The 57,671-nt window shown below is 40.7% G+C and carries 44 protein-coding genes and 1 riboswitch (2 of these 45 only partly in view); of the genes, 26 read left to right on the top strand and 18 right to left on the bottom strand.

The window, feature by feature from the left end; genetic code table 11:
• Positions 1-1,856: the 3' portion of an ABC transporter permease gene (locus tag HWV03_RS16770; RefSeq protein WP_211676928.1), read on the top strand. It extends 661 nt beyond the left edge of the window; the window shows 1,856 of its 2,517 coding nt (coding positions 662-2,517); its start codon lies beyond the left edge, outside the window; the stop codon is at positions 1,854-1,856.
• A 66-nt stretch (positions 1,857-1,922) separates the two neighbouring features.
• A complete protein-coding gene (locus HWV03_RS16765) occupies positions 1,923-2,321 on the top strand; it encodes a hypothetical protein (protein WP_211676927.1) in 399 nt (132 codons plus the stop codon).
• Positions 2,322-2,383: 62 nt separating this feature from the next.
• Here the strand turns inward: HWV03_RS16765 and ribB are convergent, their stop codons facing one another.
• The 5 genes from ribB to nagB form a co-directional block, all read right to left on the bottom strand.
• A complete protein-coding gene (gene ribB / locus HWV03_RS16760) occupies positions 2,384-3,037 on the bottom strand; it encodes a 3,4-dihydroxy-2-butanone-4-phosphate synthase (RefSeq protein WP_211676926.1) in 654 nt (217 codons plus the stop codon).
• Between the two features lie 109 nt (positions 3,038-3,146).
• Positions 3,147-3,392: riboswitch (FMN riboswitch) on the bottom strand.
• 106 nt (positions 3,393-3,498) lie between these two features.
• Positions 3,499-3,840: a stress response translation initiation inhibitor YciH gene (gene yciH, locus HWV03_RS16755; RefSeq protein WP_249185352.1), complete on the bottom strand. Its 342-nt coding sequence runs from the start codon at positions 3,838-3,840 to the stop codon at positions 3,499-3,501.
• Between the two features lie 187 nt (positions 3,841-4,027).
• The gene (locus HWV03_RS16750; RefSeq protein ID WP_211676925.1) at positions 4,028-5,254 is read right to left on the bottom strand and encodes an ROK family protein; all 1,227 of its coding nucleotides are present in this window, start codon (positions 5,252-5,254) and stop codon (positions 4,028-4,030) included.
• Between the two features lie 2 nt (positions 5,255-5,256).
• Positions 5,257-6,393, bottom strand: coding sequence for an N-acetylglucosamine-6-phosphate deacetylase (nagA, locus tag HWV03_RS16745; RefSeq protein WP_211676924.1), 1,137 nt, complete (start codon positions 6,391-6,393; stop codon positions 5,257-5,259).
• Positions 6,394-6,397: 4 nt separating this feature from the next.
• The gene (nagB, locus tag HWV03_RS16740; protein ID WP_211676923.1) at positions 6,398-7,207 is read right to left on the bottom strand and encodes a glucosamine-6-phosphate deaminase; all 810 of its coding nucleotides are present in this window, start codon (positions 7,205-7,207) and stop codon (positions 6,398-6,400) included.
• 290 nt (positions 7,208-7,497) lie between these two features.
• Here nagB and nagE point away from each other — a divergent pair, with 290 nt between their 5' ends.
• The gene (gene nagE / locus HWV03_RS16735) at positions 7,498-8,952 is read left to right on the top strand and encodes an N-acetylglucosamine-specific PTS transporter subunit IIBC (protein WP_211676922.1); all 1,455 of its coding nucleotides are present in this window, start codon (positions 7,498-7,500) and stop codon (positions 8,950-8,952) included.
• A 355-nt stretch (positions 8,953-9,307) separates the two neighbouring features.
• Positions 9,308-10,240, top strand: coding sequence for a VirK/YbjX family protein (locus HWV03_RS16730; protein WP_211676921.1), 933 nt, complete (start codon positions 9,308-9,310; stop codon positions 10,238-10,240).
• Positions 10,241-10,315: 75 nt separating this feature from the next.
• Here HWV03_RS16730 and HWV03_RS16725 read toward each other — a convergent pair whose 3' ends face one another.
• Complete coding sequence (locus tag HWV03_RS16725) at positions 10,316-12,226, bottom strand: RecQ family ATP-dependent DNA helicase (protein WP_211676920.1); 1,911 nt, start codon at positions 12,224-12,226, stop codon at positions 10,316-10,318.
• Between the two features lie 266 nt (positions 12,227-12,492).
• Here HWV03_RS16725 and aqpZ point away from each other — a divergent pair, with 266 nt between their 5' ends.
• Positions 12,493-13,194 carry an aquaporin Z gene (aqpZ, locus tag HWV03_RS16720; protein WP_211676919.1) on the top strand — a complete coding sequence of 234 codons (702 nt, stop codon included), beginning with the start codon at positions 12,493-12,495 and terminating at the stop codon, positions 13,192-13,194.
• Positions 13,195-13,207: 13 nt separating this feature from the next.
• Here the strand turns inward: aqpZ and HWV03_RS16715 are convergent, their stop codons facing one another.
• A complete protein-coding gene (locus HWV03_RS16715) occupies positions 13,208-14,389 on the bottom strand; it encodes a benzoate/H(+) symporter BenE family transporter (protein WP_211676918.1) in 1,182 nt (393 codons plus the stop codon).
• A gap of 99 nt (positions 14,390-14,488) precedes the next feature.
• On the opposite strand from HWV03_RS16715, the gene HWV03_RS16710 reads away from it, so the two are divergent.
• Together HWV03_RS16710 and HWV03_RS16705 are read left to right on the top strand one after the other, a co-directional pair.
• The gene (locus HWV03_RS16710; protein ID WP_211676917.1) at positions 14,489-15,088 is read left to right on the top strand and encodes a helix-turn-helix domain-containing protein; all 600 of its coding nucleotides are present in this window, start codon (positions 14,489-14,491) and stop codon (positions 15,086-15,088) included.
• 199 nt (positions 15,089-15,287) lie between these two features.
• Positions 15,288-15,827: a GNAT family N-acetyltransferase gene (locus HWV03_RS16705; RefSeq protein WP_211676916.1), complete on the top strand. Its 540-nt coding sequence runs from the start codon at positions 15,288-15,290 to the stop codon at positions 15,825-15,827.
• A gap of 75 nt (positions 15,828-15,902) precedes the next feature.
• Here HWV03_RS16705 and HWV03_RS16700 read toward each other — a convergent pair whose 3' ends face one another.
• Positions 15,903-18,740, bottom strand: coding sequence for an FAD-binding and (Fe-S)-binding domain-containing protein (locus HWV03_RS16700; RefSeq protein WP_211676915.1), 2,838 nt, complete (start codon positions 18,738-18,740; stop codon positions 15,903-15,905).
• 187 nt (positions 18,741-18,927) lie between these two features.
• On the opposite strand from HWV03_RS16700, the gene HWV03_RS16695 reads away from it, so the two are divergent.
• From HWV03_RS16695 to HWV03_RS16675, 5 genes are all read left to right on the top strand, one after another.
• On the top strand, positions 18,928-19,833 hold the full coding sequence (locus HWV03_RS16695; protein WP_211676914.1) for a LysR family transcriptional regulator: 906 nt from the start codon (positions 18,928-18,930) through the stop codon (positions 19,831-19,833).
• A 65-nt stretch (positions 19,834-19,898) separates the two neighbouring features.
• The gene (gene nudC / locus HWV03_RS16690; protein ID WP_211680281.1) at positions 19,899-20,828 is read left to right on the top strand and encodes an NAD(+) diphosphatase; all 930 of its coding nucleotides are present in this window, start codon (positions 19,899-19,901) and stop codon (positions 20,826-20,828) included.
• Between the two features lie 661 nt (positions 20,829-21,489).
• Positions 21,490-22,461, top strand: a complete 972-nt coding sequence (locus tag HWV03_RS16685) for a porin (RefSeq protein WP_211676913.1) — start codon at positions 21,490-21,492, stop codon at positions 22,459-22,461.
• Positions 22,462-22,660: 199 nt separating this feature from the next.
• A complete protein-coding gene (locus tag HWV03_RS16680) occupies positions 22,661-23,404 on the top strand; it encodes a hypothetical protein (RefSeq protein ID WP_211676912.1) in 744 nt (247 codons plus the stop codon).
• Positions 23,405-23,949: 545 nt separating this feature from the next.
• Positions 23,950-24,972: a hypothetical protein gene (locus HWV03_RS16675; protein ID WP_211676911.1), complete on the top strand. Its 1,023-nt coding sequence runs from the start codon at positions 23,950-23,952 to the stop codon at positions 24,970-24,972.
• 612 nt (positions 24,973-25,584) lie between these two features.
• On the opposite strand, the gene HWV03_RS16670 is transcribed toward HWV03_RS16675, so the two are convergent.
• Positions 25,585-27,177, bottom strand: a complete 1,593-nt coding sequence (locus tag HWV03_RS16670) for an L-lactate permease (RefSeq protein WP_211676910.1) — start codon at positions 27,175-27,177, stop codon at positions 25,585-25,587.
• A gap of 748 nt (positions 27,178-27,925) precedes the next feature.
• Here HWV03_RS16670 and HWV03_RS16665 point away from each other — a divergent pair.
• The 4 genes from HWV03_RS16665 to HWV03_RS16650 all read left to right on the top strand — a co-directional run bounded on the left by HWV03_RS16665 (position 27,926) and on the right by HWV03_RS16650 (position 31,923).
• Complete coding sequence (locus tag HWV03_RS16665) at positions 27,926-28,675, top strand: (Fe-S)-binding protein (protein ID WP_211675890.1); 750 nt, start codon at positions 27,926-27,928, stop codon at positions 28,673-28,675.
• Between the two features lies 1 nt (position 28,676).
• Positions 28,677-30,143: a LutB/LldF family L-lactate oxidation iron-sulfur protein gene (locus tag HWV03_RS16660; RefSeq protein ID WP_211676909.1), complete on the top strand. Its 1,467-nt coding sequence runs from the start codon at positions 28,677-28,679 to the stop codon at positions 30,141-30,143.
• A gap of 2 nt (positions 30,144-30,145) precedes the next feature.
• On the top strand, positions 30,146-30,859 hold the full coding sequence (locus HWV03_RS16655) for a LutC/YkgG family protein (RefSeq protein WP_211676908.1): 714 nt from the start codon (positions 30,146-30,148) through the stop codon (positions 30,857-30,859).
• 161 nt (positions 30,860-31,020) lie between these two features.
• Entirely contained in the window at positions 31,021-31,923 is a 903-nt protein-coding gene (locus HWV03_RS16650) for a LysR family transcriptional regulator (protein ID WP_211676907.1), read from the top strand.
• Between the two features lie 89 nt (positions 31,924-32,012).
• Here HWV03_RS16650 and HWV03_RS16645 read toward each other — a convergent pair whose 3' ends face one another.
• Positions 32,013-32,912 (bottom strand): PEP-CTERM sorting domain-containing protein, encoded by a 900-nt coding sequence (locus tag HWV03_RS16645; protein WP_211676906.1) that lies wholly within the window; start codon positions 32,910-32,912, stop codon positions 32,013-32,015.
• Between the two features lie 410 nt (positions 32,913-33,322).
• Here HWV03_RS16645 and HWV03_RS16640 point away from each other — a divergent pair, with 410 nt between their 5' ends.
• Together HWV03_RS16640 and HWV03_RS16635 are read left to right on the top strand one after the other, a co-directional pair.
• Positions 33,323-34,906, top strand: coding sequence for an ABC-F family ATPase (locus tag HWV03_RS16640; RefSeq protein ID WP_211680279.1), 1,584 nt, complete (start codon positions 33,323-33,325; stop codon positions 34,904-34,906).
• Positions 34,907-35,250: 344 nt separating this feature from the next.
• Complete coding sequence (locus tag HWV03_RS16635) at positions 35,251-36,588, top strand: sphingomyelin phosphodiesterase (protein ID WP_211676905.1); 1,338 nt, start codon at positions 35,251-35,253, stop codon at positions 36,586-36,588.
• 72 nt (positions 36,589-36,660) lie between these two features.
• Here the strand turns inward: HWV03_RS16635 and HWV03_RS16630 are convergent, their stop codons facing one another.
• From HWV03_RS16630 to HWV03_RS16610, 5 genes are all read right to left on the bottom strand, one after another.
• Positions 36,661-37,845: an MFS transporter gene (locus tag HWV03_RS16630; RefSeq protein ID WP_211676904.1), complete on the bottom strand. Its 1,185-nt coding sequence runs from the start codon at positions 37,843-37,845 to the stop codon at positions 36,661-36,663.
• A gap of 102 nt (positions 37,846-37,947) precedes the next feature.
• Positions 37,948-39,138: an MFS transporter gene (locus HWV03_RS16625; RefSeq protein WP_211676903.1), complete on the bottom strand. Its 1,191-nt coding sequence runs from the start codon at positions 39,136-39,138 to the stop codon at positions 37,948-37,950.
• Positions 39,104-41,074 (bottom strand): IucA/IucC family protein, encoded by a 1,971-nt coding sequence (locus HWV03_RS16620; protein ID WP_211672603.1) that lies wholly within the window; start codon positions 41,072-41,074, stop codon positions 39,104-39,106. Before HWV03_RS16620 ends, HWV03_RS16625 begins: the two co-directional genes overlap by 35 nt.
• The gene (locus tag HWV03_RS16615) at positions 41,071-42,873 is read right to left on the bottom strand and encodes an IucA/IucC family protein (RefSeq protein ID WP_211676902.1); all 1,803 of its coding nucleotides are present in this window, start codon (positions 42,871-42,873) and stop codon (positions 41,071-41,073) included. Before HWV03_RS16615 ends, HWV03_RS16620 begins: the two co-directional genes overlap by 4 nt.
• A gap of 45 nt (positions 42,874-42,918) precedes the next feature.
• A complete protein-coding gene (locus HWV03_RS16610; RefSeq protein WP_211676901.1) occupies positions 42,919-45,051 on the bottom strand; it encodes a TonB-dependent receptor in 2,133 nt (710 codons plus the stop codon).
• 681 nt (positions 45,052-45,732) lie between these two features.
• Here HWV03_RS16610 and HWV03_RS16605 point away from each other — a divergent pair.
• Genes HWV03_RS16605 through HWV03_RS16595 form a run of 3 tightly spaced genes read left to right on the top strand, consistent with a single transcriptional unit; the run spans position 45,733 to position 48,655 of the window.
• Positions 45,733-46,833, top strand: a complete 1,101-nt coding sequence (locus tag HWV03_RS16605) for an ABC transporter substrate-binding protein (protein WP_211676900.1) — start codon at positions 45,733-45,735, stop codon at positions 46,831-46,833.
• The gene (locus HWV03_RS16600; RefSeq protein WP_211672599.1) at positions 46,830-47,879 is read left to right on the top strand and encodes a FecCD family ABC transporter permease; all 1,050 of its coding nucleotides are present in this window, start codon (positions 46,830-46,832) and stop codon (positions 47,877-47,879) included. The genes HWV03_RS16605 and HWV03_RS16600 overlap by 4 nt, the downstream gene beginning before the upstream one ends.
• 14 nt (positions 47,880-47,893) lie before the next feature.
• Entirely contained in the window at positions 47,894-48,655 is a 762-nt protein-coding gene (locus HWV03_RS16595) for an ABC transporter ATP-binding protein (RefSeq protein ID WP_211676899.1), read from the top strand.
• A 226-nt stretch (positions 48,656-48,881) separates the two neighbouring features.
• Here the strand turns inward: HWV03_RS16595 and HWV03_RS16590 are convergent, their stop codons facing one another.
• Positions 48,882-49,184 (bottom strand): DUF496 family protein, encoded by a 303-nt coding sequence (locus HWV03_RS16590; RefSeq protein WP_211676898.1) that lies wholly within the window; start codon positions 49,182-49,184, stop codon positions 48,882-48,884.
• 224 nt (positions 49,185-49,408) lie between these two features.
• On the opposite strand from HWV03_RS16590, the gene HWV03_RS16585 reads away from it, so the two are divergent.
• From HWV03_RS16585 to HWV03_RS16565, 5 genes are all read left to right on the top strand, one after another.
• The gene (locus HWV03_RS16585; RefSeq protein WP_211676897.1) at positions 49,409-49,987 is read left to right on the top strand and encodes a VOC family protein; all 579 of its coding nucleotides are present in this window, start codon (positions 49,409-49,411) and stop codon (positions 49,985-49,987) included.
• 58 nt (positions 49,988-50,045) lie between these two features.
• Entirely contained in the window at positions 50,046-51,890 is a 1,845-nt protein-coding gene (locus HWV03_RS16580; RefSeq protein WP_211676896.1) for an ABC transporter ATP-binding protein, read from the top strand.
• Between the two features lie 19 nt (positions 51,891-51,909).
• Positions 51,910-52,344: a peptide-methionine (R)-S-oxide reductase MsrB gene (msrB, locus tag HWV03_RS16575; RefSeq protein ID WP_211676895.1), complete on the top strand. Its 435-nt coding sequence runs from the start codon at positions 51,910-51,912 to the stop codon at positions 52,342-52,344.
• Positions 52,345-52,483: 139 nt separating this feature from the next.
• The gene (locus HWV03_RS16570) at positions 52,484-54,028 is read left to right on the top strand and encodes a protein adenylyltransferase SelO (protein WP_211676894.1); all 1,545 of its coding nucleotides are present in this window, start codon (positions 52,484-52,486) and stop codon (positions 54,026-54,028) included.
• Between the two features lie 59 nt (positions 54,029-54,087).
• Positions 54,088-54,372, top strand: a complete 285-nt coding sequence (locus tag HWV03_RS16565; protein ID WP_211675888.1) for a hypothetical protein — start codon at positions 54,088-54,090, stop codon at positions 54,370-54,372.
• A gap of 105 nt (positions 54,373-54,477) precedes the next feature.
• Here the strand turns inward: HWV03_RS16565 and HWV03_RS16560 are convergent, their stop codons facing one another.
• Together HWV03_RS16560 and HWV03_RS16555 are read right to left on the bottom strand one after the other, a co-directional pair.
• Positions 54,478-55,833, bottom strand: a complete 1,356-nt coding sequence (locus tag HWV03_RS16560) for a cadherin repeat domain-containing protein (protein WP_211676893.1) — start codon at positions 55,831-55,833, stop codon at positions 54,478-54,480.
• Positions 55,834-57,671, bottom strand: the 3' portion of a protein-coding gene (locus HWV03_RS16555; RefSeq protein ID WP_211676892.1) for a TonB-dependent receptor. The gene runs 190 nt beyond the window's last position; only the last 1,838 of its 2,028 coding nucleotides appear in the window; its start codon lies off the right edge, out of view — the gene reads right to left on this strand; the stop codon is at positions 55,834-55,836.

The following is a 57,671-nucleotide window of genomic DNA, read 5'->3' as shown; positions in this document are numbered from 1 at the left end:
CCGAATTTGAGCAATGGTTCAAACCACAGTTGACTGATAACCAGCGTTGGTATGATATCAAATCACAAAATTCACCCTTGGCGAGAGCGTTAACTAAAGCGGATAAATACTTGTCATTAGCCAGTATGCTGGGGATTGTTTTAGCCTCTGTTGCAGTTGCGGTTGCAAGCCGTCGTTATAGTCAGCGTCATCAATCTGTGGTGGCGGTGTTCAAAGCCATGGGTGCATCCAAGCGTTATGTGACTAAACTATATTGCCTGCATTGGTCGCTATTGAGTGTACTGAGTATCAGTTTAGGGCTAATTGTGGGTTATCTGATATTGAATATTGGTTTGTATGCCATGCGCGATTATCTTGATACCTCGACCACGGGTAATATGGCGTATCCCTTCTTAGTCGCGATTGTTACGGGCATCATTTGCGCTGTGGCTTTTGCTATCACGCCATTAAGAGAGTTAGTAAATACTTCGCCGATGATCCTGTTACGCGGTCGTGATAGTGGCGCTGAAAATAGTTTGTTGACGAGGTTAATGAGTCCGCTACCTGCGATATTCGCTATTTTTACGCTGCTGTATTTGTTTAGCCAAGATGCAGTGCTGAGTGCGGCGTTATTAATTGGCGGTATGCTGGTGGCATTCGTACTGCTCGTTATTGGTCGTCTGTTTATGTCTGTGGGACGTTCTGCGGGTAGTAAGGCTGGAAAATCTTGGCATTTAGCGTTAGCCAATTTGAAACGTCGTGCTAATGAAAATGCGGTGCAATTGATTAGCTTTACTATCGCTATTCAACTGCTATTGATTATTGTGGTCATGAAGAATGGCCTCATTGATGACTGGCAGAAGCAATTACCGGATAACAGTGCCAATCGATTTTTAGTCAATATTACTGCCAGCCAAGTCGAGCAAGTGGACAATTTTGTTGATGCGTTAGGCATTGAATCCAGCGGTCTATTTCCCGTCGTCCGTGGTCGATTAACCAAAATTAATGATGACCAAGTGACTAAACGTGTGAGTAAGGAAGAAACTAAGTCTGCTGATAATGGCCGCCGTGGTGTGGGTCGAGAGCTAAACCTGACTTGGCGTGATGCGATCCCTTATGAAAATAGTTTAATTGCTGGTAGCTGGTGGCAGCCAGAAGATACCCGTGCGTTAGTGTCTATCGAATCGACATTAGCAGATAAGTTAGATGTCGCTGTCGGGGATAACTTAACTTTCCAATTGGGTAGTGAAGAAGTACAAGTGATGGTGAGCAGTATTCGTAAAGTGAACTGGCAAACGCTGCAACCTAACTTTTACATGATTTTTAACCAGCATGTGCTATCTGATTTCCCTGTAACTTATATTTCATCGTTATATGTACCAGATGATGCCACTGATGCTTTGCAGGATTTCTTGAGCCAATATCCGACCATTACCTTAATTGATGTGGACGCTATTATTACCCAGCTAAGAAGTGTGATAGGGCAGGTATCTATTGCTATTGAGTTTATTCTGGTGCTGGTGGTACTGGCTGGCAGCTTAGTATTAGTGGCGCAGGTACAAGCGAGTATGGAAGAGCGTGAACGTGAACTTGCTATTTTACGTACCCTTGGTGCAAGTGGCCGCTTACTTCGTCATAGTGTGTTATTTGAATTTGTAGCCTTAGGCGCATTAGCTGGACTGATGGCGAGTATTGCCATGGAGCTTGGCGTGTATATTTTACAAAGTCGTATCTTCGAGATGCCAGGGACGTTCCATTTTCAGTATTGGTTGTTAGGGATCGGTGCAGGTGCGGGCTTTGTTGGTCTGATTGGTTTGCTTAGTTGTTGGCGTTTATTAAATATGTCGAGTGTGACGCTAATTAGGCGGACCATGTGATTTGAACTTATTCAACACCGCATCTCAATTTTAACTAGGAAAATGAAATTTAATAAGGAAGTCGTAATGAATAAAACGGTAATTAAATATGGCCTCATATTAGCTGCGCTGGTTAATATTGGTGGAGTACTGACGTTCTCGCAATTGTTTAGTAATACGGCCATTAATGATGCAGACCCTATTGTGATGTCTAACTTTGGTTTAGTCATGATTATGGTATGGGGACTGGCATATTTTGCTGCCGCGATGACCAAGGGTAATATTCGTTTGTTAGTCTCAGTTTTTGCGATAGAAAAATTGGTATACGTGGGCGCATGGGTGTATTGGCTAAGCACGCATAATTTATTTAGCCTGTATGAAACAGACTTATTTGCCGGTATATTTTATACCATCTACGGCTTAAATGATTTGCTGTTTATGGTGTTCTTTATCAAGGTTGCTATGTATAAAGGCACTAGTGTTTAACGATAAATGAGCGTGAGTTGAAGCTAATAATCGTAATTACAGTGCCTTTTTATTTAAAACGATTAACCGACTTGATCTAACTGTGCGTTGCGATAAGTCACAATATCTTCAATCGTTAATACTGGCAAGTCGTGATTTTCACCAAAAGTAATGATTTCTGGTAAACGTGCCATTGTACCGTCAGGATTGGTTACTTCACATAATACACCTGCAGGTTTTAGCCCTGCGAGTTTCATTAAATCAATGGTCCCTTCGGTATGGCCACGGCGTGTTAATACACCGCCTGGTTGTGCGCGTAGCGGGTAAACATGACCTGGACGTGCCAAATCACTTGGCATTGCATCATCGGCAATCGCAGCTTTAATTGTGGTAACGCGATCAGCAGCCGATACGCCTGTTGTTACGCCAACGGCCGCTTCGATACTCACAGTAAACGCAGTACCATACTGGCTTGAGTTGTTCTCAACCATAGGTGTAAGCTCTAAATGTTTAACACGCTCGTCAGGTAGACAAACACAAACAATACCACTGCCTTCTCGGATCAGTAATGCCATTTGTTCATTGGTAAGCGATTCAGCCGCGTACACCATATCGCCTTCATTTTCGCGGTCTTCATCATCAACAACTAAAACCCCTTTGCCTAAACGTAATGCTGTTAGTGCTGTTTCAACACGCGTGATCGCGTTGCCAAAAGGGGAAAGTAAAGACTGATTCATGGTTTAAATCCTTAATATACAACTATATAAAATATTGGGTTCCAGAATCAGGGCGTGCAGAATTAGAGGTGCGTGATTAATCATCTACCAAGGCAGATGTTAACGCATCTTACATTCTCTCTCATCCGGACTTAGCCATACATGATATGTATGTACATTACCGTCGGCTCTGGACTAGGCTATGGGGCATAGCGTTCACCAGATCTGCTGACCCTAAGTGACTTATGTTTATTAAATCAGAAGACTTTATAAACATAAGTCACTTAGGCGCTCGCGGGCTGAAATAGGTGACGAATAAATCGACCGCCTGATTATTACCGCCGGTGGGGAATTACACCCCGCCCTGAGAATTTAATCGATTAATGATCATGTGATCACCGTCGACAAGGTTATGTTGCCTTGATTTGAGATAAATAACAAGTGTTTAAAGTGATGGTTAGTTTAGCGCTTACGTGGGATGATTAGCCGCCTGCGAGTTTTACTGTGTAGCCTTTTTTCTCTAAAAATTCTTTTGCCATGTCACGCTGATCACCTTGGATTTCGATGATGAAATCTTTGACACTGCCACCAACACCGCTTTTCTTTTTCAATTCTTTCGCTAGCGCTTTTAATTCTTTTTCAGGTAATGCTATACCGCTAATCGTCGTCGCGCCTTTACCTTTACGGCCTTTGGTTTCGCGGCGAATACGTACAATACCATCACCTTCAGGTGCCGTTTCAACGTGTTTTTCTTCTTTAATACGGCCGCTTTCGGTTGAGAAAACCATGCGGATATTGTCATCGAAATGCATATCAATACTCATTAACAGTCAATAAAAGGGATTATACCAATCCGAATAAATAGATTATTACTTATTTAACGCATTGGTATCATCAGCAACGCTGAGTAGGAGATTATAGCAAATAAAAGTAAAAATGATAACGCTAGAAATGAGCCCGTCCTAAACTGTATTGGTGAGTTTAAGGCGGATTATTCATTCTGAAATTACGTTAGCTATTATCATATTCATGAATGATATGATTGAGCAGGCTACCTTCCAATAGCGCTTTTCGGACTAACGCTACGCCGGCCATAGAGGGTTCATTTTGAAACTGTGCTTCGTTAATCACTACGTTTGGTACAAAACTACCTAAAGCATGTTGTTGTACACTGTGTTCAATAATCGGGAAGATTAATTCTTTTGCTGCGACAATCTCGCCCTTGATTAACAATTTTTGTGGATTGAACAAGTTAACGATGATTGCGATTGCTTGACCGAGTAATTTACTCACGCGTTGTAATACTTGTATGGCTAATTCGTCACCGCTATTTGCGGCACTACAGATGCCTTCGATAGTTAAGCCTTCGATCGTGAGGCTGGTTTCGTGACCTTGATTAATTAACCCTGTTATCTGTTTAAGGATCGCTTCATTAGAGGCTATCGTTTCTAAACAACCATGGCTGCCACAATGACAAGGTAAACCGAGAGGATCAATGCGAATATGTCCTATTTCACCTACTTGATTATTGTGGTTGGTAAAGATTTTACCGTTATTAATGATACCCGAACCAACACCATCATGAACGGACAGTAACACACTGTCTTGGCAATCTTGCGCTGCACCAAAGTACAACTCAGCTAATGACAGCGATTGGGTGTGGTTGGCAATATACGCGGGAACACTAAACTTTTTGGTGAGTAGGCTTCCGAGTGGAATATCTTTTAGATTGTGTTTTGGTAGATACACTATGGTACCTGATTCACGGTCGATCAAACCGGGTGATGTCACTGCAATGGCGATCAAACGTTGTAAATCAGTATTGATATTAGCGTCGATGAAATCGGCAATCTGTGCTAATAAAAATGGGATCACATTGTTGTCTGGTGCAGTGTCTAAAGCAACACGGTAAGTAGTGAGCTTAGTCCCTGCAATATCATGCAATGCGATGGTTAAATTGTTACGACCAAGTTTACTACTTACAAAGACAAATTTTTCTATCTCGCAGGTCAGTGATATCGCTGGTCGACCACCTGTCGAGGCTTGCTGTGCAATTTCTTTAATTAACCCTGCCGCCATTAATTGACGTGCCATCTTCGTAATACTTGCAGGCGCTAGCTCGCTTAGTTTTGCTAAAGCGACACGTGAAATTTGCTTTTGTTCATCGATAAGGCGATAAACAGAAGCGGTATTTACTTGTTTAATAAATTCAATATTGGCGACTGGGCTATGTTTCATAATTAGAAGCTTTTCACTTTTCCGTTTACAATCGTTTTGATAACGGTGAAGTCGGCATTGAAGGCTGTTAAATTCGCAACTTTGCCTTTTGCAATGCTACCAAGTTTATCTGCTACACCAATTGCTTTTGCTGGGTATAGGTTTGCCATACGCAGTGTTTCTGCCAGCGGTAAGCCAACATATTTCACTGTATTTTCAACTGCTTCGATCATCGTTAATGCTGAACCGCCTAGTGTACCATCGGCACCAACACATTTACCATCACGATAGAACACTTCTGTGCCAACAAAGTCAAAAGATTCGATGTTGGCCCCCGCTGGCGCGACGGCATCAGTCACTAAGACTAATTTTTCGCCCATTAACTTATGGCTCATACGTACATTCGCGTAATCGACATGGTGGCCATCAACGATAATACCGGCGTAAACCTCTTTATGATCGTAAATTGCGCCAACAACACCTGGATCACGACCCGTAATTGAGCTCATGGCATTAAACAAATGCGTCGCAAAACGCGCACCAGCTTCAAAACCTTGCATGCATTCGGTGTACGTTGCGTTCGTGTGGCCAACTGATACTAATACGTCTGCAGCGGTTAACTGTGCAATGTGTGCCGCGTCAGTATTTTCTGGCGCTAAGGTTACTTTGCTGATTACTGCACTATTGGTACAGATATGGTCGATCATCGTTTGTTCACTGCGACGAATAAGGTTAATACTGTGAATGCCTTTCTTCGCTGTAGACAGGTAAGGACCTTCTAAATGCAAGCCGAGTGCTTGGTTGCTGTGTTTTTCTAAATACGCCGTCATCGTATCAATCGCAGACTTCATTTCTGTATCGGTAGCCGTGATCAATGTTGGCAAGTAGCTAGTACAGCCAAAGCGCTCGTTGGTTTGTTGCATGATTTCAAGGGTGTTAATACTGATATCCGTATTAAACAATACACCACCGCAACCATTGAGTTGTAAATCAATAAAACCAGCAGTTAAGCTTGCACCGGCAAGGTCAATACGTTCGATATTTGCTGGGCAATCTGCGACAGCAACCAGGTCATGAATGTATTCACCATCGACAATTACACAGTGCTCAGTTAACACACTGTCGTTTGTATAGATAGTGCAATTAGTGAGTGCATACATGGACTTACTCCGTAATAAAGCTTTGAATGTTTTCCGCTTCTAGCTCTTTAAAATAGCGTACAGTTTTCACTTTTAATTCCATCGTTGCTGGTTCGTCACACGCAATGATTGATTTAGGGTGTAACTGTAGTGCAGAGATTGTCCAAAGGTGGTTAACACTACCTTCGACAGCCGCTTCAAGTGCTTGGGCTTTATTATGACCTGTGATTAACACTAAGATTTCTTGTGAGTCTAATAGTGTGCCTACGCCAACGGTAAGCGCGAGTCTTGGCACTTGGCTAATATCGTTATCGAAGAAACGTGAATTAGCAATACGCGTGTCTTCTGTTAGTGTTTTGATGCGAGTGCGTGAAGCCAGTGATGAAGCTGGTTCGTTAAATGCGATGTGACCATCAACGCCAACGCCACCCATGAATAGGTTAATTTGACCGTAGCTCTTAATTTTGTCTTCATAACGCTGGCATTCAGCATCCAGATCGTCAGCATTACCATTCAGTAAGTTAACGTTTTTATCTTGAATGTTTACGTGATTGAAAAAGTTGCTGTACATGAATGTGCGGTAGCTTTCTGGGTGATCTTTATCTATACCTACATATTCATCCATGTTGAAAGTAACAACGTGTTCAAAGCTAACTTCACCAGTTTGGTGTAACTTGATTAGCTCTTTATAGGTTGTTAGAGGAGTTCCGCCAGTTGGTAGACCTAATACAAACGGCTTGTCTGCAGTTGGGTTGAATGCGTTAATCTTGTTAGCGATGTAAGCAGCGCTCCAGCGACCAACTTGAGCAGGGGTAAGTAAAGGAATTAATCTCATGCGTTACTCTCTATAATTTTTTAATGGTAATTGATACTTTTTTTAAATTGTAAATTAAGTTTTAGGATCCAGCCATCAAAACTTGTCTTTTTATGCTCAAATGGTTGAAATAGATCACAGTGTAATGAATTAAAGGTGAATTACGTTTGTCATTCAATCGTTCTTACTTTACATTACGAAATAAGTTATGGCGTAAGTAAAAAGTCTGTTCTTTTAATGGAACTTGAACAGTTTCATAACAAGAACAAAACATTGATTTGGATTTAAACTTAAATAAGGATAATGGCTGTATGTTTAGCTATTTACAAAAAATCGGTCGAGCACTGATGGTTCCTGTAGCAGTGCTACCTGCTGCTGCTATATTAATGGGTATTGGTTATTGGATTGATCCAGTTGCTTGGGGTGGTGACAATATATTTGCTGCATTCTTTATCAAATCAGGCGGCGCTATTATTGATAATATGGCCCTTCTATTTGCTGTCGGTGTTGCTTACGGCATGTCAAAAGATAAAGACGGTTCAGCGGCACTTGCTGGACTTGTTGGCTTCTTAGTCGTAACCACATTGCTTTCACCGGCTGCAGTAGCTGCAATCCAAGGTGTGGATGTTGATCAAGTTTCCGCTGCATTTGCTAAAATTCAAAACCCGTTTATTGGTATTCTAGTGGGTGTTATTTCAGCTGAATTGTATAACCGTTTCAGTGAAGTTGAATTACCAAAAGCCCTCACGTTCTTCAGTGGTCGTCGTCTTGTTCCTATCGTAACATCTTTTGTTATGATGGGGGCTTCATTCGTGCTTATGTATGTATGGCCAATGATTTTTGATGGTTTAGTGGGTTTCGGTATTGGCATTAAAGATATGGGACCAGCGGGTGCGGGTCTTTATGGGTTCTTTAACCGTCTGCTTATTCCTGTTGGTCTTCACCATGCATTAAGCTCTGTATTCTGGTTTGACGTAGCAGGTATTAACGATATACCTAACTTTTTAGCTGGTTCTAAATCAATTGCAGAAGGCACGGCTGTACCGGGTGTGACAGGCATGTATCAAGCTGGTTTCTTCCCAATCATGATGTTCGGTCTATTAGGTGCTGCATTGGCTTTCATTCATACTGCTAAACCTGAAAATAAAGCAAGCGTTACCTCAATCATGATGGCAGCTGGCTTTGCGGCATTCTTCACGGGCGTAACAGAACCAATTGAATTTTCATTCATGTTTGTTGCTCCTGTACTCTATGTAATACATGCCGTGCTAACGGGTCTCTCGCTATTCATCGCAGCCTCGATGCATTGGATGGCCGGTTTTGGTTTCAGTGCGGGTCTGGTTGACTTAGTATTGTCTTCAGGTAATCCATTAGCAACACAATGGTATATGTTACTTGTTCAAGGTGCTGCATTCTTCGTAATCTACTACGTAACATTCCGTACTATCATTGTTAAGTTTGACCTTAAAACACCGGGTCGTGAAGACGCTGGTGACGAAGCGGCGGCTCCTGCTAAAGCGGGTAAAGCTTCACATGCTGACGTTGCAGGTAAAGTTTTAGAATTGGTAGGCGGCAAAGATAATCTTGTCCATATTGATAATTGTGCGACACGTTTACGTCTTGAAGTTAAAGACTCTGGCCTAGTCAATGATGCTGAACTTAAGCGCCATGTTCCGGGTGTAATCAAGCCAAGTAAAACAGCAGTACAGGTTGTGGTTGGCCCACAGGTTGAGTTTGTTGCGAACGAACTTAAAAAATTAGTGTAATTATTGTTTACGACTTGCTAGTTCGTTATTTTATTCATGGGTTACATGCTATTGATTAACGAATTAGTAATTGTGCTTTAATTTAAGAATCAAGTTTAAAGAAAGTATGGCAGTAAATGTCATGCTTTTTTTTTGCCTCGATTATACTGTCCTATTTTCTGTTATTACGGCCCTTAACTGCACTCCAGATTTTCCTTACCTAACTCTATATAAAAGCCATTTAGCCATTCTATATACTTATAAATTCATTATTGATAGAATTAAATATCAAATATTGCATTCCGATCACCTTTTTGTGGTTAAATGTAACCAAAGTGTGACGTGTGTTAACTATTCATCAGCAGTAAGGTATAAAATGCGAACTAAAAATCTCATCGAATTAAGCGGTGTCGCTTTTTCTGACTCGGATAAAAATACGTTTAGACGTCGTAAGTTCCGCTGGTTTTATCGCTTGAAGTTTGTATTACAAGCACTTGCATATCGTTCTCATTTCCATAAACTACAAGCGGCAATCAAAGCACCTTACCTTGATTTATTATTAGAACAGCACCCTAAGTATTTACAAAAAATATTTCGTCCTTACGTCGATATCACGAATGGGACTGTTGAACGAATTAATCTGATTTGTGAGCACTATGATTTTATTACTGAACAGTTACCGGAAAAAACGGCTCTCACTATGTACAGTTCAGCGCAAGGGTTAGAAGTCACCCGATTTCTTGTTGGTGAGCAAGAGTATAGTGTTTCACTTGGCTATTGTGCAAAGAATCACAAAGAAGGTGATTTGGGTTTAAAGTTACTCGATGAGACTGGCAACGTTTTCTATGCGCTCACCTTCAGTGTGAGTGATAATATTGGTGAAGGTAGAACGATAATAGTGGGTGGCTTACAAGGCCCTAAGAGTTCGCCAGAAATAAATGAACGTATCAAATACTTTACTAAGCAGCATCACGGGCAAAGACCCAAGGACATGATGATTAAGATGCTTACCATCATTGCCAATGTTTGGGATGTAAAGCGTCTTTTACTGGTCAATAACAAAGCTCATATATACCAATGCAACCGATATAAAAAGAAAACCGTCACTTCTAATTATGATGCGCATTGGGAATCATTGGGTGCCGAAAAATATAATGAAAGCCTTTATGAATTAAGTCCTCTAGAAATACGCAAAAATCTAGAAGACATTAAACGTACTAAACGCGCGATGTACCGTAAACGATACGAATGGCTGGATGCATTAGCGGAAGAAGTCGCACGTAAACTGGCACTGTCTAAGGTGATGTAGCCGATAGAATCACTGAACTAAACGTCTTCTAACTAAAATCGAGAGCATATTTGTTATGCTCTCGATTTAGTTTTTTCAACTGTGTCTAATCAGATCTAATACCTGCTGATAAGGATAGGCTTGCAGCGCGGCAAAATTACTGATCTTCTTCGCTTTCATTTTCATAAATAACGGTGTACTTATACCGGATAAGAAACGCGTGATTAATACTGGCGTAGGCTGTTTGTCGCAAGCATTAATAAATGCTTGGCTTAGTTCGACAACGTGCTCTATTGATAGTGGAGGCATGCTGGGTGGTTGCGGCAATTGTGCAATACGTCCCTGACAGACAGAGCAAGTACCGCATTTTTCTGGCGCATTATCATCACCAAAGTAGGTTGATAAACCTTTACTCAAGCATTGTGAACTCTGAATATATTGGCCTACCGCATGCACGCGTTTTATTTCACTTTGTTCTTTATGCAAAAATTGTTGATGCAGAGTTTCGGCTAATTGCTGGCTATCAAAACGAGAATTCAATATCTGATATACATCGGTCATTAGCTTGCTTTCAAGGACAATATTATTGCGTTCATGTAAAAATTCCAGCGCGGTGATCACGCGGCTCCGCTGTTCTTGGTAACCTTCACTCATACGTTCGAAGTTAACCGTTGCCCAAGTTCGTTTCGCTGGTGATGCGTTAAATATTTCTTCAATAAACACGCGTTTTTCATCAGTGAACTGGCTGAGTATTTGCGCCGGTTCTTTCAAAAATTTAAAGCGGTACTCGGCAAAATACGAATACAGAGGCTTGATGATGCCTTGCATTTCTAAATACACCAGTAAGGTTTTTAATGGGGCTTGGCGCAAGTTACTGCTCATCGATAACCCGTATAAAGTATGTTCCCATTCAGTCCCGCTGGCTTGGATCTCGGCAAGTACCGTTTCAATGCCATTGAGCTCGGGTGTATCACCGTAAACGAAGTTTTCGAGAATGCTTTGGTTATCTAGATTCGCTAATACTAAGCATTGTGAATCATTACCGTCACGACCCGCACGGCCAATCTCCTGACTGTAGTTTTCGATGGATTTAGGCAAATCAAAATGCACGACGTTACGGATGTTGCTTTTATCGATACCCATCCCGAAGGCGATGGTTGCAACAATACAGTCGATGCCATTACGCATGAAGTTTTGCTGTACTTCTTCGCGTATCTCGGTGGGCATGCCTGCGTGATAAGCCACGGCTTCAATACCTGTTTGTTGCAGGGCACTGGCTAGTTCTTCTGCGGTTTTTTGCAAGGTGACATAGACAATGGATGCTTGTCCGGCCTTTTTACCTAGCCAGCGAGTTAGCGCATGTAGTTTTTTGTCTTGGGCAATAGGGTGCATTAATAAGCTAAGGTTAGCGCGATGAAAACCAGTTTGTATAATATCTTCTGGCTTGATATTAAACTTAGTTTCCATATCTTTAATCACTGCAGGTGTCGCAGTTGCCGTTAATAATAAAGCTTGTTTAATGTTTAGCTCTTTTTGGTACTGCGGTAGTTTTAAGTAATCGGGGCGGAAGTTGTGTCCCCATTCTGAAATACAGTGGGCTTCATCGATCACCAATAATGAAATTGGTACTTGCTTGATGAATTTACGAAAGCGTTCATTCTTCAAGCGTTCAACCGAAATCATTAAGATCTTTACTTTGCCCTCACGAACTTTTGACATGGTATCTCTGACTTCATCGACTGACATGCTCGAATCAATTTTAGCTGCCGCGACGTTATGTTTCTTTAAAAACAATAGCTGGTCTTGGATTAGGGCTAATAAAGGTGAAATGACCAAGGTTAAATGAGGTAAGTGTAAGGCTGATACCTGATAGCATAATGATTTACCTGAGCCAGTTGGAAAGATTGCTGCACTTGAATTGCCACTGACAATACTGTTAATGACAGCTTCTTGGCCTTCTCTAAATTGATCATAGCCAAAATAGTGTTGTAACGTCTGGTGCAGCATATCTGTCTCTCGTATTATGAAACCAAAGGGCGGTTGAGCAGGGGAGTATATAGTTTTTTGTTGAAAAAGTGATCCTGTAGATGAGGATAAAACAGTGGCAATGCTATATTTTTAACAGTCAATCACGATATTACAGGGTGTATTATGAAGTATAAGCAACAATTTGGTGCTGATTTAATGTGGCAAGGGCAAGTTAACATGGGCGCAAAATCGGCATTCTAGACTATCCTCAATTAATGTTTTGACACTATTATATGGATTTAATCATGACGTTAACAAAAAAGCTGGCTGCTGAGTTTATAGGCACATTTTGGTTAGTTCTAGGCGGTTGTGGTAGTGCTGTGTTAGCCGCTGCATTTCCAGATGTCGGTATCGGATTATTAGGAGTGTCACTGGCATTTGGTTTGACCGTATTAACCATGGCGTTTGCGATTGGGCATATCTCGGGTTGTCATCTAAACCCTGCTGTTTCAATCGGGCTTTGGTCTGGCGGTCGTTTTTCTGCTGCAGAGCTTGGGCCTTATATTTTTGCGCAAGTATTAGGGGGTATTGCCGGAGCTGCAATCTTATATTTGATCGCAAGTGGTCAAGTTGGTTTTGATGCTTCTGCTGGTTTTGCATCAAACGGTTATGGTGAACATTCACCAGGAGGTTATACGCTAGTGGCGGCATTAGTGACAGAAATCGTCATGACGTTCATGTTCTTAATCATCATCCTGGGGGCAACGGATAAACGTGCGCCACAAGGCTTTGCACCGATTGCAATTGGTCTTGGTTTAACCTTGATCCACTTAATCACTATTCCAGTCACCAATACCTCGGTTAATCCTGCTCGTAGTACTGGTGTCGCGATTTTCCAAGGCGATTGGGCACTGTCGCAGTTATGGTTATTCTGGGTTGCCCCGATCGTCGGCGCTATCTTAGCGGGTATTGTGTATCGCTGGTTTGAAAGCGAAGATACAGCTTAGATATCTATTTGGTTTATGCTTTAGCGGATACTGATTTTTTCGCTGTTACTAGCCCTGAAATCACTATGGTGATTAACCCAGCCGTAATGCCCCATAATGCCGAGCCAATATGCCACAAGGTAAAATCAGATGCGGTGACTAAAAAGGTCATTAGTGCCGCTTCTTTATAAGGTGATTCAACAAAAGCTTGTTGCAAACTACTGCCAATTGTAGAGAAGAGGGCTGTCCCGGCTAATGCATATATTAAGGCTGAGGGCATGGCTTGAAATAAGGTCATGAGGCTTAACGCACAAACTCCCATTAACAAATAGAACGCCCCTGCACTCACCGCTGCCCAATAGCGTTTTTTCGGATCTTGGTCAGCTTCTTCTGACATACAGATTGCCGCGGTGATCGCGGCTAAATTAATACCGAAACCACCAAAGGGCGCAATGAGCATATTGGTCATGCCTGTTACCGTCATTAATTTGGATACCGGCGCGTGATAACCATGGGCTTTTAAAATGGCGATACCGGGCATGTTTTGGGTTGCCATCGTGACCAGAAACAAGGGTAAACCGATATTGATTAGCGCGGCTAAGTTCCATTCAGGTTCAATATAAATAAGTTGTCCGAAACTCCATTCTAAATCTGGTACGATAAAGAATCCTTGCATCGATGCAGACATAATTCCCACCATTAAAACCGCGAGCATGGCAAATCGCGGGATCAATGATTTACTGACTAAGTAGGTAATAAACATGAGACCGACAAGCTGCGGGGACTCGTTCATAACATTAAATACATCGATGCCAAACGACAGTAAGATCCCAGCTAGCATGGCACTGGCGATTTGTAAGGGCACGCGGTTCATTAATTTTTCAAATAAACCGGATATACCAGACAGGGTAATTAAGCAGGCTGAGAAAATGAAGGCTGCGATAGCTTCGTTAATGCTAAAGCCTTGGGTACTGGTGATTAATAGTGCTGCTCCGGGTGTCGACCATGCGATTAACAAAGGGGTGCGGTAATAGAGTGATAGGCCAATAGAGGAGAGCCCCATACCAAGCCCCAACGCAAAGACCCAACTTGATATCATCACTATGTCTGCACCGAGGTTCGAAGCCGCTTGGTATATTAAAGCGATAGAGCTGGTAAAGCCGATTAAAGAAGCAATAAACCCCATGTTTATTCTATTTAAAATTGTGCTGGTCATTGTCACCGCTTCTCCAATTATCGATTTCGTGATAAAGTCTTTGTGCGCAATAACGCACGCCACATCTCGATAAAGTAACACTGTATGTTATAACGCACAATGGGTTGTGCTATCACAAAGGACATTATTATCAATATTCATGCATCTTTAGGCTCGCGTCTTAAAACTGCGCGTAGTAACAAAGGCTGGAGTTTAGACAAAACCAGTCAATACACTGGCGTATCAAAAGCCATGCTAGGGCAAATTGAGCGCGGTGAATCAAGTCCAACTGTGGTGCGATTATGGAATATTGCCAATGGTTTTGAGTTACCACTTTCTTACTTTTTGACTGATTTGGCACAAACACAGCCGGCCAATAAACCGATAAATAAATTGGAAAATAGTGAGCAAGATATTCACATAGTGACACTATTCCCTTATGACGCACTGACTAAGATTGAAGTATTCCAGATCACGTTAGATCCCCAACGATCGCATATCTCGGCACCGCATAATACGGGGGTAGTTGAGCATATTATTGCTGTTGACGGTGCGATGGAATACTTCTTAGCGAAGACTCCAGAGGGTACTGAACTGGAATGGCATATTTTGAAGCAAGGAGAGAGTATTAAGTTTAATGCTGACCAGCAGCACGGTTACCGTAATTTGACGGGAAAGGCTGTGACAATCCACAATATTATTAGTTATACCCAAGCCTAATTAAACTGAGATGGACCGAACCATAACCGAATGTCCAGCTTCGGACATTTGCCTGCTATCTTGTATCTAAAATATCTTCTTTTCTTCCGCCTAGATCAAGGCCGCTCTCTTTTTTATGCAATATTGTCGAATTTACCTTGTTCGAGGTATTAATAAATCCTAGTATGGAGATATATTAATTATCTAGGGCGAGAGACAAATGTTCACATTAAATGTTGATCCAGACTTACAATTAGCGATTGTGCAGCCGTCATTCGCTCGTCGTTATTTAGATATTGTTACGGCGGAACGTGCGTATTTATCAACATGGTTACCGTGGGCGACTAATGCCGATAATGAAGCCTTCTTTCTTGAGTTTGTCCGTAAATCCTTGCAAGGATATGCAGAAGGTAAGTCGATGAGTTGTGCGTTGGTTTATCAGCATACGGTGGTGGGTAATATCAGTTTTAACCGTATTGATCAGGAGCTTAAAAAAGTTGTAATTGGCTATTGGTTAAGTGAAAAATACCAAGGTATGGGCATAGTGACTAAAGCGGTGAGTTTTTTAATTGAATACGCATTCTCTGAGTTGGATATGGACAAAGTCGAGATATGTGCCGCTGTCGACAATATCGCAAGTCGTCGAGTCTGTGAGCGTTTGAATATGGCGTTAGAAGGCATTATTAGTAACGCTGAAAACGTTAATGGCGAGATAGTCGATCATGCGATTTACGGTATTCACCGTACAGATCTACGTTAACCTTTACTTGGTTTACTGAATGAATAAGCAGGCCATTGACCTGCTTATCTATTATTACTCGTTTAAAGCGAGCTTCTAACTAATTCGTTTTTCACTTACTTTATCTACCAGATACAATATCGAGCGATATTCAATACCACTGTGCTCTGATAAACCAATCTCACAAGTACGGCTATTCGAATAACCTTCACTGCAATTACTCGGAACTTGACGTGCTAATGGTGACAAGGCCGATGCGTTAAGCTCTGGTGTCGTAAAGCCTTTATCACCAGCAAAACCACAACATTGAATATCTTCGGGAATAATCACTTGTTGCGCACAAGCACGGCTGACTTTTTCCATTACACCCGCTAAACCTTGCTTACGTGAGGTACAGGTAATATGCAACATCACAGGCTCTGGTTGCGGGATAATATCAACATGCTGCATCACGAACTCAGCCACAAAGCGGAATGGTTCATAAATCGAGATGTCTTTGGTCATCAGCTCAATACTGGTACTCGCACACGGGCTAGTATCCATTAATATCGGTAATTTACCTTGCTCTGATGCTTCCCATAATGCGGCTTCTAACTGCGCTGATTTGCTCAAGGCTGTATCCACAAAACCTTTACTCTTATACGGCATACCACAGCATTTTTCTGATAACTTGCTTGGCATAACTACTTCGATACCAGCTTTTTGTAATACAGCTTGCGTCACTTCAGCAAGTGGGCGGTTATCCATGGCATTCTTCGCAGTGCCCATATTACGTGCTGCACAACTTGGAAAGTAGACGACTTTTTTATGCGCCAGACCATCACTTGCTAATAACTTCACTTTACCTGCTGCTTTTGGCATGCTCGGCGTCCATAATGGTACTGCGCCGCCACTGAGTTTACGGGTGGTTTTGGTAACAGTGCGCATTGCCTTGGACCCTAAAACAGTATGAATACCGTTAGCCACACTAAGTCCAGCTTGCGTGGCAGTGGTTAACCCAGCAAAGTGATCGCTACTCCAACGCGCGATAACATTGGCGATTGGGGAATGCTGTTGGCGTAACTTACGGATCAGGTCTCCAGTATTAATATCCACTGGGCAGCGTTCTGCACATAAACCTGTTGCGGCGCAGGTATCAATACCTAAATATTTAAATGACTTCTCTAATTCGGCCAGACGTGCTGGATCGTCTTGGCTGCGTTGTAAGCGGCTGATCTCACGATATACGGTATTACGTTGTCGGGGCGTTAACGATAATTCTCGCGACGGGCAAACCGGTTCACAGAAACCACATTCAATACACTTATCAATAATATCATCTGCTGCTGGCATGATTTTTAAATCGGTGATGTGGCTGTCTTTATTATCATTTAAGATCACACCAGGGTTTAAAATTCCCGTTTTATCAAAGATGCGTTTGATCTCTTGCATCAAGGCATAACCTTCGCTGCCCCATTCAAGCTCGACATACGGTGCCATATTACGGCCTGTACCGTGCTCGGCTTTTAATGAACCTTGATACTCGACCGCGACTAACTGGGCCACATCGTCCATGAAACCACTGTAACGATTAATCTCTTTTTCTGTTTCGAATGCTTGGGTAAATACAAAGTGTAAATTACCTGCTAACGCATGACCAAAGATGATTGCTTCATCATAATGGTATTTTTTAAATAGGATCTCTAAGTCACGTACCGCTGCGGCCAATTGTTCAATAGGGAAGGCAACATCTTCGATGATTACGGTTGTACCCACTTCACGTACCGCGCCCACTGCGGGGAATAGCTCTTTACGGATTGCCCATAATTGATTATAGATCTTGGTATCGGTACTAAACTCAACCGCTTCAGTAGGATTGAATTGATTAATCAAAGTGCTGATTTCAGCGATTTGTTGATTTAACGATGTTTCGTTTTCAGCGTGGATTTCAACCAATAATGCCGCGGCTTCGGTATTGTGTTCGGCGGCAAGTTGGGTAATAAAGTCTGGCATCCCAGGTTTGTCTGCAACTGAATTTAAGGCGCGGTTATCCATTAACTCTACAGCTGCAATGCTGGTGTTAGCAAGTGCGCTTACGGCTAAACAGGTTTGTTCAATATCGGCAAACAAATACAGACCTGTGGCTTTAAAGCTATGGTCGATCACCGTATTGTAAGTAACGTCGGCAATGAAGCCCAATGTGCCTTCCGAGCCAATAAACAAATGCTGTAATATATCAATTGGATCGCTGTAATCGGTTAATGAGTTAAGGCTATAACCAGTGGTGTTTTTAAGGCGATATTTGTGGCTGATCTTTTCTGCCAATGCGGAATTGTCTTTACATGCTTGCGCTAGTTTAGTCAGGTCATCAAGCATCTCGCTATGACTCATTTTAAACTGTGCAACACTGTAATTGTCTAAGGTATTCAATACCGTACCGTCGGCTAGTACAACTGTCATGCCCGCTAAGGTTTGGTAACTGTTTTGCGCAGTACCACAACACATACCTGATGAATTGTTTGCAGCAATACCACCAATTTTACAGGTGTTGATAGAGGCTGGATCTGGACCGATCTTACGTTGGTAAGGGGCTAAGATCTTATTCGCTTCGGCTCCGATAATGCCTGGTTGTAACCAGATCTGTTCGCCGTTGTTTAATACTTTATGTTCGCGCCAATCAGAGGTAAGCATGATCAGTACTGAATCTGACAAGGCTTGTCCTGATAAGCTAGTGCCTGCTGCGCGGAAGGTCACTGGGATCGCCATGTCATAGCAAGTCTTAATTACCAATACCACTTCGTCTAAATTAGCGAGTTGTAAAATCAATTTTGGGATTAAACGATAAAAACTGGCATCCGTACCGTAAGCTAAGGTGAGCGTTGGGTCGGTGATAATACGTTTTTCATCAATGGACTGGCGTAATTTGCTAATCAGTATGTGGTAAGGGTCAGACATTGCAGGCTCCTAATAACGCGGCTATGTTATTTTTATTTTATTGTTAATTTGCCACATTATGTTTGTTTAATTTTGTAATGATGCGGTTTAGACAAATCACTTATGTGATCTTAGATATAGTACCGAACTAACACTGTTTGATATACTAGCCCGATTACACATGACTGTTTCATAAAGTGGACCAATAATGCGAAGTACCGACGATTTTTTAATTTTTTATCACCTAATCGAACAAGGTTCTTTTAGTAAAGCGGCTGATATTGTTGGTTTAACTAAGTCTGTGGTGAGTAAACACATTACCCGTTTAGAAAAAGAAATGGGTGTACAGCTGATCTTCCGTACCACGCGTAAGTTAACGTTAACGGAAGCCGGTAAAGTGTTTTTTGAACATGCTAGAACCATTTATCAATCGGTGCAAGGTGCTGTTGATGCCATGAATGGATTAGGGGATAGCTTGTCGGGTTCTATTCGGTTAACTGTACCGACTGTGTCTGGCGAAATTATCTTAGCCGAAGCCATTGCCGATTTTAGTGCCTGTTATCCCGATATTCATGTACATATGGACCTAGATAATAGCTTTGTTGATTTAATTGATAACAACTTTGACTTGGCAATTCGTACTGGCGCATTACAAGATTCGAGCTACATTGCCCGCCGTCTAGTTCAAGCACAATGGGTGATCTGCGCATCACCAGCCTATTTAGCTAAAAATGGCACACCGAAGCGCACTCAAGATTTAGACAAGTATAATTGTTTAGCTTACAGCCATCAGGAAAGTGGCGCTAATGACTGGTTGTTTAAAGGCAGTGAAGCAGACTACAGCGTGAAAATATCAGGTAACTTCAGTACCAATAATTCTGCCGCCTTACGCAAAGCTGCGTTATTTAATTTAGGTTTGATATACGTGCCTAAAGTGCTGGTGGCCGATGATTTACAAGTCGGTACCTTGGTTGAAGTATTGCCAAAACAGGTGGCTAAGTCGTTAGGTATTTATGCGATTTATCCGTATACCAAACTTCAGCCGTTAAAAGTGAAGCTGTTTATTGAGCACATTTATCAGTTTTATCAACGCCAAGCAGATAACTTTAGCTAAGCGTTGACGAACGACCAACAGAATATATGTAAACAAAATATAAGAAAACAGCAAGGATGATAATGATGCTTAAATACAGTGAGATGTTACTTGATCGTGCATCTAATCAACGCAAAAGCCCCGAATGGCTAGCGATCCAAAAGAATAACAATAGCCGTTGGGTATTGACCCATTCTGATCAAAACTATTTTAAGCAAGCGGATAACGCGCCGTTATTTTTAATGCTTGAGGCTGTACAGCACCTTGATTTAGAGGCTGCTGTGTTTTTAGGGGTTGATGAAAATAATGATAATACACCTTATTTTGCGTTGGATTTAACCCATACTGATGACGCGTTATTCGCTCCTTTATTGGTCGAAGGTGAGTTTGGCGACTTGCGTAAAGTTGCGGTGATACTGGATAACCAATCGGCTTCATTATTGGCACTGGCGCGTGGTTTAGGTTTTTGGCATCGTTCGCATTGTTTTTGTGGGCGTTGTGGCAGTGCTAATAAATCGGTATCTGCAGGACATGCACGATTATGTACCAATCCAGATTGTCAGCATCAAACATTTCCACGTACCGATCCTGCGGTGATCATGATTGTGCGAAAGCAGTTTCCTGATGGTATTGAACGTTGCCTGTTAGGCCGCCAAGTCGAATGGCCAGAAGGCGTTTACTCGACCTTGGCGGGTTTTGTTGATCCCGGTGAAACATTAGAAACTGCTGTTGTCAGAGAAGTACAAGAAGAGTCGGGTATTCGCGTTACCAATGTGCAGTACTTAGCCTCACAACCTTGGCCATTTCCATCATCTATTATGCTCGGTTTTATTGCCGATGCCAGCAGTGATGATATTCAGGTTGATAAGCATGAAATAGATGACGCCCGCTGGTTTTCCCGTACTGAATTACAATCGTTTGGTGATTGGGGCGATGATACACCTGGTTTGAAAGTACCAAGAGTTGATTCAATTTCGCGTTATTTAATTGAACATTGGGTTAGTTTAGGGGATTAATTTTTGTCGTGGTGGGTTACTAGCACATAGCCTACGCCGTCTATTCGCGTAATAAGTATTTGAACTGGTTAAAGAATGTAAAGAAGCTTGTGGTCAAATATGACTTAAAGTCATAATTGAGACTGGCAAATTAAAAGAAGCACATTTATTAAACGTGCTAGCGGAATTTGTATCGATCCAGCTGCGAACTAATTGTCGATGCTTCTATTGGTTTCATAGTCTTTACCGTAGAAGAAAATAATAAATCCTTTATGTAAAATCCCACTTATTTGCAGTAAGTGGGATTCTTACTCTCGCTAAAATAATGTATTTCCCTACACGATATAATGGCATTGCAACCATTGTTACTGATTTTATAAAAACGCTTTATTTTGATTTTATCCTCAATCAATTCCAATCAATTTCAAATCAATTTTGTGTCGCCTAAGGTCGCCGTTTTTTTTATGAGCCATCCCAGATACTAGGGATGGACGATTATCTGGTATTTTTACGAGTTACGGAGCATTGGGTTAATCCATATACTATCGCAAGCAAGGCTAAATACGCGTGCTATAGCTGAGAGTATTAATGACGCTTATAGATAGCGACGGCGTAAAACTTGCTTTTAATCTGCGATTTTAAAAGTTATTTAACTATCGACTAAACAAAGTTGGAATTGTTCATGACAAAAATAAATAAAGCATTATCTCTCACATTAGCAGCTATTGTATCTATGCCAACTCTTGCAGAGAGCGTAAATACCGACGATTTTTCTTTTGGAGGACGTGTTGAAGCTAGGGGCGTACTTGCAGACAGCGATTTTTCAGATGCATCTCGTGTTCGTTTAAACGGTCAAGGTAAACATCAAATCAATGATGATGTAACGGCGGTTGGTAAATTTGAATTTGAATTAACACAAGATAACGATACCGCTGATACGACAAACCAAACTAAGACTCGTTATTTATACGTTGGTGCTGAAACAGCTTACGGTACAGTAACATACGGTACTCAAGATAATGCTGTTACCTACCTGACTAATTTCACTGATATGGCTGAATTCTTTAGTGGTTATACAAACGAGAACATTACAGCCAGTGGCGACAGAGCGGAAGATACTATTCTTTATAGCGTGACCAAAGGTGATTTTAAATTTAATGCATCAGCTAACCTCAAAGCTACGGAAAATGGTGGTGGTGTGATGGTTGCTTATCAATTACTTCCAAATATTGAAGTGAGTGCTGGTTATGCGGCCACAGAAGGTTTTGAGAAAAGTTCATCTAAGATAGTAGGTATTGATGAGACAGAATCATCAGATGTATACATGCTCGGTGCTCGCTATACTAAAGATGGATTTTTACTTGCTGGCTTAGTACAAGGTGGTAGCTATGGTGGTTCTGACTTCAATGCTGTTGATGCATATGCCGCTTATGCATTTGGTGAAAACAATGTGAATGTTTCATATAACTACTACAGTGTCGATGATACAAACGAGTTAGATATTAACTTCGTTGCATTTGAATATGCCCGCTATATTGGTGACGTAGCAGCATATGCGAGTTATAAAGTTGCACTAAATACGGATACTTCAGCTGGACATGGTCATAATAACAGTGCAGATGAATTTGTACTGGGTGCTCGTTACTCTTTTTAAGCGTGTCATGAATCATTCACGTTAACAGCTTCTGTCGGTTTCTTAGTCTTTACCGGAGAAGAGAATAATAAATACTTTATGTAAAATCCCGCTTATTTGCAGTAAGTGGGATTTTTTGATCGTTTAATATCGGTATTACTGTAACATCCCTCCACAACCGAACCCTATAAAGCTGATATTTGGAAGTAGTACTCAAGATATGATCGAGATTGAATATGCCATTGGTGAAATTAAAACGTCGATGTTTGTCGTAGAGGATTACGTTTTATCGCTTGTGACTAAGCAGTGGATAAAAGCGCGAGATCTTAATGTGGGTGACAGCATAGCCGCCTGCGATGGAGCTACTGCTGAGATCGTCCACATCAATAAAACCGAAAATTTACACTCTTGTCCCGATTTAAAAATCATTCACAATCATAATTATTTTGTGACTAAAGGGCGCCTTTCTACGCATGACAAAATCAATGATAATGCTCCAAGCGATCCACTGGAACAAATTCCGTATCAGTTGGCCAATAAGCCTTCTAACTTCCCTGATGGTACACCAACGGGCGAGCATGCTGGACCTTGGGCTGCAGCCAAATATTTAAGCTGCGATACAAGTGAGGACATTATAGGCTGGGGTCGTGCAAGTGATCATATGTGTGCAGAAGATGCGGCATTCCATGATTTAAGGAATAAACTGGATGATGCTATTGAATTAGACCGTAGTAATGTCAGTATTTCACATGCTTACGTGAGAAAGTATACGAAAAAAGGACGATTCGTGAATACAATGAGCCCTTGTATTCACTGTCGTGACAACTATGGCAGCGCACTCAATGATGTCACTATGGGAACGAGTAATGTCGTTAAAGAGGGCCGAGGGTATTTGGCTCCTTCTCGGATATCTGACTGTTTGCTTACAAAGCCTTACAGTAATTTCCCTCATACCTCTAGATAATAGCGTCATAAAGCAAATTTAAGCGTGTAATTAATCATTCACGTTAACAGCTTCTGTCGGTTTCTTAGTCTTTACCGGAGAAGAAAGTAATAAATCCTTTATGTAAATCCCGCTTATTTGCAGTAAGTGGGATTTTTTGACCGTTTAATATCGGTATTACTGTAATCCCCCCGCGAACCACTGGAAAAAATTCCGTATCCGTTGTCTAATAAATCTTCCCGTCACCATAAAAGTCGATTGTTTTCATTTGATGGCAAATAACAGGACTTTAAAGGTTGTTTGTAATTAATTTTCTATAAAAGTTGGTTTAATGCATCGCGTTGGTATGTCTTATTTATCTTGAAGTTAACTTATTTTAGTTGGCTTATTCTAGGATATCATGACTGCTCGCTTACAAAACTTTACAGTAATTTCCTCATACCTCTAGATAATGGCGCCACAAAGCAAAGGTATAACTTATCTATTTAGCTTTCAACTTTGCAAGGGTTTATCTTATTTTTCGCAATAAGTTTAAATTAAAGCTACAACTAAATTGGAAACTTACTATGAAAAAAATAACGCTATTGATACTAACCATGATATTAGGATTGCAAGGTTGCAACAGTTCATCTGACGGTTCAAATAAAACAAAAAATCCACCTGTTGTGCCAACTAAGCCAACGACTCCGCCTGTGGTTCATATGATAAAACCAAGTGATGTGGCTAATTATATTGATGACTTTAAGTTAGAGCAGCGACGTCTAGAATTGGTTTTTAATAGTGTTACATCAAAGATAACCTATGTTGAAAAGACTAAAGACTCTATCATATTGAAATATGACCAAGGTCTAGCGGTTTTGGGATATGATTCTGACAAGGACAAACTATTACCTTCACTCACACTACTTGAAGGTGATACGTCGGATTTAGATAACTTTAAAAGTACGCGTACATTAACTAGCTCTGATATTAGTGTAGATGGAGATGATCACCTTACTATATACACTGGTACTGTTCAAGATGGCGAAAGTAAAGGCTTATACTCAATTAGTATACAAATTAACGAGTCAATACTCGAAGCAGGTGATAGCAAACTCGTTATTAACGGAAGCAAGGCGACATTATCGGGGACGTTAGGAACATCAACATACATTCAGATACAAAAGATGATTAAGACCACGAGTGTTGATACATTAATACTAAGCAATATCCCTGGCTCAGTTAATGATGCTATTAATATGCACACTGGACGATTAATTCGAAACGCTTCATTGGCCACTGTTATTCCAAAAGATGGTGATGTAAATTCAGGTGGCGTTGATTTATTTGCCGCAGGTATACTACGTGTTTATCAAGACGGCGGTAAAGTTGGCGTACATTCTTGGTGCTGTACTGCCGATGGTAAAGACGCTGGTCAATTAAGTAAAGATGATAAAGCGCATGGCGCGCAGCTTACTTACTTTAGAGAAATGCTAGGTGCTAAGAAAGGCCCTGAGTTTTACTTTTTTACTATTAAGGCTGCTCCCGCTAAAGAGATACATTTAATGACGTCGCAGGAAATGGCGAAATATAATTTAACTATGCCTTAGTCACGCTTAAGCAATAGAGTGCAACCCTCACGAACAAAACCTGGTTACAAAGTATAACCTTATGATTCAACGTTTATTTTAGCGTAAATGTAACGTGCCACCCATTTTCTATATGAACTGTGGTTATTCTGACCTATGTCAGAATAACCATTTTAGCTATTAACTGAAAAAGAAATAGGATTAGCACTGAGCAAGTCGTCAGTCTTAATGCTAAGTCCGAATACTTGCCTATCGCTGTGTCATATTTCCATTCCTGAATCGCTACTATCGTGTAGAAATGATATGTAATAAATAAGAGAATGATAATTTGCGTAGCGATATGGCTAATTTCTAATATTGTATCGGTATTCATCGTGAAGCCTCAATAATTTAGTTTTAACTAAACCTAGCTAACAATGTCGATTTTTAATGGGATAGTACGCTTTCTTTGATAAAAATGTGACTGGATAGGTTCATGATTTTTTGAGATGTGAGCTTTGTGCTAGATACAATATCTCCTTAGGATGTTTGGTGGAAACTACATGCCTTGAATAAACAAAAAACCAACAGCTCTCACTGTTGGTTTTTTATTTAAACATTAATCACGCAGGGCTATTCCTCTGCATGTAACACTTATAAAAATGTGCTCATTACTGCTGCAATCAGTCCGTAGATAATCATTGGAGTCACCGTACGTTTAATGATGTAACCTTCTTTGTTCGAAATACCTAAAATAGTCGATACTGCAATGATGTTGTTAATACAGACCATGTTACCCATAGCGCCACCAACAGATTGCAGTGCCAGTATAGTTGTTTCAGGTAAGCCAACTGTGGTTGCGATTGTTTGCTGAATACCACCAAATGTTAGATTAGATACCGTTGCTGAGCCCGAGAAGAATGCACCCAATGCGCCAAGGTAAGCAGAAGCAAACTGCCAGTTAGTACCCATCAAATCAGAGAACGCCATACCAATGATTAGGATAGGTGAGTTCTCACCGCCAGCCATCATCAGTTTCACCATTATCAATGCACCAATCAAGGTAATGAATGGCATTTTGATACTGCGACCTGTTTCGCTAAATACTTGCTTAACCATGCTGCCTTTAAGCTTAAACAGTGGGATAGAAATCAATACCACTAATAAGAAAGGAACAAGTGCTGGCACATAAAGCGCTTTGTATGCCCAAGCCACGTTAGTTCCTAAAATGTTACTTAGCTTGAAGATTAACGCTTGGCTGATACTAAAGTCACCAAAGTAACCTAACGATACTGATAATGCTTCAGTTGCATCCGTCAGCATTGATTTTATACCAAGCTGCTTAATACGCGTCACAATTAAGATAATAATTAATAGCAGTGTTGGTGTCATGGCTTTGAATATCTCGCCACGGCTCATTGTCGCTAATGTTACCTTGTTGTCACTCTCATTCGCGGCTATTTTACCAAGCCCGATGTTTAACTTCGCTAAACCAACAGAGATAGTCAGACCAATTGCGCCACCCACTAATGCAGGGAATTCATAATTCCATTGTGCGAACAAGAAGTACGGAATAGTACACGACAGGGTACTTAATAGAATGAAGATGTAGTTACGACGGATCTCAGTCCAAGAAGTGACAAAGCGTAATGCTAATACTGGGATAGCAAAGGCAGCAAAGAAGTGGATAATTGCTGTTTGTTGACCAATTTCTAATAACTGGTTATCGGTTAAGCCTAAGCCTGAGAAACCAAACCAGGTCGGTGTACCAACCGCACCAAATGATACAGGTACCGAGTTCATCACTAGCGCTAACATTGCTACTTGTAATGGTGGGAAACCCAAACCAACTAAGATCGGCGCTGCAATGGCCGCTGGCGTACCAAACCCTGATGCACCTTCAATCATAAAGGCAAACGCCCAACCAATGATCATTAACTGAGCAACTTTATTACGGCTAATGCCTTCTAACCAGCGACTGATCGTATTTTCAGCCCCTGATAGACACATCATGCGGTTCATCAAAATTGCCCCGGCAATAATCGATATTGGAGTAATGGCTGACAAGCTACCAGCGATTACATTTGCCCAGATTAATGTCAGGTCTGTTTGGAAATAAAAGATTTGCAGTGCTGCCACAAAGAACGCCGTTAACGGCAGTGCAATGTACGAGGGTACACCATTATTTTTGGTCATCATCCATATTAGGACTATAATTGGCATCATTGCCAAAATTAGGGACGTCATTGCTACCCACTCCATCTGTGCTCAGGCTATACGTCTATCTGGCTTACTTACTTATTATGATAGCTATGCATGAGTCTATTTATTATATTATTTGAATGTATTGTTGATAAAGTACAAGTAAGTAAATGCCTGTGCTTTCCTAAATACCCGTATCGTGTGGGGAGTGGATTGTAAGAGCTTAAGCTTCAAACTCCACTCCTCTTTTTAGGTATGCAATTAGGACTATGGGTAATAAATGTGATATAAATAACAATGTGTAAAATAATGTAAAGTATCAAGTGTCTTAAAATCAACGGCTTATACTTAATGGGCTGAGTCGCGGTAAATGATTATAGCGGTATTAGAAACAGTGATTGTCATAATTCACGGTAATAAAAAGGCATGTCACTATCGATAAAGTAACCGATTTACGCGTTTCTTGTGATGTGATAATTTATTACACGTAAGAATCCTTATTGCCTCTCGCGTAGTAGTCCGTTGCTGCTGACTAATTACACTAAATTGAAAAATGGCTTATTACCGTTAATGTCGAACTTCATTGTTTCCATATATGATCTAATAATACCTATCATAATTCCTACATTGAAATATAACCGATTGTTTTAAATTAATTTATTTATTTTTACAAAAAATTAAGATAACGTAAATACCGATATTAAGATATTTATTGGCATTAATCACGTTCGTTTTTTACTGTGCTTGCTTATATCATGCTCCAAAAAATAAGCTCGGTGAGCAAGGTGAGATGATGAAAGTTAATTTTTTTGTAACCTGTCTATGTGATGTTGTTAAGTCAAACGTCGCTAAAAAAACAGTGCTATTACTGGAACAGTTAGGCTGCGAAGTATTGTTTCCTAAAGATCAAGGCTGCTGCGGTCAACCGTCATTAAATAGCGGGTATATCGAATCAAGCAAGCCAGCGATGAAATCATTAATTCGTGCCTTTGAAGGTAACGAGTATCCAATCGTAACGCCTGCGGGTTCATGTGCGGCAGCGGTAAAGAAATACCCTGAGTATTTAGCGGATGAGCCTGAATGGGCGGCGCGTGCACAAGCTGTATCAGATCGTTTGTTCGAACTGACGCAGTTCATTGTGAATGAACTTAAAGTCGAAAATGTTGGCGCAAAACTACCTGGTCGTGGTGTTTATCATCCGTCTTGCAGTCTTATTCGTAAGTTAGGTGTACGTGAGGAACCGCTTAAATTACTGGGTAATGTCGAAGGGCTAGAGCTTGTTGCTATTAAAAACCAAGAAACCTGTTGTGGTTTTGGCGGTACTTTCTCAATCAAAATGTCAGAGATTTCTGGCGAAATGGTGAAAGAGAAAGCGACAAACATAACTGCTGTAACACCTGATTATTTAATTGGTGCAGACGTCAGTTGCTTAATGAACATCGCCGGACGTTTATCGCGTGAAGGTAAAACAGTCAAAGTGCTACATATTGTTGATGTGCTAATGAGCAACATTGTTGATAGCCTTACCGTGGAGGTTAACTAACATGTCGATGAAAACCAGTGATGTGATCTTTAAACAGCGTATTAAAGAACAAATGCAAGATGGCTTCATGCGTAAATCGGTGGCTAATGCCCAAGAACGTATGTTTACCAATCGTCAATTAGCGGCAGACAAACTCGGTAACTGGGATGAGTGGCGTGAAAACGGCATGGCGATCCGTAACCATGTATTAGACAACCTTGATTATTACTTACATCAGTTAAGTGAAAACGTGCAAAAGACCGGTGGTCATGTATTTTTTGCCGAAACCTCGCAGCAAGCAACTGACTACATTGAAAATATCATCAAAGAAAAAAACGCGAAGAAAATCGTTAAATCTAAATCGATGGTGACAGAAGAGATCGGCTTGAACGCAGTGATCCAACGTAACAACTGCGAAGTGATAGAGACCGATCTGGGTGAGTATATTTTACAAGTGGATGACTGCGATCCACCGTCACATATTGTTGTGCCTGCGTTACATAAAAACCGCGAACAGATCCGTGATGTATTCGAAGACAAAATTGGCTATAAAGGCAGTTCTGATCCTGAAGAAATGACACGTTTTGTACGTGAACATATCCGTCATGACTTTATCGAAGCCGATATCGGTATTACCGGTTGTAACTTTGCGGTTGCGGAATCGGGTTCAATCAGTTTAGTGACCAATGAAGGTAACGCACGATTAGCGACGTCATTACCAAAAACGCACATTGCGGTAATGGGCATGGAGCGTATTGTCCCGACATTTGAAGAACTAGATATCATGGTGAGCTTGTTATGTCGTAGTGCGGTTGGTCTGCCATTAACCGGTTATGTGACCGCGATTACTGGTCCAAGAGAATCGAATGATATGGATGGTGCTGAAGAGTTCCATTTAGTGATCTTAGATAATGGGCGTTCAGATATTTTAGCGTCAGAGTTTAAAGACATCTTACGTTGTATCCGTTGCGCGGCGTGTGTTAATACATGCCCTGCTTATCGTCATATTGGTGGTCAGTCTTACGGGTCTATCTATTCGGGTCCAATCGGTGCGGTACTATCGCCATTACTGGGCGGCTATGAGGATTTCCAAGACTTACCGTATGCGTGCTCGTTGTGTCAGTCTTGTAATGATGTGTGTCCGGTGAAGATCCCACTGTCCGATTTGTTATTAAAACACCGTGAAAAGATGGTGATTAAGAAGATCACACCATTGGCAGAACGATTAACGGTATCTGCATTTAACTACCTGAACTCAAGTCCAAAGTTGTGGAACATGAGCATGAAGATTGGTGGTAAAGTTGCCCCTAAAGTGATCAAGGACGGCAAGTTACCGATTAATGTTGGCGCGATAGCTGATTGGACGGAAGCCCGTGATTTACCACAACCCGATGGTGAGTCATTCCGCAGTTGGTTTGCTAACCGTGATACCGCTGCTGTTACAGGTATAGTTAAAGCAAAAGTTAAAGCTAATAAGAGTGAGAAATAATCATGCAAGGTAAGATACATAACCGCGATACTTTTCTAGGCTCACTGGCTAAAAAACTGGGTCGTGAACTGAATACTCAAGGTGTAGAACGTCCACCATTACCACATCGTCCTCATCATGATGTGATGGCGGGTTTTAGCCAGCAACAACTTGCAGATGTATTTTTAGAATACACCAAGAACAACTTAGGTTCGTTAGGGGTGAGCTGTAACAAAGATGAATTACATGAAACGCTCACTAGCATCTGTACTGGTTTTAGTGCAGGTAAAATTGTGGTATCCGGTGATCGTCGCTTAAGCGAATTACAAGTGACGAATAATCTTAAGCTGCAATTTGATGATGTTTATACTTGGGATACAGACCAAGCGCATGACATTAATATCAAGCAAGCGGAGCAGGCGAAAGTGGGTATCGTATTCGCTGAACAGGCTTTGGCAGAGTCGGGAACTATGGTATTACACAGTGCTGCGTCCCATGGTCGTTCGGTTAGTTTGTTACCAGAAACATCGGTGTTTTTGATACCACAAAGCCAAATTGTGCCGCGCATGACCCAAGCGACTAAGCGTTTACATGATAAGGCGCAGGCAGGGGAACGTTTACCGTCTTGTGTTAACTTTATCTCGGGTCCAAGTTCGACAGCCGATATTGAGTTGATTAAAGTTATTGGTGTGCATGGTCCTATTCATGCTGCGTATGTCGTGATTGCAGATATGTAGTCTAAGTGAAGTTAATGAGGTTGGGTCTATTCAACCTCATTGTATCTATCTACTATCGTTGCATCTATTGAACCTCGTTACATTTATTGACTATCGTCTAATGCTACGATTTAAGTGTATAATTACAGGTTAATCCCCCCAAAAAATTAGCTGAGAATAGCATGCCGCAAATTGATGATTTAGTGTTATTTACCCAAGTAATAGAACAAGGTTCGTTTAGCAAAGTTGCCGAAGCGAACAAGGTCACTAAGTCTGTGGTGAGTAAACGTATCAGTCGATTAGAGGAAGACCTTGGCGTACAGCTAATCTTCCGTACCACGCGTAAACTGACATTAACCGAAGCTGGCGAGATGTTATTTTATCGCGCTAAAGGTATTGCCCAAACCGCGAAGAATGCTTTTGATACCGTGACGAGTTATAGCGAAACCTTAGCGGGTCATATAAAAATGTCAGTGCCCACTATCTCGGGCGAATTATTATTAGCGAGAGCCGTGGCTGAATTTTGTGAAAAACATCCTGGACTCACTGTAGATATGTCGATGAACAATGACTTTGTCGATCTAGTCGCTGATGGCTATGATTTGGTGATCCGTACTGGCCATTTAGAAGACTCAAGCCTGATCGCGCGTCATATCTTTAATTCGCGTTGGATGATCTGCGCCAGCCCTGAATATTTAGCGCAACAAGGTGAGCCCCAGTTTCCCGAGCAGTTGGCACCATACAATTGCTTAGGCTATACTTGCCAAACTAGCGGTGCATTTAATTGGTTATTTACTCGTGATGACGCCACGTATAAAGTTAAAGTATCGGGTAATTTTAGTTCTAACAATGCCGTTGCACTTAAGCAAGCGGCGCTGGCAGGGAAGGGTTTGGCTTATCTACCAAAATGTTTGGTCTATAACGAACTTGATAGTGGCAAGTTGGTGGAAGTTTTGTCACAGCAAACAGCGAAGGTAATTGGTATTTATGCAGTGTATCCTTATACCCGTAAACCGGCGAAAAAAGTACAGCTGCTCATTGAGCATATTCGTACTTGTTATCTAGAAATGAAAGAAAACTTTTAAAGTGTTGGTATCGATCCATAATTTATAACGGGTGATCTACATTATAGATCGATGACCTAATCAAAATGGAATAATAGCGTGTGTAATCGCTATACTAAATTTTCCATATTGTTTTTTCTTTGTCTTCTTAGCATGCCCATACTTAGAATCCCCAATCCTAAGAATGCAACGGTTGTTGGTGCTGGTACATTGATGATTTCTTCTACTTTAATATCAACAAAAGCATTGGTAAATGAAGTCGCGGTTAGGCCACCTGCTCTAAGTTGATTTAAATCCCATGCTGCCCCACCAGTATCAAGTGCTAAATTAACGTAATCAGCGATTGAAGAACCTGTACCAGTCGTTGCAGTTGCTCCAGTACAAGTAATAAATCCTCCACTACCATCCGCTTCATAGCCTAGGGTGTTAGTCATACCAAGTGCTGTGTTACCGTTGCCACATTCGAAATTGACATTAATAACAGCGTTAAGTAATGCATTTGCGTTCGCTAGACTCGCTGCTGCATTTGCTACACCGAATGACCCATCACTGTCTTCGTCGGTGACTAATATTATGTTCTTGACTGCACCGCCTGTGAACGTATAACTAGTGAGGGCATAGTCGATTGCTTGGAGACCATCTTCATGACCACCAGTGAGAACTAACCCGCCCGTTGCTGTATCGAATTGAGCTGCTGAGCCTAATTGACCCCCGCCGACGGTATGTTGATGACCAGCTACAGCGTGACCTCCGTTACCCGATGCACCATAACCTGTTAAGCCATAGCTAGCGCTGAAGGGATCGCCAGCTGTAGCAGCGAGTAACGCTGCATCTAAACTTGTTATCATCGTTCCTAACCAGGCGTGCTCGCCACTCATTGAACCGGATTCATCTACAACAGCGATAACGTTAGTATTAATTGGTGTTGCCTTTACTGGTGCTATCATCACTGTCATTGTAGATAATACCACTGTTGATAATATGCTTTTAAATACTTTATTATGTTTCATGACGCTTGTCCTTGATACCATTTTCATAAAGTTGAAAAGTGAATTGAAGACTACTAGTACTTAGCATTTAGGATCGAGCATACCCTATGCCACATTGATTTTTATCTTTTAAATCAGTTGGGTAAATTTTAGCTGTAAATCGTTTTTTAATATGTTGTAAAATTTTTCGACAGTCTTTTCGAGGGCTTAATGCTGTAGGTGGTTTATATTTATAAAATGGGTTGGGATTGTTTACGCACTAGCTCGGTTGCAGTCTAGTGAGTCAAATAAACCCTAAAGTAATATTTCCTCTTATTCATTTATTTTTACTAATCAGACTACGTGATTTACGTCACATTAGATGCTATACTCCGCCAACTTAAAATTCAGTAATTTATATTTAGTCCACTTTTTGGACAGGAGCGTTCCCTATCATTAGCACAGCAAATATTACAATGCAGTTCGGTGCCAAGCCACTTTTCGAAAATATCTCAGTTAAGTTCGGTGGCGGTAATCGTTACGGTTTAATCGGTGCTAACGGTTGTGGTAAATCAACATTCATGAAAATCCTAGGTGGCGATTTAGATCAAAGCTCTGGTAACGTGAAGCTTGATGAGAACGAACGCCTAGGTAAATTACGTCAGGATCAATTCGCATTCGAAAACAACACCGTTCTTGATACCGTGATCATGGGTCACGCAGAAATGTGGGCTGTGAAAGAAGAGCGTGACGCAATTTATGCTAACCCAGATATGTCTGAAGCAGACGGTATGCGTGTTGGCGATCTAGAAAGTGAATTTGCAGAGATGGATGGCTACACAGCTGAATCTCGTGCAGGTGAACTACTAATCGGTGTTGGTATCCCAGTAGAACAGCATTACGGCCTAATGAGCGAAGTTGCTCCAGGTTGGAAACTTCGTGTACTACTAGCACAAGCACTATTCTCTGATCCAGATATCTTATTACTTGACGAACCAACGAATAACTTGGATATCGCAACGATTGACTGGTTAGAAGAAACACTAAACGCACGTCAAAGTACAATGGTAATCATTTCGCATGATCGTCATTTCTTAAACAGTGTTTGTACTCACATGGCTGACCTTGATTTCGGTGAACTACGTGTTTACCCTGGTAACTATGATGATTACATGTTTGCTTCTGCGCTAGCACGTGAACAGCTGCTAACAAGTAACTCGAAAAAAGAAGCACAAATGGCAGAGCTTAAAGCATTCGTTGCTCGTTTCTCTGCAAACGCATCAAAAGCAAAACAAGCATCATCACGTGCTAAACGTCTTGATAAAATTGAGCTTGATGAAGTTAAAGTTTCTAGCCGTCAAACACCATTTATTCGTTTTGAGCAAGAAAAACAGCTTTACCGTAATGCACTAGAAGTTCAAGGTCTAACAAAAGGTTTTGAAGAAGGTCCATTATTCTCGAACTTCAAGGGTATGGTTGAAGTTGGCGAACGTATCGCGATTATCGGTACCAATGGTGTTGGTAAAACAACATTAATGCGTACATTAGTAAGCGAATTAACACCAGATGCAGGTGAAGTTAAATGGTCTGAAAACGTAAACATCGCTTATTACGCGCAGGATCACGAAGCATTATTCGAAGAAGATCTAACGCTTATGGAATGGATGAATCAGTGGAAAGAAAAAGGCGATGACGATCAAACTGTTCGTGGTTTCCTAGGTCGTTTACTGTTCTCTAATGATGACATTAGCAAGAAAGTAAGTGTACTATCTGGTGGTGAAAAAGGCCGTATGCTTTACGGTAAACTAATGATGCAACGTCCAAACGTATTATTAATGGATGAACCAACTAACCACATGGATATGGAATCAATCGAAGCATTGAACATGTCTCTTGAGAAATATGAAGGTACTTTACTATTCATCTCTCATGACCGTGAGTTCGTATCTACAGTTGCGACACGTATCTGGGATATCACGCCAAACGGCATCGTTGACTTCGACGGTACTTACGAAGAATATATCGCAAGCAAATAATAATTTGGTAAATTGAACTAGTTTAGTAAACAAATAATTGAGTGAATTATAAAAAGGTTATCGCTGTAAAGTGATGACCTTTTTTTGTATCTGCCAGACCCATTCTAAATAATACTAATTGCAAAATTAACGTATAACGCTTATCAACCGTTCGTCATTAAACGGGGAATCCTCGGTCAAGTTACTGAAAGTGTTAGCTATGTCGAATGCAGCTGCTGATTTAATTTATGGAATTAGAGATATAATTTCAATTTTCAATGTTAATGTATTGATCGAAAGTGAAACAATAAATCAACATTTGAATTAGTTTATTCAATTCAATTCAATTCAATAAGGTAAAGAATATGATTAAAAGGATTTTAACATTATTTCTAGCTACCAATATGGCATTATTTTGTGCAAATGCCTGGGCAGAAAGCGATATATATTTAACTAATAATACGCTTCAAACAGTAACGTTAAGTATCAAACAAAGTGGCCATCATTTAAATGAAGGTGAGCATTGGAGACAACTCGCATACTCAGTGCCTCCGTTAGCAACCGTTCGCTATTTAAATTTGAATCGTAATCAGGGCATTGTATCGGGTGATGACTATTACTTTGATACAACTGTTACGGCCGAAGATGGTAGCAGTACCACTCTTAAACAAAAATTAATTGGTACTTGGACTTTTAGTAATATTTGGCACGGTGCTAATAATTCCTCTTGGTATGATGATCGGGGTATTTATTCTGTTAACCAAGATTTTATAGGTGAAAATACAACTATCGCTTTTAAGGCAGAGTATGCATCCCCCACTGGGGATGATTTTTATTATATCATTCATCCTAAACAACCAAGTGCATCGCGTGGTTTAAACAATAATCTTAATGTATTGGCTTACAATGTGTGGGCGTTAATACCAGGTTTTGCATCTCATAGCGTACCTGAACGTTTAAATCAGCTTAAACATAAAATAAACGGTTATGATGTCATTATATTTTCTGAATTATTTGACAATAGTAACCGAAAAATATTTTTAGACGGATTAAGGGCTGAGTATCCTTATCAGACTCAAGTCGTTGATAAACCAGGCTTCGAAGATGGTGGTGTATTAATTGTGAGCCGTTGGCCAATTGAAAAAGAAGTGCAAATGACTTTCGATGAATGTGATAAAGAAGATTGTTTGGCTGCAAAAGGGGTTATGTATGCCAAAATTAATAAGGGAGGAAATCCTTACCATGTTTTTGGTAGCCACACTCAGGCATGGGCAAACCAAGACAATCAAGAAACACGTGTTAAGCAATTTACTCAAATGCGTGAATTTATTGATAATCAATATATTAGTGGGGCAGAGCCAGTCATTATTGGGGGCGATCTTAATGTTGATAAGAATAAGTATCCGCATGAATATGACAAGATGTTAAGTATTCTTGGTGCGGAAGAGGTGCTAAGAAACGGTGGCTATGAGTATACCTATGGCGGTACTGTCAATAACTGGGCGAGCGGTGGAAACGAAAATCTAGATTACGTCTTATATTCAAATTCACATTTGGCTCCAGTGTCGTCGTCGTCTAAAGTACTCGTTCCGCGTAGTCTCCATGCGGATGTATTTACAAAATATGATCTTTCTGATCATTTTGCTATCACAGGTAATTTAACATTCGATACGCCTGAAGGTGGTAAAGACACCGCTGATTAGTCCTGCACATTCATGTAATCGGTTACTTACTTTTGATAAAAGGCCATCACGTTAAAGAGATGGCCTTCTTTCTTAAACAGTTTTTTTACTAACGCTTGGTTCAGACGTGTACTTTACTGGCACAAAGCGGCTCAGTATTAAAGATAAACAAGCAATAGCGGCACCTGCGTAAAATACTAATGACGGATCATATAACCAGATCATGCCAAAAATCACCGGGATAACTACGGCAGCAATATGATTAATAGAGAAACTTACGCCCATGCTCCCTGCAATGTCTTTCGGATCAGCGATCTTCTGGAAATAGGTCTTTAATGCAATAGCGACTGCAAAGAACAGGTGATCAATAATATACAGCACGGCGGCAAACTCTGCTGACTCTACTAAGGCGTAACCAATAAACACAAAGATAAGTCCGGTATATTCGAATGTTAATGCGCGACGCTCACCTACACGTCCAATCCATGCGCCGATTTTAGGCCCTAAATATAGATTAATAACATGGTTAAGCATGAATAGCGCGGTGATCTCTGGAACACCGTAACCGAATTTTTCAACCATTAAGAAACCAGCGAAGACGACAAATATTTGTCGGCGAGCACCCGCTAAAAACGTCAGCAAGTAATACAAACTGTAGCGCTTACGCAAAATGAGTTTCTTGTGTTGTACATGCGTGTTTTGGGTTTTAGGCTTATGTGTTGCTAACCATGCAGTGATCGCTAACCCGAGTAATCCAAATGTCACATATACGGTAATATAGTCAGCCTTAAACACACTGAACGCCAACCAGATAGCCGCAAAGGTAAAGAGGGCTGCAAATGATTTCACCGCGAGTAGTCTACCCAATTGCGCAGGTGCTTCGGTTTTACTAAACCATTGCAGACTTAATGATTGGTTGATGGTTTCGTAATAATGGAAGCCCACAGACATAAGTACGGTTGTGGCATATAAGCCATAAACTGAGGGGAAAAATCCCGTTATCGCCACACCAATCGAGAGTAAGGATAAGGCTATAATAGCAAAAACTTGTTCCTTTAATATCAGTAATACAAACGCTGCCGTGAAAGCAAGTAACCCTGGGATCTCGCGTATAGATTGTAAGGTACCGATTTCGGCTCCAGTAAACGCGGCATTCTCTATAGCAAAGTTATTCAGCAGTGCGTTCCACGCCGAAAAGGTCATCGACATGACAATACCGGCAAGGGCGAGAAAGACGAAAGGGCTGTCTTTAGAGAGTGATTTAGGTAATGGCTTCATGATGATTTACTGCTAATTGGCTGAGAGACTGTTAGATTAGCATTGTTATTGTGAAAATAAAAAGACCATCATGTTGAAATTATGGTCTTTTTTAGTGTGATTTTAATTTTCCTTTTTATCTTTATTTTTATTTTTAGCGCATATGGCGATCAAAAGAATCATAATCATGTAAGTCACTGCAATCATTGAAAACCCTTGATTTATCGCTAAAAGACTTATACTAATCGCACCAACTCCAATACCTATTAATGCGCCAAGCTTGCTCGCACTGTGGCCCATACCGATACTTTTGCCAATGTCATTTGTCGTCACTAATTTTCGTAACTGCATAAATAACAACGGTAAAATAGCGGCAAGAAAAATACCCCATATAAAGCGTAATAAGCCTGCCAGTAGCAAGCTTTGTTCTACAAAACTAAAGGCAAATTGTGATAGACCTGCCATGGTACAGATTAAAAGCAGACTGTTTTTTATTTGTTGATTATTGGCTCGGTCAAAGTATCGTCCCCAATAAGGAGCAAAGAGTAAAATAGCGAAGCCGGTTAATCCGTATAGCATGCCGATTTGAAATGAACTTGCTTCTAATACGTCTTGCCCATAAATGGCAAAAAAGCTACTAGGCAAACGTTTAGCAAGTTGTGCCAATGCTAACAAACAGAGTAAAACGGGGAGACTAAAAAGAGGAGGTGAAATAACTCGCGCTGTAGACTTCCCCCTCGCTTTGTTAACTGGACCATTTTTATCTTCAGGTAATAACAAGGCGACGGCAAAAAATACCAGCAAGCAACTGACGGAGCCTAATGTAAACACGCTATTGAACCCCCAGTAATCGATTAGCATTCCGCCTAAAACGGGTCCTAATAGCGTACCGGCGGCAACAGATGATTGTAGTTTACCCAAAATCTGACCTTGTTCTTGTGTCTTACTGGTTCGTAAGGCATAGGCTTGCATTGCAGCAATCGACCCTGCGCAAACCCCTTGTACAAAGCGGATCAAACAAACCCATTCCACTTCTTTCACATAAAGTAATAAACATTGTGATAGAGCTAAAACAAATAGTGCTCTTAATATCATATATTTATGCCCTATACGATCACCTAATTTCCCCCAGACTGGCGCGCTAAACATGGCTCCTAATAGAGGTAATATATAAATGAGGGCAGAAAATACTGATAAGCTGACACCTTGGCTCTGTTGAGATAAAATAAGTGGCCAAAAAGGGCCACTCATTTCCATCGAACCAATCGCGATTATTTGACTAAACCACAGTAAACGAATCACATTGGTTGGCATCTAGTACCGCCTCCTGACTTAAAGGATTCAACAATGCCTGATAGTTATATTCATTGTTATTGGCTAATCTCATTAAAGTGAAACGTTTCATTTGCCAAGGTTCATTTAATAACGCTTGATATTCTTGAGCCCACCATTGCGCTGGCGCATTATGTTTAGTGTGCTCGAAAATAGTAGCAATACGTTGATAAGCCATTTTCCAAGCCTGTGCTTCATCAATATAACCCCGCACGACCAAGTGGTTAATTAACTCTGAAAGATGACAAATAAATACCGCGTGTAATAGTTTATTTCTGACATCTTGTTTGTCATTACTGAGTACACTTTTATCTTGATGAAACTCAAGTTTTTCACCACTCGAGATAAATGTGTTTTGGTGTGCTCTAAAAGCCCCAAAATCTCTTAACAGTAATGATTGTGGTAGGCCATTATCATTAAAAATCATCATGGAATTTTGCTGATGAGCCTCTAGGCTAATGCCAAAGCGTAAATATACTTGTAGTACTGGCGTCAGCAACACATCAAGATAAGTTTCTAAAACGGACGCGATAGAAAGTTGATTGCTTTGGGCTATCTCTGCAAATAAAGAGTCCGAACTCGGGGTGTCAGCCATGAGCGTCGCAACAGGTACGGCAACCTCATTATCGATTAACTTTTCACGGGGGTTCTGACGAAATAGCACCGAAAAGTATTTGCCATATTTTTCTTCTCTGTATTTATCGCCAGCATAATGTAACCCTGGTGTTTCGCGCATAACACGTAATTTACAGCCAATCTCAGGGTACTTTTCAGCAATGGTCTCTAAAAATTGGCTCACTCTTGGTCCCATATGGCAAGAACGATTGGATAAAACGCGTTCCGCACTGGTTAGTCGCATTGCGATCGGCAGTTTTATATGTGGGTAAGATTCTGAGTTTTCAGGTACTAAGGTACGAAAAGACATCGTTGGACCACAGTTTATTTGTGGTCCTGAGTCGAGTAGTAATAAGTCCTGCTTCACAATTAAGTCTGCAAATACTTCGGGTAAAAAGCTATCGGCCTGGAATGGGTGTACGGGCACAGGAATATAATCATTCGCGTCGAAGCCCTGCGTTGTTAATGCTATTTTCCAGCGTTGTTGCCATTCTGGATATTGTTCGGCAAACCATTCTTGATACTGAGACTGTTGATAACCCTCGATGGAGAATAAACCGATTTTGACTGCAGCGAGACGTACTGCAACATTCGCTTGAAACTCGGGTGACATGGTTAATACTTGCTGTGCCGTTAGGTCTTGTTTACATTTTACACCGGGGTGGATCGGGTGACCGACTGTTCCCCATTGCTCTAGTAGCAAGCAGTTATTATTTTGTCCATTTAAGTTTTTAACCCAAGACCAGAAGCTCGCATACCCAGTCTGTATTCTTTGTTGTTCTATTTTTTGTCCCCACACGAGACGATAGCTTAAAAACAAAGCGTCGTTTAACATAGAATTCAGCAACTCATGTGCGAATCGCTGTACTTCTATTAAAGAGTAGTTTGTACAAACCTGTAATAGAGCCAATAGTTTAGTCGGTTCGTCCAAGACGTAAATAAGCTGATCATCTTCGTGTAAGGTTAATCCTGTAAAACCTTCCAGAAAGCCATAGCGCACCTGTTCAATGTTTTCTATTTTTAAGGTTAACGGCGTATTATTGATGCGTAAATAAGCATTGTTATCAGAAAATTGTAGGTTTTCTGGTGCATTAAAGATACCTTCTCGCAACATCGACTTACATAATGTGACTAAACAGCGTCGCTGTGCATTGGTAAATTGTGCGCGTATATCGACGACCGATAATTGCTTTTCTTGCAGCGTATCATCCTGCAGCTGTGAAAACCATAATTCACTAAGCTGCGCGGATTCTTGATTTATTTGCTGATAGGTATACGCTAGGCTTTGTTGATAGTGATTCATACTTTTTCCTTCACTTTAGTTGGGATAACACGAGGAAACCCTAAAGGATTGGGGAAATCAGTGTATTCAGCTTGTTTATCAGCGCGTTTTAAAAATCTTGTGATCAAGTTTGCTTTATTAGGGATCGCTTTTCCTGCTAATAAATCACCTAGCTTGTTAGCTGCAAATTCACTGTCGCTTTGAGCTAAATACTGTTGAATCGTTAAACGTACTTGATGCCAAAGTCGCGCTTCAAGTACCGACTCTCGTCTAGCGATGCAGAAAATCGCCTGCACAATATTGTTAATCAATAAGCAATAAGCGAGGCGATTCCAGCATTTCTCTTGATCGTATAACACACTACTACTTGCCTTTTCACTCATGCTTGAGAGCTGTTGGGCTTGCCACGTTTGCTTATTGAGCTTGGTACCTTCTAAATCGCGGATCCAAACACCTGCCACTAAGTCTTGCTCTAGTTTGATTAAAATATTTTGTAGGTGCGGCTCAAACACTAACCCGTGTTCAAACAGGGCATCAAACATGCTTGGCAATAATGCATCAAGGTAACTTCTAAACCATAATAAACTGCTTTGTTCGTAGCTCATTTGATTGCGCTGTGAAAGATGCCAAATATGGGTTTTTACATTACTTTCCCCCGATACACCTTGGGTGAAGAGAGAGCCAGCTAATAAGATGTTTTGCTCTCGTAATTCAGTTGGATTTTCACGAAATAGAACCCCGAAACCTTCTTCTATTTGTACTCGTTTTTCTGCATCTAATTCATCAAAATCAAGAGTCAAACAACCAGGCTCATGCATGATTTTAAGACCTGGGTATTTTTTTTCTAATTGATTAAAGTTAGGTGTTAATAGTTCGGTTAACTTAACTGCGCTTTCAAGTTCGTAATAGGCATTTTTACGTACGCAATTTGTGATGCGGACATTGAGGGATCCTTTAATAAAAAAATCCAATTCTGGATTATATAAGGTACGTAGCGATGACGTTGCTGTTAGTTTTTTTCCGCGGACACCGAGATCAATTAATAAACCTTGTTCGATTAATTTTATAATTACATCCTGTTTTAGCAGGTATTTTGCCTGCCAAGGATGCACAGGTAATAATGCATAATCAGGCGGTAAACTATCATAGGTAGCTGAAAAATCACGTAATGTGTCATCACTCAAACCTGTGCCTAAACGTTTCACTTTGTCGCTCTTTGCCGCGAAATAATGTAACTGAAAGCTAGCGCGTAATTCTGGGGAGTAATCTAGTATATCTTGCTGACTAAAACCTAGGCGTGATTTGGCCGCAGGGTGAGTGGCATGACCGAGTAATAATTTAGATTCTGATTCAAGATAGAGGTTTGTTGATTCTTTTGATCTTTTTCTATTTAATAATAAATAAGCTAATACTTGTTCACTATTATTCATTTGTGCTAATAATTCATCATTAGCATCGGTATTAAAACGACTCGCAAGATCGTTTAACAGTATAACTTGTAACTCATCCCAGTCTAATTCCTGTTGATCTTGGGTATTATTTTGAAATAAAAAATAAGATAAATAACGGTATTGGTAACTTTGTGACTTTTTATCAACCACACATATTAATTGTCCATCATGTAGGTCGATGTTTAATAAAATCCCACCAGTTTCTTGTAAGCTTTGAAAAATACTGTCGGGTAAGTTAATGATATCTTCTGGGTAAGAAAGTGCGCCTTGTGGTCCAGCTACTTCACGGCAAAAACAATTTAAAAAACCACGTAGAGAATAGATTTTTGCAAGATTTTGGTGCAAGATTTGATCGTAACTTTGTATCATATTTGTTCCTTAATAAAAGTGGCTTACCAGCCACTTTTAATTGAATTACCAGTCAAGGCTGTAGGCAAGACCAAAGACACGTCCAATACCTTTTGCATATTGTGCATCACGGTTTCTGAACTGTGATTCGGCAGTGTAATAATCGTGGTTAAATAAATTTGCCACAGAGAAAGTGACTTGACCTACTGGCATCTGATAACGGCTAACAAAATCAACAACGGTGAAAGATTCTACCTTGCCTTCGGCGTATTGACGTTTAACTTTATCGCTCGGGTCAACATCGGCTGCTGCATTGTTATCTGCAAATTTATCTCGATTTCCTGAATAAAGTACATCTAATTGGTTATGCCAATTTTCGCTCGTTTGATTTGATATAAATGCGGTGATTTTAGTGGGAGGAATACGTTCGCCAGTTAGGTAATCGTCATAATCCCCATTGTCTTTAGAGTCTGACTTTCCTTCTTGCCAGCTAAATGTACCGCCAGTGTTCCAGTCATTACTGATGTTGTAATTCAAGGCTAGCTCTATACCATAGATTTTTTCTGGTTCACGTTTAGGGCTGAAATTAGTATCGTTGGCATCACCTACAAAACGTAGGCCTAAATCAGAAGTGTTATAAAATACGGCAATATTCGCATCAATATTTTGCCATTGGCTTTTGCTACCAATTTCATAGTTTTTCACTCGTATTGGTTCAGGGTTTAGTAACGCGACGCTACCTGCGCCACCATCACGTAAAATCCTGCCAACATCAGGTAAAGAGAAACCTTCCGAATAAGAAGCGTAAACAGAGTGAGTATCGCTAATAAGATAGGTTAAGCCGGCATTATAAGTGGTTGCAGAATAGCTTAAATCACCACCAGTGACTGTATCGCCTTTATTTTTTCCAAAATTCACTTGGAAGGTATCAATATCTAAATCAAAAAGATCATAACGCGCGCCAAAACGTAAGATCCAACTGTCTGTTAGTTGTAAACGTACATTCGCAAAAGGGGAGATAGTTTGTTGTTCGAGATTAGGTGACCAAAGTCGGCCGTCTGTCATATATTGGCCTGCTTTTTCCTGTGCTAAATCAGTGCCCCAAAAAACAGAACCATTAACAAAGCTTTCAAATTCAGTATTTACAGTAAGGCGTAGGCCTAATTTGTCTGAATCGGTTACAGACTGCGCTTTGTTTTTAGTATTGTATTTATTTGTTGCCTTGCTGCCTTGCGCGTACGCCTGCAAGGTTAACTGGCTGCCCATTAGATCATCGTGGTGATATTTACTGTTAACCGACCAATTTTCATTCTCTTGTCCGATCGCATTTTTCTCAGGCCCATCGCCCTGTGTCGCTTTGTCTTTACCGTACTGGCCATTAACCGTGTGATAATTATTTTCTTGTGCTAAGCGTGAGGTGATTACTGATAACTCTACACTTTGATTGTCATCTAGATAATGGACTATTTTCCCGTATAGGTCGTAGTCTTCAGAATCACTGACCCCACCTTGACCATGCGGACTGACTGGGATTGCATCACCTTCTGCATCATAAAATAATCCAGTGCTGGCATACTTTGCTGAAGCAATATAGCTGGTGTCTTCGCTCGCAGCACTAATCTGTTGGAAAATATCAGCGGATGCGCTTTTACTAAAGTCTTCACTTTGTGCATGTGTTGACACTTTAGTTGTGAAGGCAAGTGCTTCTGATGAGGCTCTACGAGTAATAATGTTGATAACACCACCTGCTGCACCTTGGCCGTAAATTCCTGTAGGCCCACGTAATATTTCCACTCGTTCTACCATATCAGGAGAAATATTGACTAAATCTCGTGATGAGCCTCTTAATGAACCTGATTGCGGTACGCCGTCAATTAACACTTGTATCTTACGACCACGAATCGTTTGGCTATAATTAGACATACTTTGTGAGCTAGTTGCCATACCGGGTACCGTTTTAGCTAAGATTTCTCCTAAGCTAGTGGCGTTGGATGACAGGCTTTCTATTTGTTCTCGGTCAACAATAGTGACTGAATTGGGCAGGGTCAAATTTTGTTCTGGATTGCGGGTGGCCGTGATTACCGTATATCCAAGATTATCTTCTTGTTGGGTAATCGACGTCTCTGCTAAAACTTGTTGACTCATTAACAAAGAAATTACAATGATGTTTAATTTAAAAGGGGTATTTGTTACTAACATTATGTCTCCATACATTTTGTTATACAAGTAGATAATTATTATCTATACACGCTATTACTGTCTTTATTCATCGGGATAATATAACTAAATCCGAGGTATTATAAATACATACAACTCAAATGCAAATCATTATCATTACTATGTGTTATTTTATCGAGAGAAAATGGTTATATAAATCACTTAGAGTGAACATTTTGTTTTTTATTACCAATTCTCAACACTTCTTAAGTGTGGTCAATTTTTGATACAGATATTATCCGTTGAATATCATTAAGAAAACCCAGAACTAGACACCGACTTTATAAACAGAAAACGTAAATTTGCTTTCTTTATCAAGTATCTTTCTTGATCATATGTATATGTTTTAATTATCTAATAGTAGTAAATGAAAATTATTGTTATTTGCGTTTACTACTTGGTGGTTATGTAGTAAATTTGCAACGTTTAATTTAAAGGCGCTAGGATAATGAATGTAAGATATGGAAATATGTCGAAGCTAAGTTATTAGCTTGACACTTTAGGTGCACAATATTGTAGCTTTAAGGTAATACTAGAATGATGGTGGTGCTAGATTGAGAAGCAACCTGCTGATAATCAAGGTGCGCCATTGAACTTATTGCTTACTTATAGTAATTAATTTAAATAGTTATGCATTCAAATAAAGGGCGATAACGTTAATTAATGAGACGGCTTATTTTGCTGATTTTTTTAGTTTTACCTAATGTAGGTAAGGCTTTTGTGGTTTCAGACCTGAGCGGCAGACAGGTCATATTCGAGCAACTACCAAAGAATATAATTCTTTCTGAAGGGCGTATGATGTACTTGGTGATGGCGCTGCAGCCTCAGAATCCAGGACATAATATTCGCGCTATGGCTGATGATCTGGCTAAAGCCGATCGAGGCACTTGGCAAAAACTCACTGAGTTGTATCCATCATTCCTTAATAAGCCAACTGTGGGGAGACCTAACACTGGTCAATTTGACGTTGAGCAAGCCTTTAGCTTAAATGCAGACTTAGTCATATTTAGTCTTAATTATCGGGAAAGTTTACAGCAATCGGAAACATTAAACCGTCTTGATGCTTTGTCTATACCCTATTTATTTATTGATTATCGCCATGATTTAAGTAGTAACCTTTTACCGAGTATGAACATTCTCGGGAAGGTTTTAGGGCGCCAAGCGCAGGCACAAAAGTTCTCTAGTTTTGTGCAAAAGCAATTGGATATTGTCGAACAAAGGTTAGCGGAAAATAAATATAAGCAACCCCTAGTATTACTTGAACGTGCAGCTGGAATTAATGGTCCGGCTTGTTGCCGCATTTTTGGTCAAGCCAATTTTGGTGCATTTGCTGAGATGGCTGGCGGAGAAAATTGGGGCAGTAGCAAAACCTCGGGTGTTTCCGTGGATTTAAACCCGGAAACTCTGCTGGTAGAAGATTTTGATATCATTATCGCCACAGCAGGTGACTGGTCCCATAAAAAACAGAGTATTTCTCCGCCACTGGGTTATTCGGCGCAGCAAGCACTGGTCGACTCAGGTATGCAAGCCTTAGTACAGCGAACTGGTTGGTCACAAATGCCAGTGGTAAAAAATAAACAGGTATATGTAATATGGCATCAATTTTATAACCACCCGGGTTATTTTGTCGCTATTCAGATGATGGCTAAGTGGATGCACCCGAGCTTGTTTACCGATTTGAATCCACAGCAAGTTTGGCAAGAATATCATAAGCAGTTTATGCCATTTCAATCTTCAGGCATTTTTTGGAGTCAATTACCGTGAGCAGTTCTCAGCTTGTTATCACTCAGCAGCATTTTTTCTATCGTCGCCAGCGTTTAATTAAGTCATTTATTTTATTGGCATTAAGTGTTTTATTAGTATTTAGTTTTATTTGGGATTTAAGCTCAGGGCCAAGCAGTTATGGCTTGCTTGAGGTCGGTGCCTGTTTAGTGGACTGCCCAGATCCTAAATTAGATTTAATTCTGTGGCAAATACGCATGCCCATCGCCCTGATTGCTATGTTGGTGGGGGCCATGCTGGCTTGTGCTGGTGCGCAGATGCAAACTATTTTAAATAATCCGTTGGCAGATCCCTTTACCCTCGGGATCTCTGCCGCCGCCGCCTTTGGCGCTGCTTTAACTTTTGTTCTGGATTGGGCTGTGTTGCCTGTTGCTGGCATATACATCGTATCGGTTAATGCGTTTCTATTTGCCATGCTCAGTGCTTTGGTGTTGTTTGCCATCAGTAAGATGCGGGGCGTGGGTTATCAAACCTTGGTATTAGCCGGAATTGCCTTGATGTTTAGCTTTAATGCCTTGTTAGCTTTTTTACAATACATCGCCAGTGAAGATGCCTTACAACAATTGGTCTTTTGGACCTTAGGGTCTCTTGCACGGGCCAGTTTTGAAAAAGTAATGATTTGTCTTGTGGTATTACTCAGTATGTTGACCTTTTTTTTCTGCTACCGAGACCAATTAACTGCGTTACGTTTTGGTGATGAACAAGCCAGGAGTATGGGGGTTAATGTGGATAGGTTACGTTTATTTTCCTTGTTGGCTTGTGCGTTATTAGCCTCGGTTGCCGTGGCATTTGTTGGCACCATAGGTTTTGTCGGTTTAGTGGCCCCTCATATAGCACGTTTATTACTCGGTGAAGACCAACGTTTTTTCCTACCTGGCAGTATTTTAGTTGGGGCGAGTCTATTATCGCTAGCTAGTGTCCTTAGTAAATTAGTAATTAGTGGTGCTTTGTTACCCATAGGTATCACCACATCCTTGATTGGTATTCCTTGTTTCTTCATTTTAATTTTTACAATAAGGCAGAAATAAAAATGGCTTTATCAATGTCAAATATCAACCTTAGTTACGGTAAAAAGAAGGTCTTAAATAACCTTAATATAGCAAGTGTTAACCGAGGCGTATTAACGGCATTAATTGGCGCGAATGGTACGGGGAAATCGAGCTTGTTTCGTTTGATTGCAGGTATTACCAAAAACCGTAGTGGAAAAATAATGCTAGAAGGTCAGGACCTCGATCGAATACCTAGCAAACAGCGTAGTTTAGCGGTTTGTTATGTGCCTCAGCTAACGGATTACCATATTCGCTTGACGGTTTTTGAAGGCTTAATGCTTGCCCTTAATCTAGCATCTGAATCAATAAATCAACAATCGAAAGAGAAAAAAGTCAGTGATATTATGCAGCTTCTTAATATCAGTGATTTAGCTAATCAATTTTTAGCGGATTTAAGTGGTGGTCAAAAACAACTCGTGGGCATTGGTCAGGGCTTGATCCGTAATCCTGATGTATTGCTTTTAGATGAACCTACCAGCGCCTTAGATTTATCGCGGCAGCTGCAGGTAATGATGTTATTAGCTGACTATATAAAACAGCATAATATGCTGTGCATTATAGCCATTCATGACTTAAATTTGGCTAGTCGCTTTTGTCCGCAAATGATAGCGTTGCACGAAGGGGCTTGTTTTGCTCAAGGACCTACACCAGCTACTTTAAATTCTCAGTTAGCTGAGGACATGTTTAATATTAGGTTAAACAAGGTTGCTTCGAACTCAGGCTACGATTTACTCGATGCGCAGTATATCGCTTAGTATTACTTTCATTCTAATTTTAGATCTTTAGTTATTCGTGTGCGTTATTGTGTGGGATGTATTGGCAAGGGTACTTACGGAGACGAATTAAGCTGTGCATTAAGATAAAACACCAGACCTCGCAAGTGTACTTGTGTATCTGGTGCTTATCTCAATATTGATATCCGCTTATTAGATTTATTTAGGGCGCGGATTATCGTGTAGGTGTATGGCGTTCGATTTCTTCTTATTTTTCGTGAACAGCTTTTGTTATTGCTTTAATCTTTTTGCTAATTTCACGGCGCTCTTTAGATAGTTCAGCACCGGTAATGATGTGGTCATCTACACGGTCTTCATAATCTGACTTCATGTTCGCAATGATTTCAACAATCTCTGCTTGAGTCATTTCTGGTGTAAGATAATCAAGTAGATTATCAAGTAGATCGACACGTTTTTGGTTATCACGGATCTTTTTCGCGTTATCGAGGATCTCACGTTTTAGCTTGTTTTTACGACGAGCACTTTTTACTGCATCAAAAGCATTATTCATTTGTACACCCATATTGTATGAAGAGTTATGTAAATTGATGAAAAGCTATTAAAATAAATCCTCTTTAATTTAACAGGATAATGTCCTAAAAGCTCTGTGTTTTTGACCTAATTAGAGTCAACTTTCAAATTTTTGCACTAAATCAAGAATGGTTATTTTATAAACCGCGCAGTTAAAATGCGGCTTGTGTTATTATTACTTGATAACTTATTGAAGGAATTACCATGCAATATCAAGATCTAACTCAGCAGTGGCCTGCATTCTCTAAAGCGATTTTAGCATTCTCACATACACTTGGTTTACTTGAGCAATCAAATTTAAAAACTGATGCGTTATGGTGCGATCATGTCGCACTGCGGGTGAATGATATTGCAACAGCAGAGTCACTACTGGCTGAATTAAAACAACGTGGTAAGGTTATTTCTGACAGCATTATTAACGGTCGACCGATATATATAATAGTATTAGATGAGCCGTTAACGTTAGGTGATTGGCAGATTGATTGTGTCGAACTACCGTTTCCTGCCAAGCATTATCCCCAACAAGGTTGGGAACACATAGAGTTAGTGTTACCGGGTAATGCGACTAATATGGCAGAGTTAGAACTGGCATTACGTTTGATTAATCCAGATATTGATGCCTTATTAGCTAATGACAGCAGTATTAAAATTAAACGCTCAGCCCCACAAGTTGAAGGCGAAACATTAGCAAATCCTACGATTGCATTTAAACAAGGTGATATCTGCATCAAGGTACATAGCGAAGGCATTAAAGCTGTTGTTGCGAGTGAATCTACGGCATAATGTTGTAATTGATAATCATTCGCAACAGTATCAAGGTAAGTGTGGTTTTATATAAATTATGATAGAAGAAAATACTCAATTTAAATCGCAATCTCAGCAAGCACAGCAACAAAACAAAGGTACGCGGATTAGCTGGGGCTTGATCCGTCAACGTGTATTACGCCAAAAGAAACCATTAATTAGTGCCCATATCATTGCCGTTTTTGCCACCTTAGTCAGTGTCCCTATTCCGCTGATGATGCCTTTACTCGTAGATGAAGTATTGTTAGAAAAACCCGGTTCGGCGGTACAGGTAATGCAAAATATGTTCCCTGAATCGTGGTGGGGGCCGCAACTGTATATTCTGGCGATCCTTGGTTTTGTAGTGTTGTTACGCTTGTCTAGTTTAGTCTTGTCGGTATGGCAAGCGAGACAGTTTACGATCATTGGTAAGAATCTAAGTTTTTATATTCGTAATAAGTTAATGCACCATTTACCGCTGGTATCCTTAACCGAATATGAAACACAGGGATCGGGGGGGATCAGCTCTCGTTGTATCACCGATGTTGAAACTATCGATAAATTCTTAGCAGAGACCTTATCTAAGTTTCTAGTCAGTATGCTCACCATTATCGGTACGGCTGCGATCTTGTTATGGATTGATTGGCAGTTAGGTTTAATCATCTTATTGTTGAATCCAGCAGTTATCTATTTTTCTCGTTCGTTTGGTAAGCGGGTTAAAAACTTAAAAACACGTGAAAATGCCGCCTTTGAAGCATTTCAAGAAGCGCTAATTGATACCTTAGATGCAATCCAACAGTTACGTACAGCACAACGTGAGAAGCAATACTTCAGCCGTGTTATTGATGCGGCGAGTGAGTTACGCCATAGCGCGATCCAATCACAATGGAAAACCGATGCGGTTAACCGTTTAAGTTTCACTATCTTCTTAATTGGTTTTGAAGTGTTCCGTGCGATCGCTATGTTGATGGTCGTTTTTGCTGATCTGACTATCGGTCAGATCTTCGCGGTATTTGGTTACCTGTGGTTTATGATGGGACCAGTACAAGAGTTATTAAGTATTCAATATACCTACTTTGCAGCTTCGGCGGCATTGAAACGATTAAATGGTGTGTTTGAGTTAACGCAAGAGCCACAATATTCGTGTGTGGTGGACCCGTTTGCGAGTCAAGATGGGGTTGCTGTAGAATTCAAAGACGTGTGTTTTGCTTACAATAGTGAAAACAAAGTGATTCGTAATGTAAACTTAGTGATCCCGAAAGGTAAAAAAGTCGCGATTGTTGCGGTGAGTGGCGGCGGTAAGTCAACACTGGTGCAGCTGTTATTAGGTTTATATGAGAAACAACAAGGCGAGATCTTAATTAACGATGTGCCGCTAAACCAGATTGGTTATGATAAAGTACGTGAGAATATTGCCACGGTATTACAGCAACCTATCTTGTTTAATACCTCGATACGTGAAAACTTATCTATGGGTAATCGTTTTACCGATGATGAATTATGGCAAGCGCTACAAGTTGCCGAAATGGCAGAAACAATTAAACAACTGGGTCATGGATTAGATACCTTAGTCGGACGTAATGGTGTGCGTCTCTCTGGTGGTCAACGCCAGCGTTTAGCGATTGCGAGAATGGTATTAAGTAAACCACAAATGGTGGTCTTTGATGAAGCAACATCGGCATTAGATACCGAAACCGAAAGTCGTTTACACCATAACCTTAGCGAATTTTTAGAAGACAGAACGACATTAATTATTGCCCATAGACTCAGCGCAATTAAACAAGCTGACTTGATCTATGTGCTCGACGATGGCGAAATAAGCCAGTCAGGACAACATCATGAATTATTACAGGTTGAAGGGCTTTATCAAACATTGTACGGCCGCTTACAATCTACTCATTAACCGTGAGGATAAAAAGAGTATGAAGAAAGAAATAAAAAACACAGATAAAAGCAGTATTAGAGTGACTAAAACTGATGCCGAATGGCAAGCTGAGTTAACGGATGAAGAGTTTCACGTGTGCCGTAAAAAAGGCACAGAGCATCCTTACACGGGTACGCTGTTAAACAATGAGACGGTGGGTGTTTATCACTGTAAATGTTGTGGTAATGAATTATTTACCAGCGATAGCAAGTTTAATTCGGGTTGCGGTTGGCCAAGCTTTGATAAAGAGATCAAGTCGGGCGCGGTGGTCTATACAGAAGATAATAGTTTAGCCATGCAACGTATTGAAGTGACGTGTAGTCACTGTGACTCTCACTTAGGGCATGTATTCCCCGATGGGCCAACAGAGACGGGTCAACGTTTTTGTATTAACTCAATATCAATGGGTTTTAAAGCCGATAGCAAAGACTAGGTCGTTAAGCTAGATCGCGAAAGCAATCGTCACAAAATAGTCGATGAAGCATATACCCAAGTTGTTGTTAGGTGTTGAACACAATACCATGCAATAATTTGGGTATATTTATATAAAGCCTTAACCGCAGGGATAATCCGTGAGCATCGTTAATAAGCCAGTAGACAGCCATGAACAAACCGATAGGCTTGATAAGCTGACAAGTATTGATTCACTGAACTGTGATAATCACTATGCGACGTTGCCCGCACATTTTTATAACAAGCAAATGCCAGATGGGATCAGTGACCCGAAAATGGTCAGCCTAAACCCGCAAGTATTAGCCTTGTTAGATTTAGATAATGCTGTTGCTGATAGCGATGCATTACTGCAGCTATGCTCTGGTAATTATCTACCAAGCTGTTTCGCCCCCCTGGCAATGAAGTATACCGGTCATCAATTTGGTCACTATAACCCTGATCTCGGTGACGGTCGTGGCTTGCTATTAGCGCAAGTTAAAGGTAATGATGCTCGTGGTGATAGTAACAATCACACGACTTGGGATCTGCATTTAAAAGGTGCAGGCCGAACGCCTTATAGCCGTCAAGGTGATGGTCGCGCTGTATTGCGTTCAAGTATTCGCGAGTATTTATGCAGTGCGGCAATGCAGGGGTTAGGTATTCCAACTACACAAGCATTAAGTGTGGTTGTTGGTAGTGATACGGTGATGCGCGAGCAAGTTGAACAAGCCGCCATGGTCGTGCGTGTTGCTGAATCGCATGTGCGTTTTGGTCACTTTGAACATTTTTATTATACCCAGCGTTTAGACGATTTGAAGCTGATGTTGGATTACACCCTAACCAAGCATTTCCCTGATGCCTTAAACGAAGAAGTACCTTACTTGGCGTTTTATAAGCAAGTGATGACCACTACCGCGGAGTTAATGGCACATTGGCAAGCGGTTGGTTTTGTTCATGGGGTGATGAATACCGATAACATGTCTATCTTAGGGCAAACCTTTGATTATGGCCCGTTTGCGTTTCAGGATAACTTCGATCCCGCTTATGTTTGTAATCACACCGATTATTCGGGTCGTTATGCCTTTAATCAGCAACCACAAGTGGGTTATTGGAATTTAATGGCGTTAGGTCGTGCCCTGACTCCGTTCGTTGATATCGATCCGTTAAATGCAGTGCTACAAACTTATGATGATATATTCTTAGCGAAATTGCGTGAGTTGATGCGTGGAAAACTCGGTTTACAACAAGTGCATGATACGGATGGTGAGTTGATTAAACACTTGTTGGAAATATTGGCCGGTAGCGCAGTGGACTATACCTATTTTTTCCGCCTATTAAGTGATTTTAATAGCGCTGAGGATACTGATAATAGCCTAATACGCGATCAGTTTATCGACCGAGAGGCATTTGATGCTTGGGCGGTGAAATATCAGCAGCGTTTAGTCTTAGAATCGAGCGTAGATGAGCTGCGTAAAGTGAGCATGAACCAAGTTAACCCTAAGTATATTTTACGTAATTACTTAGCGCAGCAAGCGATCACGCAAGCAACTGACTACGACTACAGCTTGGTGAATGAGTTACTTGAAGTATTAGCGGATCCGTTTGCCGAACACCCTGAGTTTGAAAAGCTCGCTGCATTACCTCCTGAGTGGGGACGCAAGATGGTACTGAGTTGCTCGTCATAGTTATCCCCTTATTGTTTACGTATTATATTTTCCGGTTTAGTTACCACAAGGATTTAATGATGAATTTAGATAAAGCAAAAAAACGTATTGAAAAGCTAGTTAAAAAAGGCTTTAAAGGTTACCCATTAGTATCGCTAGCGTACTTTGGTGAAACGAAGGATACTGCAACCGAAGTTGTTGTGACGTTCACGTTAGAAGAGGGCGCGGAACCACAAGCACAAAAATTTGTGAGCAAAAGTGACGCACGAGAAGATGAAACGATTCAATCCGTGCTTGTTAAAACAATCGAACGAACCAATGCGAGTACTGTCGCGCAAGTCGACGGTGTTTCGATTATTAAATAATGTATTAAGACTACATTAGTAAAACATGAATGTAAAAATGAGGGCCGATCATCAAATTTTCGGCCCTCGGAATATCTACTCATTGTAATACGAGTAATGAGTTAACTAGTTAAGAAAATGGATCACATTAGGGTTTAGCGTTGTTAACAATCGGTCGCCAACGAGTGTATTATCCACTGTATCAATAATATCAACTCCAGGTGTAGCTGGGTTGATCATGCTTAGCCATAAAAAGCCTTTTTTATCTAACCCTAGATAATTGATATGTTCATTACCTGTGCCTGCAACTTCGCTTTTAATAACATCGCCTGTTGTCGGGTTGAATTCATACAGGGTTGAGATTTCACCATAGACTGGCGTGAAGACAACTTTACCTGCATAAAAATAACCTTTGTTTGTCGATACCTGTACGCTTGCATTGATAAATTTACTTACATTACTGTCAATATCTGCTGCGGTCAAAATAGTACGCAACGCATAGGTACTTGGGTCTATCACTTCAATTCGACTGTTGCTAAGCGTTGTTGAAGCGTAAACATCATGAGTACTGACATAGACTTTACCGTCAGGGCCAGTCGATAGACTATTTTTAAGCGGATTTATCCCTTTAAGTAAAATACCTTTTAGGTTATCACTGGGTGCTGAATTGGTTTCAATTTCGGTATTTGTCGCGACATCAAAAACGGCCACGTATGCTGGATTCGCTGAAAAAGAATCCGATAATCGCTGCATGGTGATAAATAGTTTGCCCTGACTGATGATCGCGGCTGCAGGGCTTGGCGTACCACTACTATTATCAGCAGGAACATAAGCAGAGAGATCTATTTCATCAATTTTAAAACTAGCGAAGTCTTTTGCATTTGGATTTACAATCCATACTTTTGATGAACCATAACGGATTAAATAGGCTTTGTTATTATTTGCAAAGACGAGGCTGTAAGGATTACGGCTAATAGAGTCTTTGCTGTCTTGAGTCGTGAATGACCATGCTGGATTATTATAATCTTGAGCGGCGTACTTATCGATTGTATCAATACCGTAACGACCAATATGGTAAATATCACTGTTGTTGGTAGCCAGTGTGTAATCAGATTTAGTCTTACTGTAATAAGGGCTACTCACTTGTTGATTAGCCGAGTCTAAAAACAGTACTTCGGAACTGATGTAACTCGGATCGACAGTCTGCACGACTGCTGATGCAGCTGGCTTATGAATAACGGGATCAGTGTCAGTGTCAGTGTTACTATCAGTGTTAGTATCAGTGTTAGTATCAGTGTTAGTATCAGTATTAGTGTCAGTATTAGTGTTAGTATCAGTATTAGTGTCAGTATTAGTATTAGTATTAGTATTAGTGTCAGTATTAGTATTAGTATCAAGATACGTATTATCACAACCTGACAGTAGTGCGATGCTGACTAACAAGGTGAGTGTAAATAGGTATTTTTTCATTGCGGTTAGCATTTATATTTCCTTTATTGCTATTTTAAATTGGATATTTCGACCTTGCGCTGGTCTGTTGGCGAGATCCTGATATTCATCATCGAACAGGTTGTTTATCGCTAGAAGCGAGGTGTAACGTCCCTTTTTCCAACCCAGTTGTAGGTCGGTTGTAAAACGATTAGCAGGGTTTTCAGTATCATTACCGACGCTGTTAAAAACATTCGCACGGTTAAAATACAGCTCATTGTCGATATTGCTATTGAGGTTAACCTGCCAATGTTCTGTGATGGCATAGCCTATACCTGCGCTATATTGCTGATGATAAATACCCGGTAGTCGCTTGTTGTTATAAGCTGTGTATTCTGATTGGCTATTACTGTCGATAAGGTTGGCTTGCAGCATCAATGACAGGTCGCTACTGACTCTATAGTTGGCTTGTAACTCTAATCCGGTTAATTCAGCATGGTTGACATTAGCGTAGCTACCGACGTTACTTGAATTGAAAATAGCGACAATAGAATTAACTAATTGTTGATGATAGACAGCACCTGTAAACGACACGTTTGAGTAACTGAGCGTACTGCCCAGTGATAAGGTTTCAGCCTCTTCAGGTTTTAGGTTAGGGTTGCCTTTAAAGCTGCCTCGATCACCAAACATTTCAAATAGCGTTGGGGCTCGAACGCCATTACTCCAGGTTAAAAATGCCGAAAAATCAAAACGGTCATCAACGACTGTATTGAATTTATTTGGTTGATAAGTAATACCGAATTCTTGGGTTGTATAATCTTGTTTATCGACGTGCTTAGTGCCGCTTTGATTCAAAACAGAATTTGTATTTTTCTCTTGTGATTGGCTGATTAATACATAGGGAATAAGTGCAAGCTGTGTAATTGGCCATTCTAAGCGTGAACCATAGTTAAGCTGAAGCTGACTCGCCGTGACATCACAGCTGTTAATCCCGTTACAAGGTGTTATTTTCCCTTTTAAAACCGTCGTAGATTCGAATGTTTGATGGTTGACGTTGATAAAGGGAGTCATGGTCAAATCACCGATATTCAGCGTCGGCTTTATACTGGTAAAGCTTTTCACCGTTTGGTAATTTGAACGCTTGTTCATGACGCCTATCGGTTGCTCTAAATAGATCTCATCAGTGAATTGTGTGTACGCTTCAAATTCAATCTGTTCTAACCAAACATTGGATGATTGCCAGTTATGTAAATAACCAAATCGCCAACTGTCGCTACTTATTTCACTGGCGTTTTCTGGTGAATTATTTTGATAATTAGCCAACTCTTTACGTTGTTCAGTGTATTGCATATTAAATCGCAATAGGTGCTGGCCGATATAGATCTCACTATTGAGATGCAGCGTATTTTTGCCGTAGGCGTTGTTGGCAAGTTTTTCTTCTGCTGAAACCGAAGGGTTTGTGAAGCTTTGTGGTACCAAGTAGTCGTAATTATTTTCACTTTGTACATGGCTAAATCCCGCGGCAAGGCTGTAGTTGGTAAACCGTTTGTTCGCCGTGATGTTCACTTCTCGGTAGCCAAATGAGCCAGTCGCGAGGCTCATTCGCGCACTGTCTATTTGAGGATTGTAAGTATTAATGCGGATCACGCCACCAATGGGAGTTGATCCTGTGCCTAGTGCCTGACTTTTGCTAATTTCAATACTGTCGATTTGTTCTGTTGGCAGCTGGTTAACATCAAAGCCGCCAAACTGACTATCGTTAATAAGCTGTCCATCGATATATAGCTGCACTTGCTTGCTACTTGAACCGCGGACAGATACGGATGCTGGATTACCTAAGCCACTGATTTGTCGGATCTGAATACCGTTAATTTTTTGGAGTAGATCACCAA

Origin of the sequence: Moritella sp. 36, assembly GCF_018219415.1 — a bacterium.
Classification (GTDB): Bacteria; Pseudomonadota; Gammaproteobacteria; order Enterobacterales; family Moritellaceae; genus Moritella.
Note: the sequence above shows the minus strand (reverse complement) of the source record. Positions and strands in the feature narration are given on the sequence as shown.

What these genes read in the sequence shown, in the direction of transcription:
- HWV03_RS16765 (WP_211676927.1), top strand. Translation starts at nt 1,923, where the DNA reads ATGAATAAAACGGTAATTAAATATGGCCTCATATTAGCTGCGCTGGTT.
- ribB (WP_211676926.1), bottom strand. Translation starts at nt 3,037, where the DNA reads ATGAATCAGTCTTTACTTTCCCCTTTTGGCAACGCGATCACGCGTGTT.
- yciH (WP_249185352.1), bottom strand. Translation starts at nt 3,840, where the DNA reads ATGAGTATTGATATGCATTTCGATGACAATATCCGCATGGTTTTCTCA.
- HWV03_RS16750 (WP_211676925.1), bottom strand. Translation starts at nt 5,254, where the DNA reads ATGAAACATAGCCCAGTCGCCAATATTGAATTTATTAAACAAGTAAAT.
- nagA (WP_211676924.1), bottom strand. Translation starts at nt 6,393, where the DNA reads ATGTATGCACTCACTAATTGCACTATCTATACAAACGACAGTGTGTTA.
- nagB (WP_211676923.1), bottom strand. Translation starts at nt 7,207, where the DNA reads ATGAGATTAATTCCTTTACTTACCCCTGCTCAAGTTGGTCGCTGGAGC.
- nagE (WP_211676922.1), top strand. Translation starts at nt 7,498, where the DNA reads ATGTTTAGCTATTTACAAAAAATCGGTCGAGCACTGATGGTTCCTGTA.
- HWV03_RS16730 (WP_211676921.1), top strand. Translation starts at nt 9,308, where the DNA reads ATGCGAACTAAAAATCTCATCGAATTAAGCGGTGTCGCTTTTTCTGAC.
- HWV03_RS16725 (WP_211676920.1), bottom strand. Translation starts at nt 12,226, where the DNA reads ATGCTGCACCAGACGTTACAACACTATTTTGGCTATGATCAATTTAGA.
- aqpZ (WP_211676919.1), top strand. Translation starts at nt 12,493, where the DNA reads ATGACGTTAACAAAAAAGCTGGCTGCTGAGTTTATAGGCACATTTTGG.
- HWV03_RS16715 (WP_211676918.1), bottom strand. Translation starts at nt 14,389, where the DNA reads ATGACCAGCACAATTTTAAATAGAATAAACATGGGGTTTATTGCTTCT.
- HWV03_RS16710 (WP_211676917.1), top strand. Translation starts at nt 14,489, where the DNA reads ATGGGTTGTGCTATCACAAAGGACATTATTATCAATATTCATGCATCT.
- HWV03_RS16705 (WP_211676916.1), top strand. Translation starts at nt 15,288, where the DNA reads ATGTTCACATTAAATGTTGATCCAGACTTACAATTAGCGATTGTGCAG.
- HWV03_RS16700 (WP_211676915.1), bottom strand. Translation starts at nt 18,740, where the DNA reads ATGTCTGACCCTTACCACATACTGATTAGCAAATTACGCCAGTCCATT.
- HWV03_RS16695 (WP_211676914.1), top strand. Translation starts at nt 18,928, where the DNA reads ATGCGAAGTACCGACGATTTTTTAATTTTTTATCACCTAATCGAACAA.
- nudC (WP_211680281.1), top strand. Translation starts at nt 19,899, where the DNA reads ATGCTTAAATACAGTGAGATGTTACTTGATCGTGCATCTAATCAACGC.
- HWV03_RS16685 (WP_211676913.1), top strand. Translation starts at nt 21,490, where the DNA reads ATGACAAAAATAAATAAAGCATTATCTCTCACATTAGCAGCTATTGTA.
- HWV03_RS16680 (WP_211676912.1), top strand. Translation starts at nt 22,661, where the DNA reads ATGATCGAGATTGAATATGCCATTGGTGAAATTAAAACGTCGATGTTT.
- HWV03_RS16675 (WP_211676911.1), top strand. Translation starts at nt 23,950, where the DNA reads ATGAAAAAAATAACGCTATTGATACTAACCATGATATTAGGATTGCAA.
- HWV03_RS16670 (WP_211676910.1), bottom strand. Translation starts at nt 27,177, where the DNA reads ATGACGTCCCTAATTTTGGCAATGATGCCAATTATAGTCCTAATATGG.
- HWV03_RS16665 (WP_211675890.1), top strand. Translation starts at nt 27,926, where the DNA reads ATGAAAGTTAATTTTTTTGTAACCTGTCTATGTGATGTTGTTAAGTCA.
- HWV03_RS16660 (WP_211676909.1), top strand. Translation starts at nt 28,677, where the DNA reads ATGTCGATGAAAACCAGTGATGTGATCTTTAAACAGCGTATTAAAGAA.
- HWV03_RS16655 (WP_211676908.1), top strand. Translation starts at nt 30,146, where the DNA reads ATGCAAGGTAAGATACATAACCGCGATACTTTTCTAGGCTCACTGGCT.
- HWV03_RS16650 (WP_211676907.1), top strand. Translation starts at nt 31,021, where the DNA reads ATGCCGCAAATTGATGATTTAGTGTTATTTACCCAAGTAATAGAACAA.
- HWV03_RS16645 (WP_211676906.1), bottom strand. Translation starts at nt 32,912, where the DNA reads ATGAAACATAATAAAGTATTTAAAAGCATATTATCAACAGTGGTATTA.
- HWV03_RS16635 (WP_211676905.1), top strand. Translation starts at nt 35,251, where the DNA reads ATGATTAAAAGGATTTTAACATTATTTCTAGCTACCAATATGGCATTA.
- HWV03_RS16630 (WP_211676904.1), bottom strand. Translation starts at nt 37,845, where the DNA reads ATGAAGCCATTACCTAAATCACTCTCTAAAGACAGCCCTTTCGTCTTT.
- HWV03_RS16625 (WP_211676903.1), bottom strand. Translation starts at nt 39,138, where the DNA reads ATGCCAACCAATGTGATTCGTTTACTGTGGTTTAGTCAAATAATCGCG.
- HWV03_RS16620 (WP_211672603.1), bottom strand. Translation starts at nt 41,074, where the DNA reads ATGAATCACTATCAACAAAGCCTAGCGTATACCTATCAGCAAATAAAT.
- HWV03_RS16615 (WP_211676902.1), bottom strand. Translation starts at nt 42,873, where the DNA reads ATGATACAAAGTTACGATCAAATCTTGCACCAAAATCTTGCAAAAATC.
- HWV03_RS16610 (WP_211676901.1), bottom strand. Translation starts at nt 45,051, where the DNA reads ATGTTAGTAACAAATACCCCTTTTAAATTAAACATCATTGTAATTTCT.
- HWV03_RS16605 (WP_211676900.1), top strand. Translation starts at nt 45,733, where the DNA reads ATGAGACGGCTTATTTTGCTGATTTTTTTAGTTTTACCTAATGTAGGT.
- HWV03_RS16595 (WP_211676899.1), top strand. Translation starts at nt 47,894, where the DNA reads ATGTCAAATATCAACCTTAGTTACGGTAAAAAGAAGGTCTTAAATAAC.
- HWV03_RS16590 (WP_211676898.1), bottom strand. Translation starts at nt 49,184, where the DNA reads ATGAATAATGCTTTTGATGCAGTAAAAAGTGCTCGTCGTAAAAACAAG.
- HWV03_RS16585 (WP_211676897.1), top strand. Translation starts at nt 49,409, where the DNA reads ATGCAATATCAAGATCTAACTCAGCAGTGGCCTGCATTCTCTAAAGCG.
- HWV03_RS16580 (WP_211676896.1), top strand. Translation starts at nt 50,046, where the DNA reads ATGATAGAAGAAAATACTCAATTTAAATCGCAATCTCAGCAAGCACAG.
- msrB (WP_211676895.1), top strand. Translation starts at nt 51,910, where the DNA reads ATGAAGAAAGAAATAAAAAACACAGATAAAAGCAGTATTAGAGTGACT.
- HWV03_RS16565 (WP_211675888.1), top strand. Translation starts at nt 54,088, where the DNA reads ATGAATTTAGATAAAGCAAAAAAACGTATTGAAAAGCTAGTTAAAAAA.
- HWV03_RS16560 (WP_211676893.1), bottom strand. Translation starts at nt 55,833, where the DNA reads ATGCTAACCGCAATGAAAAAATACCTATTTACACTCACCTTGTTAGTC.